This window comes from Pseudomonas sp. SbOxS1, from assembly GCF_013416725.1.
In the GTDB taxonomy this organism is placed as follows: domain Bacteria; phylum Pseudomonadota; class Gammaproteobacteria; order Pseudomonadales; family Pseudomonadaceae; genus Aquipseudomonas.
On the sequence record NZ_JAAVXC010000015.1, the window covers coordinates 1 to 56031 of the forward strand.

Annotated in this window: 59 protein-coding genes, 4 tRNA genes and 1 rRNA gene (1 of these 64 only partly in view); 56 read left to right on the plus strand and 8 right to left on the minus strand. The window is 57.7% G+C overall.

Annotated elements, in window-relative coordinates; genetic code table 11:
* The first annotated feature begins 189 nt into the window (after positions 1–189).
* The 50 genes from rrf to bfr all read left to right on the plus strand — a co-directional run bounded on the left by rrf (position 190) and on the right by bfr (position 35870).
* Positions 190–305: ribosomal RNA gene (gene rrf / locus HFK74_RS16415) — 5S ribosomal RNA — on the plus strand.
* Positions 306–442: 137 nt separating this feature from the next.
* Entirely contained in the window at positions 443–1402 is a 960-nt protein-coding gene (gene birA / locus HFK74_RS16420; protein ID WP_180204410.1) for a bifunctional biotin--[acetyl-CoA-carboxylase] ligase/biotin operon repressor BirA, read from the plus strand.
* A complete protein-coding gene (locus HFK74_RS16425) occupies positions 1392–2141 on the plus strand; it encodes a pantothenate kinase (RefSeq protein ID WP_180204411.1) in 750 nt (249 codons plus the stop codon). Before birA ends, HFK74_RS16425 begins: the two co-directional genes overlap by 11 nt.
* Positions 2142–2148: 7 nt before the next feature.
* Positions 2149–2589, plus strand: coding sequence for a hypothetical protein (locus tag HFK74_RS16430; RefSeq protein WP_180204412.1), 441 nt, complete (start codon positions 2149–2151; stop codon positions 2587–2589).
* A 143-nt stretch (positions 2590–2732) separates the two neighbouring features.
* Positions 2733–2817 (plus strand) — tRNA-Tyr (locus tag HFK74_RS16435).
* A gap of 24 nt (positions 2818–2841) precedes the next feature.
* Positions 2842–2915: transfer RNA gene (locus HFK74_RS16440), tRNA-Gly, on the plus strand.
* Positions 2916–2941: 26 nt separating this feature from the next.
* A tRNA-Thr gene (locus HFK74_RS16445) sits at positions 2942–3017 on the plus strand.
* Between the two features lie 174 nt (positions 3018–3191).
* A tRNA-Trp gene (locus HFK74_RS16450) sits at positions 3192–3267 on the plus strand.
* A 45-nt stretch (positions 3268–3312) separates the two neighbouring features.
* Entirely contained in the window at positions 3313–3681 is a 369-nt protein-coding gene (secE, locus tag HFK74_RS16455) for a preprotein translocase subunit SecE (RefSeq protein WP_007984402.1), read from the plus strand.
* 9 nt (positions 3682–3690) lie between these two features.
* Positions 3691–4224, plus strand: coding sequence for a transcription termination/antitermination protein NusG (gene nusG, locus HFK74_RS16460; RefSeq protein WP_007933727.1), 534 nt, complete (start codon positions 3691–3693; stop codon positions 4222–4224).
* Between the two features lie 117 nt (positions 4225–4341).
* The gene (gene rplK / locus HFK74_RS16465) at positions 4342–4773 is read left to right on the plus strand and encodes a 50S ribosomal protein L11 (protein WP_007933726.1); all 432 of its coding nucleotides are present in this window, start codon (positions 4342–4344) and stop codon (positions 4771–4773) included.
* Positions 4773–5468: a 50S ribosomal protein L1 gene (rplA, locus tag HFK74_RS16470; RefSeq protein WP_003186095.1), complete on the plus strand. Its 696-nt coding sequence runs from the start codon at positions 4773–4775 to the stop codon at positions 5466–5468. The genes rplK and rplA overlap by 1 nt, the downstream gene beginning before the upstream one ends.
* Before the next feature lie 198 nt (positions 5469–5666).
* Positions 5667–6167: a 50S ribosomal protein L10 gene (gene rplJ, locus HFK74_RS16475; RefSeq protein WP_008065701.1), complete on the plus strand. Its 501-nt coding sequence runs from the start codon at positions 5667–5669 to the stop codon at positions 6165–6167.
* 75 nt (positions 6168–6242) lie between these two features.
* Positions 6243–6608 carry a 50S ribosomal protein L7/L12 gene (gene rplL / locus HFK74_RS16480; protein ID WP_003206098.1) on the plus strand — a complete coding sequence of 122 codons (366 nt, stop codon included), beginning with the start codon at positions 6243–6245 and terminating at the stop codon, positions 6606–6608.
* A gap of 220 nt (positions 6609–6828) precedes the next feature.
* Entirely contained in the window at positions 6829–10902 is a 4074-nt protein-coding gene (gene rpoB / locus HFK74_RS16485) for a DNA-directed RNA polymerase subunit beta (protein ID WP_008018199.1), read from the plus strand.
* A 64-nt stretch (positions 10903–10966) separates the two neighbouring features.
* Positions 10967–15166: a DNA-directed RNA polymerase subunit beta' gene (gene rpoC, locus HFK74_RS16490; protein ID WP_008065703.1), complete on the plus strand. Its 4200-nt coding sequence runs from the start codon at positions 10967–10969 to the stop codon at positions 15164–15166.
* A 215-nt stretch (positions 15167–15381) separates the two neighbouring features.
* Entirely contained in the window at positions 15382–15753 is a 372-nt protein-coding gene (gene rpsL / locus HFK74_RS16495) for a 30S ribosomal protein S12 (RefSeq protein ID WP_003186084.1), read from the plus strand.
* A gap of 122 nt (positions 15754–15875) precedes the next feature.
* Positions 15876–16346 carry a 30S ribosomal protein S7 gene (gene rpsG / locus HFK74_RS16500; protein WP_002555493.1) on the plus strand — a complete coding sequence of 157 codons (471 nt, stop codon included), beginning with the start codon at positions 15876–15878 and terminating at the stop codon, positions 16344–16346.
* A gap of 30 nt (positions 16347–16376) precedes the next feature.
* Positions 16377–18482 carry an elongation factor G gene (gene fusA / locus HFK74_RS16505; protein ID WP_008065706.1) on the plus strand — a complete coding sequence of 702 codons (2106 nt, stop codon included), beginning with the start codon at positions 16377–16379 and terminating at the stop codon, positions 18480–18482.
* Positions 18483–18512: 30 nt separating this feature from the next.
* The gene (tuf, locus tag HFK74_RS16510) at positions 18513–19706 is read left to right on the plus strand and encodes an elongation factor Tu (protein ID WP_008065716.1); all 1194 of its coding nucleotides are present in this window, start codon (positions 18513–18515) and stop codon (positions 19704–19706) included.
* A gap of 159 nt (positions 19707–19865) precedes the next feature.
* Complete coding sequence (rpsJ, locus tag HFK74_RS16515) at positions 19866–20177, plus strand: 30S ribosomal protein S10 (protein ID WP_003186070.1); 312 nt, start codon at positions 19866–19868, stop codon at positions 20175–20177.
* 80 nt (positions 20178–20257) lie between these two features.
* A complete protein-coding gene (rplC, locus tag HFK74_RS16520) occupies positions 20258–20893 on the plus strand; it encodes a 50S ribosomal protein L3 (protein ID WP_003186059.1) in 636 nt (211 codons plus the stop codon).
* Between the two features lie 12 nt (positions 20894–20905).
* Positions 20906–21508 (plus strand): 50S ribosomal protein L4, encoded by a 603-nt coding sequence (gene rplD / locus HFK74_RS16525; RefSeq protein WP_003228735.1) that lies wholly within the window; start codon positions 20906–20908, stop codon positions 21506–21508.
* Entirely contained in the window at positions 21505–21804 is a 300-nt protein-coding gene (gene rplW, locus HFK74_RS16530; RefSeq protein WP_002555488.1) for a 50S ribosomal protein L23, read from the plus strand. The genes rplD and rplW overlap by 4 nt, the downstream gene beginning before the upstream one ends.
* A 14-nt stretch (positions 21805–21818) precedes the next feature.
* Complete coding sequence (gene rplB / locus HFK74_RS16535) at positions 21819–22643, plus strand: 50S ribosomal protein L2 (RefSeq protein WP_003186055.1); 825 nt, start codon at positions 21819–21821, stop codon at positions 22641–22643.
* Positions 22644–22659: 16 nt separating this feature from the next.
* The gene (rpsS, locus tag HFK74_RS16540; RefSeq protein WP_002555486.1) at positions 22660–22935 is read left to right on the plus strand and encodes a 30S ribosomal protein S19; all 276 of its coding nucleotides are present in this window, start codon (positions 22660–22662) and stop codon (positions 22933–22935) included.
* Between the two features lie 11 nt (positions 22936–22946).
* Entirely contained in the window at positions 22947–23279 is a 333-nt protein-coding gene (gene rplV, locus HFK74_RS16545) for a 50S ribosomal protein L22 (RefSeq protein WP_003103908.1), read from the plus strand.
* A gap of 13 nt (positions 23280–23292) precedes the next feature.
* Positions 23293–23979, plus strand: coding sequence for a 30S ribosomal protein S3 (gene rpsC, locus HFK74_RS16550; protein ID WP_008065719.1), 687 nt, complete (start codon positions 23293–23295; stop codon positions 23977–23979).
* Between the two features lie 12 nt (positions 23980–23991).
* Positions 23992–24405, plus strand: coding sequence for a 50S ribosomal protein L16 (gene rplP / locus HFK74_RS16555; RefSeq protein ID WP_003228729.1), 414 nt, complete (start codon positions 23992–23994; stop codon positions 24403–24405).
* Positions 24405–24596, plus strand: a complete 192-nt coding sequence (gene rpmC, locus HFK74_RS16560) for a 50S ribosomal protein L29 (protein WP_002555481.1) — start codon at positions 24405–24407, stop codon at positions 24594–24596. The genes rplP and rpmC overlap by 1 nt, the downstream gene beginning before the upstream one ends.
* A 2-nt stretch (positions 24597–24598) precedes the next feature.
* Positions 24599–24865, plus strand: coding sequence for a 30S ribosomal protein S17 (gene rpsQ / locus HFK74_RS16565; protein WP_003176419.1), 267 nt, complete (start codon positions 24599–24601; stop codon positions 24863–24865).
* Positions 24866–24888: 23 nt separating this feature from the next.
* On the plus strand, positions 24889–25257 hold the full coding sequence (gene rplN, locus HFK74_RS16570; RefSeq protein ID WP_002555479.1) for a 50S ribosomal protein L14: 369 nt from the start codon (positions 24889–24891) through the stop codon (positions 25255–25257).
* Positions 25258–25268: 11 nt separating this feature from the next.
* On the plus strand, positions 25269–25583 hold the full coding sequence (gene rplX, locus HFK74_RS16575) for a 50S ribosomal protein L24 (protein WP_003186046.1): 315 nt from the start codon (positions 25269–25271) through the stop codon (positions 25581–25583).
* 20 nt (positions 25584–25603) lie between these two features.
* Entirely contained in the window at positions 25604–26143 is a 540-nt protein-coding gene (gene rplE / locus HFK74_RS16580; protein ID WP_003210069.1) for a 50S ribosomal protein L5, read from the plus strand.
* 13 nt (positions 26144–26156) lie between these two features.
* A complete protein-coding gene (gene rpsN, locus HFK74_RS16585) occupies positions 26157–26462 on the plus strand; it encodes a 30S ribosomal protein S14 (protein ID WP_003176414.1) in 306 nt (101 codons plus the stop codon).
* Between the two features lie 209 nt (positions 26463–26671).
* Positions 26672–27064: a 30S ribosomal protein S8 gene (gene rpsH / locus HFK74_RS16590; protein ID WP_008065722.1), complete on the plus strand. Its 393-nt coding sequence runs from the start codon at positions 26672–26674 to the stop codon at positions 27062–27064.
* Positions 27065–27076: 12 nt separating this feature from the next.
* The gene (rplF, locus tag HFK74_RS16595; protein ID WP_003176412.1) at positions 27077–27610 is read left to right on the plus strand and encodes a 50S ribosomal protein L6; all 534 of its coding nucleotides are present in this window, start codon (positions 27077–27079) and stop codon (positions 27608–27610) included.
* 10 nt (positions 27611–27620) lie between these two features.
* Positions 27621–27971, plus strand: a complete 351-nt coding sequence (rplR, locus tag HFK74_RS16600; protein ID WP_003186037.1) for a 50S ribosomal protein L18 — start codon at positions 27621–27623, stop codon at positions 27969–27971.
* A gap of 3 nt (positions 27972–27974) precedes the next feature.
* Complete coding sequence (gene rpsE, locus HFK74_RS16605) at positions 27975–28475, plus strand: 30S ribosomal protein S5 (RefSeq protein ID WP_003186035.1); 501 nt, start codon at positions 27975–27977, stop codon at positions 28473–28475.
* A 2-nt stretch (positions 28476–28477) separates the two neighbouring features.
* Entirely contained in the window at positions 28478–28654 is a 177-nt protein-coding gene (gene rpmD / locus HFK74_RS16610; protein ID WP_003176408.1) for a 50S ribosomal protein L30, read from the plus strand.
* Between the two features lie 3 nt (positions 28655–28657).
* The gene (gene rplO, locus HFK74_RS16615) at positions 28658–29095 is read left to right on the plus strand and encodes a 50S ribosomal protein L15 (protein ID WP_003228720.1); all 438 of its coding nucleotides are present in this window, start codon (positions 28658–28660) and stop codon (positions 29093–29095) included.
* Complete coding sequence (secY, locus tag HFK74_RS16620; RefSeq protein ID WP_003228718.1) at positions 29096–30424, plus strand: preprotein translocase subunit SecY; 1329 nt, start codon at positions 29096–29098, stop codon at positions 30422–30424.
* 24 nt (positions 30425–30448) lie between these two features.
* Positions 30449–30565, plus strand: coding sequence for a 50S ribosomal protein L36 (rpmJ, locus tag HFK74_RS16625; protein WP_002555468.1), 117 nt, complete (start codon positions 30449–30451; stop codon positions 30563–30565).
* A gap of 129 nt (positions 30566–30694) precedes the next feature.
* A complete protein-coding gene (gene rpsM, locus HFK74_RS16630) occupies positions 30695–31051 on the plus strand; it encodes a 30S ribosomal protein S13 (protein ID WP_009045849.1) in 357 nt (118 codons plus the stop codon).
* 30 nt (positions 31052–31081) lie between these two features.
* A complete protein-coding gene (gene rpsK / locus HFK74_RS16635; protein WP_002555466.1) occupies positions 31082–31471 on the plus strand; it encodes a 30S ribosomal protein S11 in 390 nt (129 codons plus the stop codon).
* An 18-nt stretch (positions 31472–31489) separates the two neighbouring features.
* Entirely contained in the window at positions 31490–32110 is a 621-nt protein-coding gene (gene rpsD / locus HFK74_RS16640; protein ID WP_003176404.1) for a 30S ribosomal protein S4, read from the plus strand.
* A 22-nt stretch (positions 32111–32132) separates the two neighbouring features.
* Entirely contained in the window at positions 32133–33134 is a 1002-nt protein-coding gene (gene rpoA, locus HFK74_RS16645; RefSeq protein WP_007970428.1) for a DNA-directed RNA polymerase subunit alpha, read from the plus strand.
* Between the two features lie 42 nt (positions 33135–33176).
* Positions 33177–33563: a 50S ribosomal protein L17 gene (gene rplQ, locus HFK74_RS16650; RefSeq protein WP_007970429.1), complete on the plus strand. Its 387-nt coding sequence runs from the start codon at positions 33177–33179 to the stop codon at positions 33561–33563.
* Positions 33564–33801: 238 nt separating this feature from the next.
* Positions 33802–35256 (plus strand): catalase, encoded by a 1455-nt coding sequence (locus tag HFK74_RS16655; protein ID WP_180204413.1) that lies wholly within the window; start codon positions 33802–33804, stop codon positions 35254–35256.
* 149 nt (positions 35257–35405) lie between these two features.
* Entirely contained in the window at positions 35406–35870 is a 465-nt protein-coding gene (bfr, locus tag HFK74_RS16660) for a bacterioferritin (RefSeq protein WP_007970123.1), read from the plus strand.
* Between the two features lie 66 nt (positions 35871–35936).
* On the opposite strand, the gene uvrA is transcribed toward bfr, so the two are convergent.
* Positions 35937–38771 carry an excinuclease ABC subunit UvrA gene (gene uvrA / locus HFK74_RS16665; protein ID WP_180204414.1) on the minus strand — a complete coding sequence of 945 codons (2835 nt, stop codon included), beginning with the start codon at positions 38769–38771 and terminating at the stop codon, positions 35937–35939.
* A gap of 191 nt (positions 38772–38962) precedes the next feature.
* On the opposite strand from uvrA, the gene HFK74_RS16670 reads away from it, so the two are divergent.
* Positions 38963–40360: an MFS transporter gene (locus HFK74_RS16670; RefSeq protein ID WP_180204415.1), complete on the plus strand. Its 1398-nt coding sequence runs from the start codon at positions 38963–38965 to the stop codon at positions 40358–40360.
* A gap of 9 nt (positions 40361–40369) precedes the next feature.
* Positions 40370–40888: a single-stranded DNA-binding protein gene (locus tag HFK74_RS16675; RefSeq protein WP_008065729.1), complete on the plus strand. Its 519-nt coding sequence runs from the start codon at positions 40370–40372 to the stop codon at positions 40886–40888.
* An 81-nt stretch (positions 40889–40969) separates the two neighbouring features.
* Here the strand turns inward: HFK74_RS16675 and HFK74_RS16680 are convergent, their stop codons facing one another.
* On the minus strand, positions 40970–41521 hold the full coding sequence (locus HFK74_RS16680; protein WP_180204416.1) for a cysteine hydrolase family protein: 552 nt from the start codon (positions 41519–41521) through the stop codon (positions 40970–40972).
* Between the two features lie 102 nt (positions 41522–41623).
* On the opposite strand from HFK74_RS16680, the gene HFK74_RS16685 reads away from it, so the two are divergent.
* From HFK74_RS16685 to HFK74_RS16695, 3 genes are all read left to right on the plus strand, one after another.
* A complete protein-coding gene (locus HFK74_RS16685; RefSeq protein WP_180204417.1) occupies positions 41624–42616 on the plus strand; it encodes a GlxA family transcriptional regulator in 993 nt (330 codons plus the stop codon).
* A gap of 300 nt (positions 42617–42916) precedes the next feature.
* Positions 42917–44026 (plus strand): DUF3182 family protein, encoded by a 1110-nt coding sequence (locus tag HFK74_RS16690; protein ID WP_180204418.1) that lies wholly within the window; start codon positions 42917–42919, stop codon positions 44024–44026.
* Positions 44016–44774, plus strand: a complete 759-nt coding sequence (locus tag HFK74_RS16695) for a S9 family peptidase (RefSeq protein WP_180204419.1) — start codon at positions 44016–44018, stop codon at positions 44772–44774. Before HFK74_RS16690 ends, HFK74_RS16695 begins: the two co-directional genes overlap by 11 nt.
* A gap of 111 nt (positions 44775–44885) precedes the next feature.
* Here the strand turns inward: HFK74_RS16695 and HFK74_RS16700 are convergent, their stop codons facing one another.
* The 5 genes from HFK74_RS16700 to HFK74_RS16720 all read right to left on the minus strand — a co-directional run bounded on the left by HFK74_RS16700 (position 44886) and on the right by HFK74_RS16720 (position 50291).
* A complete protein-coding gene (locus HFK74_RS16700; protein WP_180204420.1) occupies positions 44886–45872 on the minus strand; it encodes a lysylphosphatidylglycerol synthase domain-containing protein in 987 nt (328 codons plus the stop codon).
* Positions 45859–47154: a cardiolipin synthase ClsB gene (clsB, locus tag HFK74_RS16705; RefSeq protein WP_180204421.1), complete on the minus strand. Its 1296-nt coding sequence runs from the start codon at positions 47152–47154 to the stop codon at positions 45859–45861. Before clsB ends, HFK74_RS16700 begins: the two co-directional genes overlap by 14 nt.
* Positions 47151–47948 carry an endonuclease/exonuclease/phosphatase family protein gene (locus HFK74_RS16710; protein ID WP_180204422.1) on the minus strand — a complete coding sequence of 266 codons (798 nt, stop codon included), beginning with the start codon at positions 47946–47948 and terminating at the stop codon, positions 47151–47153. Before HFK74_RS16710 ends, clsB begins: the two co-directional genes overlap by 4 nt.
* Entirely contained in the window at positions 47945–48871 is a 927-nt protein-coding gene (locus tag HFK74_RS16715) for a DUF72 domain-containing protein (protein WP_180204423.1), read from the minus strand. The genes HFK74_RS16710 and HFK74_RS16715 overlap by 4 nt, the downstream gene beginning before the upstream one ends.
* 208 nt (positions 48872–49079) lie before the next feature.
* Positions 49080–50291 carry an MFS transporter gene (locus HFK74_RS16720; protein ID WP_180204424.1) on the minus strand — a complete coding sequence of 404 codons (1212 nt, stop codon included), beginning with the start codon at positions 50289–50291 and terminating at the stop codon, positions 49080–49082.
* 189 nt (positions 50292–50480) lie between these two features.
* Here HFK74_RS16720 and HFK74_RS16725 point away from each other — a divergent pair, with 189 nt between their 5' ends.
* Positions 50481–52607 (plus strand): mechanosensitive ion channel family protein, encoded by a 2127-nt coding sequence (locus HFK74_RS16725; RefSeq protein ID WP_180204425.1) that lies wholly within the window; start codon positions 50481–50483, stop codon positions 52605–52607.
* Positions 52608–52723: 116 nt separating this feature from the next.
* On the opposite strand, the gene HFK74_RS16730 is transcribed toward HFK74_RS16725, so the two are convergent.
* Positions 52724–56031 carry the 3' portion of a DEAD/DEAH box helicase gene (locus HFK74_RS16730; protein ID WP_180204426.1) on the minus strand. The gene runs 997 nt beyond the window's last position, so 3308 of the gene's 4305 nt are visible here — the last part of the coding sequence; its start codon lies off the right edge, out of view; its stop codon occupies positions 52724–52726.

Below are 56031 nucleotides of genomic sequence, written 5' to 3' on the forward strand. Positions count from 1 at the left end.
TAACCAATACTAATTGCCCGTGAGGCTTGACCATATAACACCCAAGCAATTTGACTACTCGAAAGAGCATCAGATTGCGGTGTGTGAAGACGAAACGAACCGAAAGTTCGAATCTCACAAAACACCGAGCTATCACATACCCAATTTGCTGAAGCGAGGCCAACAGGCCACGACTCAGTACCCGAATTTCTTGACGACCATAGAGCGTTGGAACCACCTGATCCCATCCCGAACTCAGAAGTGAAACGATGCATCGCCGATGGTAGTGTGGGGTTTCCCCATGTGAGAGTAGGTCATCGTCAAGATTAAATTCCAAAACCCCTATCTGCGCATGCAGGTAGGGGTTTTGTTTTTGTCCGCAGGAAAATCTGTCCGTTCGGCTTTCTATGCAACGGCTCGGGGCGTGGCTATCATGCGGGCCTCATTGTGAGGCGAGACTTGCATGCTGACGTTGTTAAAGCTACTTAAGGATGGCCGATTCCATTCGGGTCAGGCGCTGGGCGCTGCCCTGGGTATCAGTCGCAGTGCTGTGTGGAAGCAGCTTCAGCATCTTGAGGCTGAGTTGGGGTTATCCATTCACAAGGTTCGCGGGCGCGGCTATCAATTGGCGGCACCGTTGACCCTGCTTGATCCTGTGGAGATAGGGCGACTGTCTCCCTCTTGCAATTGGCCGGTCCTGGTCTTCGACTCTATTGATTCCACCAATGCCGAAGCCCTGCGCGCCATCGAGCGGCACCAGGCTGCGCCTTTTCTGGTGCTTGCCGAGCGGCAAACTGCCGGACGCGGGCGGCGAGGGCGCAAGTGGGTCAGTCCATTCGCGGAGAATATCTATTACAGCCTGGTTTTGCGTGTAGAAGGCGGTATGCGTCAGCTGGAGGGCTTGAGCCTTGTTGTGGGGCTCGCCGTCATGCAGGCCTTGCGCGAGCTTGGAGTTCCCGGGGTGGGCTTGAAATGGCCCAATGATGTCCTGGTAGGGCAGAAGAAGATTGCCGGAATTCTGCTTGAGCTGGTGGGGGATCCTGCAGACGTCTGTCACGTGGTGCTGGGTGTCGGAATTAATGTAAATATGCAGATGACCGATGAGGTCGACCAGCAATGGACGTCCATGCGCCTGGAGTCTGGCAAGGCGTTTGATCGCAACCGCCTGGTCGCGGAGCTGGGGGAGATGCTGCAGAAGTATCTGGCTCGCCATCAGGCCGAAGGATTCTCGGCGATCCAGGCTGAGTGGGAGCAGCACCACCTGTGGCAGGGGCGTGCGGTGTCGTTGATTGCGGGTGCAAACCAAATAGATGGCGAAGTGCTGGGCATCGATGGTCAGGGTGCACTGCGCTTGAAGGTGGATGGTGTGGAGAAAGTCTTCAGTGGCGGTGAGCTGAGTCTGAGGTTGCGTCATGATTCTTGAGCTCGACTGCGGAAATAGTTTCATCAAGTGGCGTGTGCTCAAGGCGGACGCCCGTCAGGTGGTGGGGGAGGGGGTTGTCGATTCCGACCTGGCGTTACTTGAGGGTGTGAAAGGGATTGAAGGCCTTGCGCTGCGGTTCTGCCGGTTGGTGAGTGTCAGGACTGCCGAAGAAACCGACGAATTGATTGCACGGCTGAAGGCGACCTTCGATATTTCGGTGGTCTGCGCGGCTCCTGCCAAGGAAATGGCCGGTGTTCGTAATGGCTATGAAGAATTCGAGCGGCTCGGCCTCGACCGCTGGCTGGCGCTGCTCGGAGGCTTTCACCTGGCTTCTGGTGCGTGCCTGGTGCTCGATTTCGGTACTGCGGTGACCGCGGACTTCGTTTCCGGGGATGGTGGGCATCTCGGTGGATTCATATGCCCTGGGATGCCGTTGATGCGAAATCAGCTACGCACCCATACCCGCAAGATTCGTTATGGCGATCTTGCGGCTGAGCGCGCTTTGGAGCGTCTTGTTCCGGGGCGCACAACGGTCGAGGCGGTTGAGCGCGGGTGCCTGTTGATGCTTCGGGGGTTTGTGCTAGCGCAGCTGGAGATGGCGCGGGGTTATTGGGGGGAGAGCTTTACGGTGTTCCTCACCGGTGGCGATGCGGCGTTGGTTTCCGAGATGGTGCCTGAGGCTCGGGTGGTTCCCGATCTGGTGTTTGTCGGCTTGGCGATGGCATGCCCTTTGTCCTGAGGTCTTTATGCGTTGGTTGTTTCTGCTGCTGCTCGTTCTCAATGTGTTTTATTACATCTGGCATCAACAGGAGGCGCCCCTGCGTGCCAAGGACGTAACGCCCTTGAGCCTGTATCGCGGCTCCCAGCAGGACATACGTCTCTTGAGCGAGGCGACGGATGCGGCCAAGGACAAAGGAAAGGTGGCGCAGGCAGAGGCTGAATGCCTTTATCTGGGTGGATTTGTTCGTCAGGAGGTCGAGCAGGCGCTTGAGCGCAGGTTGACGGGCATGGGCGTGAAGTATCAATCGCTGCCTGCAAGCCCGGCCGAACCCCCGGCGTACTGGGTTCGCGTGGCCCCTGAAAGCAAGCGTTGGCTGGATGACTTGCAGCTGATAAACCTTTCTAGAGAATTCAATGAGTTAAAACATAAAATAATGCTGTGTGGGGGGGTTGCACCCACCGAATAGTTTGCATAGAATGGCGCCCGCTCCACAGCGAAGACCTAAAGCGGTCAACGAGGTGAAGCGAGGTCAACGCAGATAAGCTCAGGATTTTAATGAGAAAAATGCTTGACAGAAGGCTGGCATGATGTAGAATGCCGGCTCGCTTAGGAGGGGTTCCCGAGCGGCCAAAGGGATCAGACTGTAAATCTGACGTCTACGACTTCGAAGGTTCGAATCCTTCCCCCTCCACCATTTTTAGCGAGAGCTGTAAGCCTCGCGGGTATAGTTTAGTGGTAGAACCTCAGCCTTCCAAGCTGATGATGCGGGTTCGATTCCCGCTACCCGCTCCAAGTTTACAGGTTTTGCACAGTGTTACGCTCTTGTAGCTCAGTTGGTAGAGCACACCCTTGGTAAGGGTGAGGTCAGCGGTTCAAATCCGCTCAAGAGCTCCATATAACAAGGCAGATATGAAAATATCTGCCTTTGTTTTAGGTGTCAGTGGTTGCGCCTGATTGTGCTTTTGAAGGTTGCCGATGTCGTGGATGTCGGTGTTGCAGCCAGGGTTGCCTAGTAGGTGTTGTAAAGTCTTTTTCGGGTCGGCATAATGGTCGGCCTGATTTTGTTTTAGGTCAGTAGCTCAATTGGCAGAGCGACGGTCTCCAAAACCGTAGGTTGGGGGTTCGATTCCCTCCTGACCTGCCAGATTCACTCGGTGTGTCTGGCTTTCTTTTCACAGGATCTTCATAGATGACTCCTAAAGCTGAAGCTCAAGGCTCTCGTTTCGATCTCCTCAAGTGGCTTGTAGTAGTCGCTCTGGTGGTTGTTGGCGTTGTTGGCAATCAGTACTTTTCTGCTTCGCCGATCCTGTACCGCGTACTCGCATTGCTTGCTATTGCTGCCGTAGCTGCCTTTGTAGGCCTGCAGACGGTCAAGGGCAAGTCTTTCTTTGTACTGGTTAAGGAAGCACGCACCGAAATTCGTAAAGTCGTTTGGCCAACTCGCCAAGAAACCACGCAGACCACGTTGATCGTTGTGGCTGTTGTCCTGGTTATGGCGTTGCTGTTGTGGGGTCTTGATTCCCTGCTCGGCTGGCTTGTTTCCTTGATTGTCGGCTAAGGGTGTCCCGTGGCTAAGCGTTGGTACGTTGTGCATGCTTACTCCGGTTACGAGAAGCATGTCATGCGCTCGCTGATCGAGCGCGTAAAGCTGGCTGGCATGGAAGATGGCTTCGGCGAGATTCTGGTTCCCACTGAAGAAGTGGTTGAAATGCGTAATGGCCAGAAGCGCAAGAGCGAGCGTAAGTTCTTCCCTGGTTATGTGCTGGTCCAGATGGATATGAACGAGGGTACTTGGCACTTGGTCAAGGACACTCCTCGCGTGATGGGTTTCATCGGCGGTACTGCTGATAAGCCTGCACCGATTACTGATAAAGAAGCAGAAGCGATTCTGCGTCGCGTTGCCGATGGTAGCGACAAGCCCAAGCCGAAGACGTTGTTCGAGCCAGGCGAGTCGGTGCGCGTCAACGACGGTCCGTTTGCCGATTTCACCGGCACGGTCGAAGAGGTTAACTACGAAAAGAGCCGGATCCAGGTCGCGGTGCTCATTTTCGGACGCTCTACCCCGGTAGAGTTGGAGTTCAGTCAGGTCGAAAAGGTCTAACTGAGCAAGCATCCCAACCCCGCAGCCTTAGGCTGTGGGGTTTTGTCGTCACTGGGATAAACGCGCAAGTAACCGGGGAGCCTTTCGAGGCGTTTGAACCCGTAATTGGAGTGCCTCATGGCCAAGAAGATTACCGCTTACATCAAGCTGCAAGTGAAGGCCGCTCAGGCTAACCCAAGCCCACCTGTTGGTCCTGCTCTGGGTCAGCACGGCGTGAACATCATGGAATTCTGCAAGGCTTTCAACGCCCGTACTCAGGGTCTTGAGCCAGGTCTGCCGACTCCAGTGATCATCACTGTCTACAGCGACCGTAGCTTCACGTTCGAAACCAAATCCACCCCTGCTTCGGTTCTGCTGAAGAAGGCGGCCGGTCTGACCAGCGGTTCCGCTCGTCCGAACACCGTTAAGGTTGGCACTGTAACCCGTGCTCAGCTGGAAGAAATCGCGAAAACCAAAAACGCGGATCTGACTGCAGCTGATATGGAAGCAGCCGTGCGTACTATCGCCGGTTCTGCTCGTAGCATGGGCCTTAACGTGGAGGGTGTGTAATGGCTAAGCTGACCAAGCGTCAAAAGGCTATCGCCGGCAAAATCGAAGCAGGCAAGGCCTACAACTTTGTAGACGCTGCTGCTCTGCTGGCTGAGCTGTCGACTGTCAAGTTCAGCGAGTCGTTCGACGTTGCTGTAAACCTGGGTGTTGACCCGCGTAAATCCGACCAGGTCGTTCGTAGCGCTACTGTGCTGCCACACGGCACTGGCAAGACCGTTCGCGTTGCTGTGTTCACCCAAGGTCCAGCTGCTGAAGCCGCTCTGGCTGCCGGCGCTGACCGTGTAGGCATGGACGACCTGGCTGCCGAAATGAAAGGCGGCGACCTGAACTACGACGTAGTGATTGCATCCCCGGATGCCATGCGCGTTGTAGGTCAACTGGGTCAGATCCTCGGTCCACGTGGCCTGATGCCTAACCCTAAAGTCGGCACCGTAACGCCAGACGTAGCTACCGCGGTTAAAAACGCCAAGGCTGGTCAGGTTCGTTATCGCACCGACAAAAACGGCATCATCCACACTTCCGTTGGCAAGATCGGCTTCGACGCCGTCAAGCTGAAGGAAAACGTTGAAGCCCTGATCGCTGACCTGAAGCGTATCAAGCCAGCGTCCTCGAAAGGCATCTACGTCAAGCGCGTTACCCTGAGCACCACTATGGGCCCAGGTCTGGTCATCGACCAAAGCTCGCTCGACGCGTAAGACACAGATTGGCGCAAGCGATTGCGCCAATTGAAAAATTGGGGTCCCTGCCTGGCGGGGGCTATCCAAGACCGTAGGCGGCGCAAGTCTTAAACCACAAGCCTACGCAGATGGTGCTCCCGGTTCCTTACCGAATCAGACACCAAAACGACATTCGGTTTCGATCGAATGAAACGGTAACAAGCAGGAGTTAAACCCGTGGCAATTAAACTCGAAGACAAGAAGGCCATCGTCGCTGAAGTCAACGAGGCTGCCAAAGTCGCTCTGTCCGCTGTCGTGGCTGATGCCCGTGGCGTAACAGTAGGCGCAATGACCGGACTCCGTAAAGAGGCTCGTGAAGCTGGCGTTTACGTACGTGTTGTACGTAACACCCTGCTCAAGCGCGCCGTTGCTGACACTGAATTCAGTGTTCTCAACGACGTGTTCAGCGGCCCTACCCTGATTGCGTTCTCCAAAGAACATCCTGGCGCTGCTGCCCGGATTTTCAAAGAGTTCGCCAAGGGTCAGAACAAGTTCGAGATCAAGGCAGCTGCGTTCGAGGGCAAGTTCCTCGCAGCTAACCAAATCGACGTACTGGCAACTCTGCCGACCCGTGACGAAGCAATTTCTCAGCTGATGAGCGTGATTCAAGGCGCTACCAGCAAATTGGCTCGTACTCTGGCGGCAATTCGCGACCAGAAAGAAGCTGCTGCAGCCTAAGGCTCGTCAACTTCTCGCGTTTTTTGTTTTTTTCGATGGTCGCGTAGGCCGTCCCCAATATCAGGAATTAGATTCATGTCTATCTCTCAGAACGATATCCTTGAAGCAGTTGGCAACATGTCCGTAATGGAAGTTGTTGAGCTGATCAAAGCTTTCGAAGAAAAATTCGGCGTTACCGCTGCTGCTGCATCGGCTGGTCCAGCTGTTGCTGCTGCCGTTGCTGAAGAGCAAACCGAATTCAACGTCATGCTGACCGAAGCTGGCGAGAAGAAAGTTAACGTGATCAAGGCTGTACGTGAACTGACCGGTCTGGGCTTGAAAGAAGCCAAGGCTGTAGTTGACGGCGCTCCTGCCATGGTTCTGGAAGCTGTTGCCAAAGACGCAGCTGACAAAGCCAAAGCAGTACTGGAAGAAGCAGGCGCTAAAGTCGAGCTGAAGTAAGCTTCGACTTTGCGTCTCCAGCCCGAGCGTTAAGCGACAGGCTGATGGCTGGTGGCTCTTGCCACCGGCCTTTTTCCGTTATTGGCAGCCGACTGGGTCGGTGCCGGTAACGAGCTGTAACCACCCGATGCGGTGGCGCAAACCATGGGGTTTGCACGATTTTCTGGCTGCTCCCGTCGGGAGGGGCCAAACAAGCAGGTGACCAAGCTGGGGAACGCTGATGGCTTACTCATATACTGAGAAAAAACGTATCCGCAAGGACTTTAGCAAGTTGCCGGACGTCATGGATGTGCCTTACCTCCTGGCCATCCAGCTGGATTCGTATCGTGAATTCTTGCAAGCGGGAGCGACTAAAGATCAGTTCCGCGACGTGGGCCTGCATGCGGCCTTCAAATCCGTTTTCCCGATCATCAGCTACTCCGGCAATGCTGCGCTGGAGTACGTCGGTTATCGCCTGGGCGAACCGGCATTTGATGTCAAAGAATGCGTATTGCGCGGTGTAACTTACGCCGTACCTTTGCGGGTAAAAGTGCGCCTGATCATTTTCGACAAAGAATCGTCGAACAAAGCGATCAAGGACATCAAAGAGCAAGAAGTCTACATGGGTGAAATCCCCCTGATGACTGAGAACGGTACCTTCGTAATCAACGGTACCGAGCGTGTAATCGTTTCCCAGCTGCACCGTTCCCCTGGCGTGTTCTTCGACCACGACCGTGGCAAGACGCACAGCTCCGGTAAACTGCTGTACTCCGCGCGCATCATTCCTTACCGCGGTTCGTGGCTGGACTTCGAGTTCGACCCGAAAGACTGCGTATTCGTGCGTATCGACCGTCGTCGCAAGCTGCCTGCATCGGTACTGCTGCGCGCGCTCGGTTATACCACTGAAGAAGTGCTGGACGCGTTCTACACCACCAACGTATTCCACGTTAAGGGCGAGACCCTGAGCCTGGAGCTGGTGCCTCAGCGCCTGCGCGGTGAAATCGCTGTCCTCGATATCCAGGACGACAAAGGCAAGGTTATTGTCGAGCAGGGTCGTCGTATCACCGCTCGCCACATCAACCAGCTGGAAAAAGCCGGGATCAAAGAGCTGGATGTGCCTCTGGACTACGTCCTGGGTCGCACAACCGCCAAGGTCATCGTGCACCCGGCAACCGGCGAAATCCTGGCAGAGTGCAACACCGAGCTGAACACCGAGATCCTGGCGAAAATCGCCAAGGCCGGCGTTGTTCGCATCGAAACTCTGTACACCAACGATATCGACTGCGGTCCGTTCGTCTCCGACACACTGAAGATCGACTCCACCAGCAACCAACTGGAAGCGCTGGTCGAGATCTATCGCATGATGCGTCCTGGCGAGCCGCCAACCAAAGACGCTGCCGAGACCCTGTTCAACAACCTGTTCTTCAGCCCTGAGCGCTACGACCTGTCTGCGGTCGGCCGGATGAAGTTCAACCGTCGTATCGGTCGTACCGAGATCGAAGGTTCGGGCGTGCTGTGCAAGGAAGACATCGTCGCGGTACTGAAGACCCTGGTCGACATCCGTAACGGTAAAGGCATCGTCGATGACATCGACCACCTGGGTAACCGTCGTGTTCGCTGCGTAGGCGAAATGGCCGAGAACCAGTTCCGCGTTGGCCTGGTACGTGTTGAGCGTGCGGTCAAAGAGCGTCTGTCGATGGCGGAAAGCGAAGGCCTGATGCCGCAAGACCTGATCAACGCCAAGCCAGTGGCTGCAGCGGTGAAAGAGTTCTTCGGTTCCAGCCAGCTGTCCCAGTTCATGGACCAGAACAACCCGCTGTCCGAGATCACCCACAAGCGTCGTGTTTCTGCACTCGGCCCTGGCGGTTTGACTCGTGAGCGCGCCGGCTTTGAAGTTCGTGACGTACACCCGACGCACTACGGTCGTGTTTGCCCGATCGAAACGCCGGAAGGTCCGAACATCGGTCTGATCAACTCCCTGGCCGCCTATGCGCGCACCAACCAGTACGGCTTCCTCGAGAGCCCGTACCGCGTGGTGAAAGACGCTCTGGTCACCGACGAGATCGTGTTCCTGTCCGCCATCGAAGAAGCTGATCACGTGATCGCCCAGGCTTCGGCCACGATGAACGACAAGAAAGTCCTGATCGACGAGCTGGTAGCTGTTCGTCACTTGAACGAGTTCACCGTCAAGGCGCCGGAAGACGTCACCTTGATGGACGTATCGCCGAAGCAGGTAGTTTCGGTTGCAGCGTCGCTGATCCCGTTCCTCGAGCACGACGACGCCAACCGTGCGTTGATGGGTTCGAACATGCAGCGTCAAGCTGTACCAACCCTGCGTGCTGACAAGCCGCTGGTAGGTACTGGCATGGAGCGTAACGTAGCCCGTGACTCCGGCGTTTGCGTCGTGGCTCGTCGTGGCGGCGTGATCGACTCCGTCGACGCCAGCCGTATCGTGGTTCGTGTTGCCGATGACGAAGTTGAAACCGGCGAAGCTGGTGTCGACATCTACAACCTGACCAAATACACCCGCTCCAACCAGAACACCTGCATCAACCAGCGTCCGCTGGTGCGTAAAGGTGATCGGGTTCAGCGTAGCGACATCATGGCCGACGGTCCGTCCACCGACATGGGTGAATTGGCGCTGGGTCAGAACATGCGCATCGCCTTCATGGCATGGAACGGCTTCAACTTCGAAGACTCCATCTGCCTGTCGGAACGCGTTGTTCAAGAAGACCGTTTCACCACGATCCACATCCAGGAACTGACCTGTGTGGCCCGTGACACCAAGCTTGGCCCAGAGGAAATCACTGCGGACATCCCGAACGTGGGTGAAGCTGCACTGAACAAGCTGGACGAGGCCGGTATCGTTTACGTAGGTGCTGAAGTTGGCGCAGGCGACATCCTGGTCGGTAAGGTCACTCCGAAAGGCGAGACCCAGCTGACTCCGGAAGAAAAACTGCTGCGTGCGATCTTCGGTGAAAAAGCCAGCGACGTTAAAGACACCTCCCTGCGTGTACCTACCGGTACCAAAGGTACTGTCATCGACGTACAGGTCTTCACCCGCGACGGCGTTGAGCGTGATGCTCGTGCACTGTCGATCGAGAAGTCCCAGCTGGACGAGATCCGCAAGGACCTGAACGAAGAGTTCCGCATCGTCGAAGGCGCTACTTTCGAACGTCTGCGTTCCGCTCTGGTCGGCCACAAAGCCGAAGGCGGCGCCGGTCTGAAGAAAGGCCAGGACATCACCGACGAAGTGCTGGACGGTCTTGAGCATGGCCAGTGGTTCAAACTGCGCATGGCTGAAGATGCTCTGAACGAGCAGCTCGAGAAGGCCCAGGCCTACATCGTTGATCGTCGCCGTCTGCTGGACGACAAGTTCGAAGACAAGAAGCGCAAACTGCAGCAGGGCGATGACCTGGCTCCAGGCGTGCTGAAAATCGTCAAGGTTTACCTGGCAATCCGTCGTCGCATCCAGCCGGGCGACAAGATGGCCGGTCGTCACGGTAACAAAGGTGTGGTCTCCGTGATCATGCCGGTTGAAGACATGCCGCACGATGCCAATGGCACCCCGGTCGACGTTGTCCTCAACCCGTTGGGCGTACCTTCGCGTATGAACGTCGGTCAGATCCTTGAAACCCACTTGGGCCTCGCGGCCAAAGGTCTGGGCGAGAAGATCAACCGCATGGTTGAAGAGCAGCGCAAGGTTGCCGAGCTGCGTAAGTTCCTGCACGAGATCTACAACGAGATCGGCGGTCGTCAGGAAAGCCTCGATGACTTCTCGGACCAGGAAATCCTGGACCTGGCTCAAAACCTGCGTGGCGGCGTTCCAATGGCCACTCCAGTGTTCGACGGCGCCAAGGAAAGCGAAATCAAGGCCATGCTGAAACTGGCAGACCTGCCAGAAAGCGGCCAGATGCAGCTGACCGACGGCCGTACCGGCAACAAGTTCGAGCGCCCGGTTACCGTTGGCTACATGTACATGCTGAAGCTGAACCACTTGGTAGACGACAAGATGCACGCGCGTTCTACCGGTTCGTACAGCCTGGTTACCCAGCAGCCGCTGGGTGGTAAGGCGCAGTTCGGTGGTCAGCGTTTCGGGGAGATGGAGGTCTGGGCACTGGAAGCATACGGTGCCGCTTACACTCTGCAAGAAATGCTCACAGTGAAGTCGGACGATGTGAACGGCCGTACCAAGATGTACAAAAACATCGTGGATGGCGATCACCGTATGGAGCCGGGCATGCCCGAGTCCTTCAACGTGTTGATCAAGGAAATTCGTTCCCTCGGCATCGATATCGATCTGGAAACCGAATAACACGTGACGCGAATCGAGAGCGGGGCAGCACTGCCCGCTCTCTGCTCCGCCAGGAGGAAAGGCCTTGAAAGACCTACTGAATTTGCTGAAAAACCAGGGTCAAGTCGAAGAGTTCGACGCCATCCGTATCGGATTGGCATCGCCTGAGATGATCCGTTCGTGGTCGTTCGGTGAAGTTAAAAAACCGGAAACCATCAATTACCGTACGTTCAAACCTGAGCGTGACGGCCTGTTCTGCGCCAAGATCTTTGGCCCGGTAAAGGATTACGAGTGCCTGTGCGGTAAGTACAAGCGCTTGAAGCACCGTGGCGTAATCTGCGAGAAGTGCGGCGTTGAAGTCGCGCTGGCAAAAGTTCGTCGTGAGCGCATGGCGCACATCGAACTGGCCTCGCCAGTTGCCCACATCTGGTTCCTGAAATCGCTGCCGTCCCGTATCGGCTTGCTGATGGACATGACCCTGCGTGATATCGAACGCGTTCTCTACTTCGAGAGCTATGTCGTTATCGATCCAGGCATGACCACCCTTGAAAAAGGTCAGCTGCTCAACGACGAGCAGTACTTCGAAGCGCTGGAAGAGTTCGGCGACGATTTCGATGCCCGCATGGGTGCCGAAGCTGTCCGCGAACTGCTGCACGCTATCGACCTGGAGCACGAGATTGGCCGTCTGCGTGAAGAGATTCCGCAAACCAACTCCGAAACCAAGATCAAGAAGCTGTCCAAGCGTCTGAAGTTGATGGAAGCCTTCCAGGGTTCCGGCAACCTGCCAGAGTGGATGGTGCTGACCGTTCTGCCGGTTCTGCCGCCAGATCTGCGTCCACTGGTCCCGCTGGATGGCGGTCGCTTCGCGACTTCCGACCTCAACGATCTGTATCGTCGAGTGATCAACCGTAACAACCGCTTGAAGCGCCTGCTGGATCTGTCCGCTCCGGACATCATCGTGCGCAACGAAAAGCGTATGTTGCAGGAAGCTGTCGACGCACTGCTCGACAACGGTCGTCGTGGCCGCGCTATCACCGGTTCCAACAAGCGTCCTCTGAAATCCCTGGCTGACATGATCAAGGGTAAGCAGGGTCGTTTCCGTCAGAACTTGCTCGGTAAGCGTGTTGACTACTCCGGTCGTTCGGTAATTACCGTAGGTCCGACCCTGCGTCTGCACCAGTGCGGTCTGCCGAAGAAGATGGCTCTGGAACTGTTCAAGCCGTTCATTTTCGGCAAGCTGGAAATGCGTGGTCTCGCTACCACCATCAAAGCGGCCAAGAAAATGGTCGAGCGCGAACTGCCAGAGGTTTGGGACGTTCTCGCTGAAGTGATTCGCGAACACCCGGTTCTCCTCAACCGTGCACCGACCCTTCACCGTCTGGGTATCCAGGCGTTTGAACCGGTACTGATCGAAGGTAAGGCTATCCAGCTGCACCCTCTGGTCTGCGCCGCGTACAACGCCGACTTCGACGGCGACCAAATGGCCGTGCACGTACCGCTGACGCTGGAAGCCCAGCTCGAAGCGCGTGCGTTGATGATGTCGACCAACAACATTCTGTCGCCAGCCAACGGTGAGCCAATCATCGTTCCGTCGCAGGACGTTGTATTGGGTCTGTACTACATGACGCGTGAAGCGATCAACGCCAAGGGCGAAGGTCGTGTGTTCGCGGATCTGCAAGAAGTTGACCGTGTGTTCCGTGCCGGCGAAGCCGCACTGCACGCCAAGGTTAAAGTGCGGATCAACGAAACCGTCAACGACCGTGATGGCGGCAGCGTGACCAACACCCGTATCGTCGACACCACTGTCGGCCGTGCGCTGTTGTTCCAGGTTGTGCCAAAAGGTCTGTCGTACGACGTCGTCAACCTGCCGATGAAGAAAAAGGCGATCTCCAAGCTGATCAACCAGTGCTACCGCGTGGTTGGTCTGAAAGAGACCGTGATCTTCGCTGACCAGTTGATGTACACCGGTTTTGCCTATTCGACCATTTCCGGCGTTTCCATCGGTGTTAACGACTTCGTTATCCCGGATGAAAAAGCCCGCATCATCGGTGCTGCCACCGACGAAGTGAAAGAGATCGAAAGTCAGTACGCCTCCGGCCTGGTAACCCAGGGCGAGAAGTACAACAAAGTGATCGACCTTTGGTCCAAGGCGAACGACGAAGTTTCCAAGGCGATGATGGCCAACCTCTCGAAAGAGAAAGTCATCGACCGTCATGGCGTCGAAGTCGACCAAGAGTCCTTCAACTCGATGTACATGATGGCTGACTCGGGTGCGCGGGGTTCCGCAGCACAGATTCGTCAGCTGGCCGGTATGCGTGGCCTGATGGCCAAGCCGGACGGCTCCATCATCGAAACGCCGATTACTGCGAACTTCCGTGAAGGTTTGAGCGTACTCCAGTACTTCATCTCCACTCACGGTGCTCGTAAAGGTCTGGCGGATACCGCGTTGAAAACGGCGAACTCGGGTTACCTGACCCGTCGTCTGGTAGACGTGGCGCAAGACCTGGTTGTAACCGAGATCGATTGCGGCACCGAACACGGTCTGCTGATGACTCCGCACATTGAAGGCGGTGACGTTGTAGAGCCGTTGGGTGAGCGCGTATTGGGTCGTGTTATCGCCCGTGACGTATTCAAGCCAGGTACCGAGGACGTCATCGTTCCTGCCGGCACCCTGGTCGACGAGAAGTGGGTCGAGTTCATCGAACTCAACAGCATCGACGAAGTGATCGTACGTTCGCCGATCAGCTGCGAAACCCGTTTCGGTATCTGCGCCAAGTGCTACGGTCGCGACCTGGCTCGTGGTCACCAGGTAAACATCGGTGAAGCGGTCGGCGTTATCGCTGCCCAGTCCATCGGTGAGCCGGGTACCCAGCTGACGATGCGTACGTTCCACATCGGTGGTGCGGCAAGTCGGACCTCCGCAGCCGACAGCGTTCAGGTGAAGAATGGCGGTACCGTCCGTCTGCACAACCTGAAACACGTTGAGCGAGTGGATGGTCACCTGGTTGCTGTGTCCCGTTCCGGTGAGCTGGCTATCGCTGATGACTTCGGTCGTGAGCGTGAGCGTTACAAGCTGCCGTACGGTGCCGTGATTTCGGTTAAAGAAGGTGACAAGGTCGACGCTGGCGCCATCGTGGCCAAGTGGGATCCGCACACTCACCCGATCGTTACCGAAATGAAAGGTACCGTGACCTACGTGGGCATGGAAGAAGGCATCACGATCAAGCGTCAGACTGACGAATTGACCGGTATGACCAACATTGAAGTACTCGACGCCAAAGACCGTCCAGCTGCCGGTAAAGATATCCGTCCTGCTGTGAAGATGGTTGATGACAACGGCAAGGATCTGTTGCTGCCAGGCACTGACGTTATCGCTCAGTACTTCCTGCCAGCCAACGCCCTGGTCGGTGTGGCGGACGGCGCGAAGATCGCGATCGGTGATGTTATCGCTCGTATCCCGCAAGAAACTTCGAAGACCCGTGACATCACCGGTGGTCTGCCGCGTGTTGCCGACTTGTTCGAAGCCCGTCGTCCGAAAGAAGCCTCGATTCTGGCTGAAGTCAGCGGCACCATCGCGTTCGGTAAAGAGACCAAGGGCAAGCGCCGTCTGGTTATCACCCCGAACGACGGTAGCGATCCGTACGAAGAGCTGATTCCGAAGTGGCGTCACCTGAACGTGTTCGAAGGCGAACAGGTAAACCGCGGCGAAGTTATCTCCGACGGTCCAAGCGATCCACACGACATCCTGCGTCTGCTGGGTGTGAGTGCGCTGGCCAAGTACATCGTCAACGAGATCCAGGACGTTTACCGTCTGCAAGGCGTGAAGATCAACGACAAGCACATCGAGACCATCCTGCGTCAGATGCTGCGTAAAGTTGAGATCGCTGAATCCGGCGATTCCAGTTTCATCAAGGGCGACCAGATGGAATTGACTCACGTTCTGGTAGAGAACGAGCGTTTGAGCGGCGAAGACAAATTTGTCTCCAAGTTCACTCGCGTTCTGCTGGGTATCACCAAGGCGTCGTTGTCCACCGAATCGTTCATCTCGGCGGCTTCCTTCCAGGAAACCACCCGTGTACTGACCGAGGCGGCGGTAACCGGCAAGCGCGACTACCTGCGCGGCCTGAAAGAAAACGTGGTCGTGGGTCGTCTGATCCCGGCTGGTACCGGTCTGGCTTATCACAGCGAGCGTAAGCGCCGCCGTGATGCAGACAAACCGTTGCGCGTGAGCGCCAGTGAAGTGGAAGCTGCACTGACCGAAGCGCTGAACTCGAGCGGTAACTGAGTTCTGCGGTAAATGAGCAGGGGCCCTGGTCACTCCGTTCATCGAATCGAGACAATTTGTCGAGGTTTGACGGGCGGGGAGGTCGGGGCCTTGCCTTGACTGGGGACAAGATCCTCTTTAGACTCTTGTACCCCTAAATTTGGCGGGAATTCGTTCCTGCCATTTTGCTTTTCTTGCAAGACAATAGCGTCGCAAGACAACAGTGGAGCTAGTAGATGGCAACTATCAACCAGCTGGTACGTCAGCCGCGTAAGCGTATCGTCGAGAAATCCGACGTGCCTGCGCTGCAGAACTGCCCGCAACGCCGTGGCGTGTGCACCCGTGTGTACACCACCACGCCGAAAAAACCTAACTCGGCACTGCGTAAAGTATGCCGTGTGCGCCTGACCAACGGTTTCGAGGTTTCCTCGTACATCGGCGGTGAAGGCCACAACCTGCAAGAGCACAGCGTGGTACTGATCCGCGGCGGTCGTGTAAAAGACTTGCCAGGTGTTCGTTACCACACCGTTCGCGGTTCGTTGGATACTTCCGGCGTTAAAGGTCGTAACCAGGGTCGTTCGAAGTACGGTACCAAGCGTCCGAAGTAATGGTCGCTTGCTGCAAAAAACTGATTTCTATTTTTCTGAGTCGATAAGAGTAAGGTCGGAGGCGTCCCGTAGTAATGGGCACCGATTCCGAGCGAACCTGAAGACCGTTTGAGGGCTTATCCATGCCAAGAAGACGCGTAGCAGCCAAGCGCGAAGTGCTTGACGATCCAAAATACGGAAGCCAAATCCTGGCCAAGTTCATGAACCACGTGATGGAAAGCGGCAAGAAAGCCGTTGCCGAGCGTATCGTTTATGGCGCGCTGGAAAAGGTTAAAGAACGCAAGAACAGCGACCCCCTGGAAATCTTCGAGAAAGCTCTCGACGCCATCGCTCCGCTGGTCGAAGTAAAGTCGCGCCGTGTAGGCGGTGCTACTTACCAGGTTCCGGTTGAAGTTCGTCCGTCCCGTCGTAACGCTCTGGCAATGCGCTGGTTGGTAGACTTCGCCCGTAAGCGCGGCGAGAAGTCTATGGCTCTGCGTTTGGCTGGCGAACTGTTGGACGCTGCCGAAGGTAAAGGTGCTGCAGTTAAGAAGCGTGAAGACGTGCACCGTATGGCTGAAGCTAACAAAGCTTTCTCGCACTACCGCTTCTAATTTTAGCGTCACTAATTTTGCGAGGGCTTTATGGCTCGTACAACACCGATTAATCGCTACCGTAACATTGGTATCGTTGCTCACGTGGATGCTGGTAAAACCACCACCACCGAGCGCGTCCTTTTTTACACTGGCAAAAGTCACAAAATGGGCGAGGTGCATGACGGCGCCGCGACCACAGACTGGATGGTTCAGGAGCAGGAGCGTGGTATTACCATTACTTCTGCTGCTATTACCGCCTTCTGGCAGGGTTCTGCGAAGCAGCACAAAGACCAATACCGCTTCAACGTCATTGACACCCCGGGCCACGTAGACTTCACCATTGAAGTTGAACGTTCCCTGCGTGTACTCGACGGCGCGGTCGTTGTGTTCTGCGGCACTTCCGGCGTTGAGCCTCAGTCCGAAACCGTATGGCGTCAAGCCAACAAATACGGTGTTCCACGTATCGTTTACGTGAACAAGATGGACCGTGCTGGCGCGAACTTCCTGCGCGTGATCGCTCAGATCAAGCAGCGTCTGGGTCACACCCCGGTGCCAATCCAGTTGGCTATCGGTTCCGAAGACAACTTCCAGGGTCAGATCGATCTGATGACCATGGAAGCGGTTTACTGGAACGATGCTGACAAGGGCATGACTCCACGTCGCGAAGCTATCCCTGCTGAACTGCAGGAACTGGCTGAAGAGTGGCGCAGCAACATGGTTGAGGCTGCGGCCGAAGCCAGCGAAGAGCTGATGAACAAGTACCTCGAAGGTGAAGAACTCACCATCGAAGAAATCAAGGCCGCTCTGCGTCAGCGTACTATCGCTGGTGAAATCGTCCTGGCTGTTTGCGGTTCTTCCTTCAAGAACAAGGGTGTTCCCCTGGTTCTCGACGCCGTTATCGACTACCTGCCGGCTCCAACCGACATTCCTGCCATCAAGGGTACTGACCCGGATGACGAGGAAAAGCAAATGGAGCGTCATGCGGACGACAACGAGCCGTTCTCGGCTCTGGCGTTCAAGATCGCTACCGACCCATTCGTGGGTACCTTGACCTTCGTCCGCGTTTACTCGGGCGTGTTGGCCTCCGGCGACGGCGTGATCAACTCGGTTAAAGGCAAAAAAGAGCGCGTGGGTCGTATGGTGCAAATGCACGCAAACGCCCGTGAAGAGATCAAGGAAGTACGCGCTGGCGACATCGCGGCCCTGATCGGCATGAAGGACGTCACCACTGGTGAAACCTTGTGCAACGCTGACAAGCCAATCATCCTGGTTCGCATGGACTTCCCGGAGCCGGTTATTTCGGTTGCCGTAGAGCCTAAGACCAAGGATGACCAGGAAAAAATGGGTATCGCTCTGGGCAAACTTGCTCAGGAAGACCCGTCTTTCCGCGTCAAAACTGATGAAGAGACTGGTCAAACGATCATCTCCGGCATGGGCGAGCTGCACCTGGACATCCTGGTTGACCGGATGCGCCGTGAGTTCAACGTCGAAGCCAACATCGGTAAGCCTCAAGTTTCGTACCGTGAGCGCATCACGAAGAGCTGCGAAATCGAAGGCAAGTTCGTTCGTCAGTCCGGCGGTCGTGGCCAGTTCGGTCATTGCTGGATCCGTTTTGCACCTGCTGACGAAGGTCAGGAAGGTCTGCAATTCCTGAACGAAGTAGTGGGTGGTGTGGTTCCTAAGGAATACATCCCGGCTATCCAGAAGGGTATCGAAGAGCAGATGAAGAACGGTGTTGTTGCCGGCTATCCGCTGATCGGCCTGAAGGCTACCGTGTTTGATGGTTCTTACCACGACGTCGACTCGAACGAGATGGCGTTTAAGGTGGCTGCTTCCATGGCGACCAAGCAACTGGCCCAGAAGGGCGGTGGTGAGTTGCTCGAGCCGATCATGGCGGTAGAGGTTGTTACGCCTGAAGACTATATGGGTGACGTGATGGGCGACCTGAACCGTCGTCGCGGCATGATTCTGGGTATGGAAGACACGGTTTCCGGTAAGGTTATCCGTGCTGAAGTTCCGTTGGGCGAGATGTTCGGTTATGCGACCGACGTTCGTTCGATGTCCCAGGGTCGCGCAAGCTACTCTATGGAATTCAAAAAATACAATACGGCTCCGTCGCACATCGTCGAAACCGTTACCAAAAAACAAGGCTGATTCAGTCCTTTAGGCAAGGAGTTAATTGTCGTGGCTAAAGAAAAATTTGATCGTTCCCTACCGCACGTCAACGTTGGCACCATCGGTCACGTTGACCACGGTAAAACCACTCTGACCGCAGCTCTGACTCGCGTCTGCTCCGAAGTTTTCGGTTCGGCCGTAGTTGAATTCGATAAAATCGACAGCGCGCCAGAAGAAAAAGCTCGCGGTATCACCATCAACACCGCGCACGTCGAGTACAACTCGAACATTCGTCACTACGCTCACGTTGACTGCCCAGGTCACGCTGACTACGTGAAGAACATGATCACCGGTGCTGCCCAGATGGACGGCGCGATCCTGGTTTGCTCGGCCGCTGATGGTCCGATGCCACAAACCCGTGAGCACATCCTGCTGTCCCGTCAGGTAGGCGTTCCGTACATCGTGGTTTTCCTGAACAAGGCTGACCTGGTAGACGACGCTGAGCTGCTGGAACTGGTTGAGATGGAAGTTCGCGACCTGCTGTCCACCTATGACTTCCCAGGCGACGACACTCCGATCATCATCGGTTCGGCTCGTATGGCGCTGGAAGGCAAAGACGACAACGAAATGGGCACCACTGCCGTTCGTAAGCTGGTTGAGACTCTGGACACCTACATCCCAGAGCCAGAGCGTGCTATCGACAAGCCATTCCTGATGCCAATCGAAGACGTATTCTCGATCTCGGGTCGTGGTACTGTTGTGACTGGTCGTATCGAGCGCGGTATCGTTCGCGTTCAAGATGCACTGGAAATCGTTGGTCTGCGTGACACCACCACCACCACCTGCACCGGTGTTGAGATGTTCCGTAAGCTGCTCGACGAAGGTCGTGCTGGCGAGAACTGCGGCGTTCTGCTGCGTGGTACCAAGCGTGACGACGTTGAGCGTGGCCAGGTTCTGGTTAAGCCAGGTTCGGTTAAGCCGCACACCAAGTTCACCGCAGAAGTTTACGTTCTGAGCAAGGAAGAAGGCGGTCGTCACACTCCGTTCTTCAAAGGCTACCGTCCACAGTTCTACTTCCGTACTACTGACGTGACCGGTAACTGCGAGCTGCCAGAAGGCGTTGAAATGGTAATGCCAGGTGACAACATTCAGATGACTGTTACCCTGATCAAAACCATCGCAATGGAAGACGGTCTGCGCTTCGCTATCCGTGAAGGCGGCCGTACCGTTGGTGCTGGCGTTGTAGCTAAAATCATCGAGTAAGCTTCTCTTTTGAGATAGCTTCGATGCTTTGAAAAGGCCCCCGCTCAGCGGGGGCCTTTTTTATTGGGTTGACACCTATCTGGGGCGTCTATAGAATTGCGCCTCCTTTTAACGGGCGTATTGCGCCCGGTGGGAATAGCAGCCGGAGTCTGAAATCCAATGCAAAATCAGCAAATCCGTATCAGGTTGAAGGCTTTTGACCATCGCCTGATCGACCAATCCACCCAGGAAATCGTGGAAACCGCGAAACGTACTGGTGCTCAAGTGCGTGGTCCAATTCCACTGCCTACCCGTAAAGAGCGGTTCACCGTTCTGGTCTCCCCGCACGTCAACAAAGACGCGCGTGACCAGTACGAGATCCGTACTCATAAGCGCGTTCTGGACATCGTCCAGCCAACGGATAAAACCGTTGATGCACTTATGAAGCTTGATCTTGCGGCCGGTGTGGAAGTGCAGATCAGCCTCGGCTAAGACTCGGTCTTAGTCGTGTAACGCTCTGAAATGGGCGGCCATAGCGGGTGAAAGCCCCGTACACTCATGAGGTTTACAACATGACTATTGGTGTAGTCGGTCGTAAATGCGGTATGACCCGTATTTTCACCGAAGAAGGTGTCTCCATTCCGGTCACGGTCATTGAGATCGAACCGAATCGCGTCACCCAGTTCAAAACTGAAGAGACCGATGGCTATCGTGCAGTGCAAGTCACTGTCGGCGAGCGTCGTGCTTCGCGTGTAACAGCAGCTCAGGCTGGCCACTTCGCTAAAGCGAACGTTGCCGCTGGTCGTACCGTAATGGAATTCCGCCTTGAAGAAGGCGAGTACCAGGCCGGCGATCTGATCAACGCTGAAATCTTCGCCGCTGGTCAACTGGTTGATGTAACCGGTCAGTCCAAAGGTAAAGGCTTCCAGGGTACGATCAAGCGTTGGAATTTCCGCGGGCAAGATAACACCCACGGTAACTCCGTATCCCACCGCGTTCCAGGCTCTATCGGCCAGTGCCAGACTCCTGGTCGTGTATTCAAGGGCAAAAAAATGTCCGGTCATATGGGCGCTGAGCGCGTGACCGTGCAGTCCCTCGAAGTAGTGCGCGTGGACGCTGAACGCAATCTGTTGTTGGTCAAGGGCGCTGTTCCTGGCGCTACTGGCGGCAACTTGGTTGTACGTCCAGCAGCCAAGGCTCGCGGTTAAGGGGAAGCTGACATGCAATTAAATGTAAATGACGCTCAAGCGATCGAAGTTTCCGAACTGACATTTGGCGGCGAATTCAACGAGACGCTGGTTCACCAAGCAGTCGTAGCCTACATGGCTGGCGGTCGTCAGGGTTCCAAGCAGCAAAAGACCCGTTCCGACGTTCGTGGTGGCGGTAAGCGCCCATGGCGTCAGAAAGGTACTGGCCGTGCTCGTGCCGGTACTATCCGTAGCCCAATCTGGCGTGGCGGCGGTACCACTTTCGCAGCTCGTCCTCAGGATCACTCCCAGAAGCTGAACAAGAAGATGTATCGCGCAGCAATGCGTTCCATCCTTGCTGAGCTGGTGCGTACTGATCGTCTGGTCGTGGTTCAGGATTTCGCCGTTGAAACGCCGAAAACCAAAGACCTGCTGGGCAAACTGAACAACATGAGCCTGACCGACGTTCTGATCGTGTCGGACGCTGTTGATCAGAACCTGTACCTGGCTGCTCGCAACCTGCCACACGTAGATGTACGTGACGTGCAAGGTTCCGATCCAGTTAGTCTGATCGCATACGACAAGGTGTTGATCACCGTGTCGGCCGTGAAGAAATTCGAGGAGCTGCTGGGATGAACCAGGAACGCGTATTTAAAGTTCTGCTTGGCCCGCACGTTTCCGAGAAGGCTACGGTTCTGGCAGACAAGAAAGGCCAGTTCGTTTTCAAGGTTGCTACTGATGCAACCAAGCTGGAAATCAAGAAGGCCGTCGAAAGCCTGTTCAGCGTGAAAGTAGAGCGTGTTACTACCCTGAACGTTCTGGGTAAGAGCAAGCGCACTGCTCGCGGTCTGGGCAAGCGTAATGACTGGAAGAAGGCAGTTATCTCCCTTCAGCCAGGCCAAGATCTCGATTTCAGCAGCAGTGCTGAGTAAGGAAGGGGTGCATCATGGCAATCGTTAAATGCAAACCGACTTCCCCTGGCCGCCGTTTTGTGGTCAAGGTGGTCAACCAGGAGCTGCATAAAGGCGCTCCTCACGCACCGCTGCTCGAGAAGAAGTCGAAGTCTGGTGGTCGTAACAACAATGGCCGTATTACCACTCGTCACATCGGTGGTGGTCATAAGCAGCATTATCGTCTGGTCGACTTCCGTCGCAACGACAAAGATGGCATCGCTGCCACTGTCGAGCGTATCGAATACGATCCAAACCGTACTGCTCACATCGCTCTGCTGCTGTACGCAGATGGCGAGCGTCGCTACATCATCGCCCCTAAAGGCGTGAGCGCTGGCGACCAGCTGATCGCAGGTGCTCTGGCACCGATCAAGCCGGGCAACGCTCTGCAACTGCGTAACATTCCAGTTGGTAGCACCGTACACGGCATCGAATTGAAGCCAGGTAAAGGCGCACAGATCGCTCGTTCCGCTGGTGCTTCGGCTCAGCTGATCGCTCGTGAAGGCGTGTACGTTACCCTGCGTCTGCGTTCCGGTGAGATGCGTAAAGTCCTGGCTGAATGCCGTGCGACCCTGGGCGAAGTCTCGAACTCCGAGCACAGCCTGCGTTCGCTGGGTAAAGCTGGTGCCAAACGCTGGCGTGGCGTTCGCCCAACCGTTCGTGGTGTTGCCATGAACCCGGTTGACCACCCACATGGTGGTGGTGAAGGTCGTACCTCTGGTGGTCGTCATCCGGTATCGCCATGGGGCTTCCCGACTAAGGGCGCGAAGACTCGTGGTAATAAGCGTACCGACAAAATGATCGTCCGTCGTCGCAAGTAAATAGAGGGATACGACAGTGCCACGTTCTCTGAAAAAAGGTCCTTTTATCGATCTTCACCTACTGAAGAAGATCGAAGTGGCGGCGGAAAAGAACGATCGCAAACCGGTGAAAACCTGGTCGCGTCGTTCGATGATCCTGCCACAAATGGTCGGTTTGACCATCGCAGTACACAACGGTCGTCAGCACGTCCCAGTTCTCGTGAACGAAGACATGGTCGGCCACAAACTGGGCGAGTTCGCCGGTACCCGCACTTATCGCGGGCACGTGGCAGACAAGAAAGCCAAGCGTTAAGGGGTTAGGAAATGGAAGTAGCCGCTAAGTTGTCGGGCGCTCGAATCTCCGCCCAGAAAGCCCGCTTGGTCGCCGACCAGATCCGCGGGAAGAAGGTGGGCGAAGCGCTCAACCTGTTGGCTTTCAGCAGTAAGAAAGCCGCCGAGATCATGAAGAAAGTGCTGGAGTCGGCCGTAGCCAACGCCGAGCATAACGAAGGCGCAGACGTTGATGACCTGAAGGTCAGCACCGTTTTCGTCAACGAAGGGCGTTCGCTGAAGCGCATCATGCCACGTGCCAAAGGCCGTGCTGATCGCATCGTCAAGCGGTCTTGCCATATCACTGTCAAGGTTGCTGACAAGTAACGGAGTCGAAGAGATGGGTCAGAAAGTACATCCCATTGGCATTCGCCTGGGAATCGTCAAGGAGCACACCTCCGTCTGGTACGCAGACGGTCGGACTTATGCGGACTATTTGCTCGCAGATCTGAAGGTGCGTGAGTATCTCCAAGACAAACTAAAAAGCGCGTCCGTAAGCCGTATCGATATCCATCGTCCGGCTCAAACTGCACGCATCACCATCCACACCGCTCGTCCAGGTATCGTTATCGGGAAGAAAGGTGAAGATGTTGAGAAACTGCGTCAGGACCTGACCAAGCAAATGGGTGTGCCTGTGCACATCAATATCGAAGAGATCCGCAAGCCGGAGCTCGACGGTATGCTGGTTGCGCAGAGCGTAGCTCAGCAGCTGGAGCGTCGCGTAATGTTCCGTCGCGCTATGAAGCGCGCTGTACAGAACGCCATGCGCATTGGTGCCAAAGGCATCAAAATCCAAGTGAGCGGTCGTCTCGGCGGTGCTGAAATCGCACGTACTGAATGGTATCGCGAAGGTCGTGTGCCATTGCACACCCTGCGTGCCGACATCGACTATGCCAACTACGAAGCTCACACCACCTACGGTGTGATCGGTGTAAAGGTTTGGATCTTCAAAGGCGAAGTAATTGGTGGTCGCCAAGAAGAACTGAAACCACAAGCACCAGCGCCTCGTAAAAAAGCTGCTAAGTAAGGGGTACGCCAAATGTTGCAACCAAAGCGTACGAAGTTCCGCAAGCAGATGACCGGCCACAACCGTGGTCTGGCACTGCGCGGTAGCAAAGTCAGCTTCGGCGAGTTCGCGCTGAAGTCTGTAGCTCGTGGTCGTCTCACCGCTCGTCAGATCGAGTCAGCGCGTCGTGCTCTGACCCGTCACGTAAAACGTGGTGGCAAGATCTGGATCCGTGTATTCCCGGACAAGCCGATCTCCAAAAAACCTCTCGAGGTTCGGATGGGTAAAGGTAAGGGTAACGTGGAATACTGGGTTGCCCAGATTCAGCCAGGCAAAGTCCTGTATGAAATCGAGGGTGTTTCTGAAGAGCTGGCGCGTGAGGCTTTCGCCCTGGCTGCTGCAAAGCTGCCGCTCGCCACCTCCTTTGTTAAACGGACGGTGATGTGATGAAAGCGAATGAACTTCGTGAAAAATCCGCACAGCAGCTGAACGAGCAACTGCTCGGCTTGCTGCGCGACCAGTTCAATCTGCGTATGCAGAAAGCAACTGGCCAGTTGGGGCAGTCTCATCTGCTCTCGCAAGTTAAGCGTGACATCGCTCGCGTGAAGACTGTGCTCAACCAGCAGGCAGGTAAGTAATCATGGCTGAAGCCGAAAAAACTGTCCGTACGCTGACTGGCCGTGTTGTCAGCGACAAGATGGACAAAACCATCACCGTTCTGATCGAGCGTCGCGTTAAGCACCCGATCTACGGTAAATACGTTAAGCGTTCGACTAAGCTGCACGCGCACGACGAAACCAATCAGTGCCACATCGGCGACAAAGTCACTATTCGTGAAACTCGTCCTTTGGCCAAGACCAAGTCTTGGGCGCTGGTTGATGTTCTCGAACGCGCTGTGGAAGTCTAAGGACTAGGGGTCGGAGAAATTATATGATTCAGACTCAATCCATGCTCGATGTGGCCGATAACAGCGGCGCACGCCGCGTTATGTGCATCAAGGTGCTGGGTGGCTCCCATCGTCGTTACGCTGGTATCGGTGACATCATCAAAGTTACCGTCAAGGAAGCAATTCCTCGCGGTAAAGTGAAAAAAGGCCAAGTGATGACTGCTGTTGTAGTCCGCACTCGTCACGGCGTACGTCGTGCTGATGGCTCCATTATCCGCTTTGATGGCAACGCTGCTGTTCTTCTGAACAACAAGCAAGAGCCGATCGGCACCCGTATCTTTGGGCCAGTGACCCGTGAACTTCGTACTGAGAAGTTCATGAAGATCGTCTCGCTCGCCCCAGAAGTGCTGTAAGGAGATCCGACATGCAAAAGATTCGTCGTGACGACGAGATCATCGTGATCGCCGGCAAAGACAAAGGTAAGCGCGGTAAGGTGCTGAAGGTTCTTGCTGACAACCGTCTGGTTGTTGGTGGTCTGAACCTGGTCAAGCGTCATACCAAGCCTAACCCGATGTCGGGCGTACAAGGCGGTATCGTCGAGAAAGAAGCGCCACTGCACGCTTCTAACGTAGCCATCTTCAACGGCGAAACCAACAAGGCTGACCGCGTTGGTTTCAAAGTAGAAGACGGTAAGAAAATTCGTGTCTTCAAGTCGACCCAAAAAGCGGTTGATGCTTGAACACTGCTAGGTAGAAGACCATGGCACGACTAAAAGAGATTTACCGGAAGGAAATCGCTCCGAAACTTAAGGAAGAACTTAAGCTTTCGAACGTGATGGAAGTTCCGCGCGTTACCAAAATCACCCTGAACATGGGTCTGGGCGAAGCGATCGGCGACAAAAAAGTCATCGAGCACGCTGTTGCTGACCTGGAAAAGATCACCGGCCAGAAAGTCGTTGTGACCTACGCTCGCAAATCCATCGCTGGCTTTAAAGTCCGTGAAGGTTGGCCGATCGGCGTCAAAGTGACCCTGCGCCGTGAGCGTATGTACGAGTTCCTGGATCGTCTGCTGTCGATCTCCCTGCCTCGGGTTCGCGACTTCCGCGGCCTGAATGCCAAGTCCTTCGATGGTCGTGGCAACTACAGCATGGGCGTGAAAGAGCAGATCATCTTCCCGGAAATCGACTACGACAAGATCGATGCTCTCCGCGGTCTGGACATCACCCTGACCACCACTGCCAAGAACGATGATGAAGGCCGCGCTCTGCTGCGTGCGTTCAAATTCCCGTTCCGCAACTGATTGGAGTAGGACCATGGCCAAGATGAGCATGAAAAACCGCGAGCTGAAGCGTCAGCTCACGGTTGCCAAGTACGCCAAGAAGCGTGCAGCACTGAAAGCTATCATCGTTGATCTGAACGCAAGTCCAGAAGCGCGTTGGGAAGCTACAGTTGCCCTGCAGAAGCAGCCACGTGACGCAAGCGCTTCGCGCATGCGTAACCGCTGCCGCCTGACCGGTCGTCCACACGGCGTTTACCGCAAGTTCGGCCTTGGCCGTAACAAACTGCGTGAAGCGGCAATGCGTGGTGACGTACCAGGTCTGGTTAAAGCCAGCTGGTAAGTACTGTCAAAGTCTCGGTGCGAGGGTTCGCAAGAACCTGACCACCGGTGGCCTTGAATCTGGATCAAGCCCCTTTTGGGGCTTGATTCATTTCTGGGGTGTGTCTAGAATACCCGGCTCGCCTGAGCCCGTGTTTTTTATGCCCGGAGATTCTCGGCGACACGTAGTAGCCGCAAGGCTAATTTTTCTGTATTAGGAGCGTCTAGCCCATGAGTATGCAGGACCCGTTAGCGGACATGCTAACTCGAATCCGTAATGCCCAGATGGCTGAAAAGTCCGTCGTAAGCATGCCATCTTCCACGTTGAAGGTAGCTGTTGCCAAAGTCCTGAAGGACGAAGGTTACATCGCGGGTTATCAGATCAGCAGCGAAACAAAACCACTGCTGTCTATCGAGCTGAAATACTTCGAAGGCCGTCCGGTTATCGAAGAAGTGAAGCGCGTTAGCCGTCCAGGCCTGCGTCAGTACAAGTCCGTCGATGATCTGCCAAAAGTACGTGGCGGTCTCGGTGTGTCTATCGTCTCCACCAACAAGGGTGTGATGACTGATCGTGCTGCGCGCGCTGCCGGTGTCGGCGGCGAAGTTCTTTGCACTGTGTTCTAAGGGGGGATAAGCATGTCTCGCGTCGCTAAGAACCCCGTTAAGCTGCCAGCCGGCGTCGAAGTAAAATTCGCAGGCCAACAGCTTTCGGTGAAGGGTGCCAAGGGCACTCTCGAACTGAACATCCATTCGTCCGTTGAGATCGTTGAAGAAGCTGGTGAGCTGCGTTTCGCTGCTCGCAATGGCGATCAACAAACTCGCGCAATGGCTGGTACCACTCGTGCGTTGGTAAACAACATGGTCCAAGGCGTAAGCCAAGGCTTCGAGCGCAAGCTCCAGCTGGTCGGTGTTGGTTACAAAGCGCAAGCAAAAGGCACAGTGCTGAACCTGGCTCTTGGCTTCTCGCATCCAGTGGATTACGAACTGCCGGAAGGCATCACCGCTGAGACTCCTAGCCAGACCGATATCCTGATCAAGGGCATCGACAAGCAGCTGGTAGGTCAAGTGGCCGCCGAGATCCGCGACTTCCGTCCACCAGAGCCGTACAAAGGCAAAGGTGTGCGCTACGCGGACGAAGTCGTCCGTCGTAAAGAAGCCAAGAAGAAGTAGGGCATAGCAAATGACCGACAAAAAAGTTACTCGACTGCGTCGCGCTCGCAAAGCACGCCTGAAAATGCACGAACTCGAAGTCGTGCGTCTCTGCGTGTTCCGCTCTTCGCAGCACATCTACGCCCAGGTCATTTCGGCCGACGGCAACAAAGTCCTGGCAAGCGCCTCGACTTTGGATAAAGAACTGCGTGATGGCGCCACTGGCAACATCGACGCGGCCACTAAGGTTGGCCAGCTGGTCGCTACGCGTGCTAAGGCCGCTGGCGTCTCGCAGGTGGCTTTCGACCGCTCTGGCTTCAAGTACCACGGCCGCGTTAAAGCGCTGGCTGATGCTGCTCGTGAAGCTGGGCTGGAGTTCTAAGTTATGTCAAATAACGACCAAAAGCGCGACGAAGGCTACATCGAGAAGCTGGTTCAAGTTAACCGCGTAGCCAAAACCGTTAAAGGCGGCCGTATCTTCACTTTCACCGCGTTGACCGTGGTTGGTGATGGTAAAGGGCGTGTTGGCTTCGGCCGTGGCAAGTCGCGTGAAGTGCCTGCTGCGATCCAGAAGGCAATGGAAGCTGCTCGCCGCAACATGATCCAGGTTGATCTGAACGGCACCACCCTGCAGTACGCAATGAAGTCCGCCCATGGCGCTTCGAAGGTGTACATGCAGCCTGCTTCTGAAGGTACCGGTATCATCGCTGGCGGCGCAATGCGTGCCGTTCTCGAAGTTGCTGGCGTTCAGAACGTTCTGGCCAAGTGCTACGGCTCGACTAACCCGGTAAACGTGGTTCACGCCACTTTCAAGGGTTTGAAAGCAATGCAGTCTCCTGAGTCCATCGCTGCCAAGCGTGGCAAAAGCGTCAAGGAGATCTTCTGATCATGGCTACCGTTAAAGTTACGCTGATCAAAAGCATGACCGGCCGCATCCCTAACCACAAACTGTGCGTTAAGGGTCTGGGTCTGCGTCGCATCGGTCACACTGTAGAAGTCCAGGATACTCCCGAGAATCGCGGGATGATCAACAAGGCTTACTACATGCTGCGTGTCGAGGGTTAATCGATGAAACTCAATGATCTGAGTCCAGCGCCGGGTTCCCGTCGCGAAAAGCATCGTCCGGGCCGTGGTATCGGTAGTGGTTTGGGTAAGACTGGTGGCCGTGGTCACAAAGGTCAGACCTCCCGCTCCGGTGGCACCATTGCTCCAGGCTTTGAAGGCGGTCAACAGCCGCTGCATCGTCGCCTGCCGAAGTTCGGTTTCGTTTCCCTGAAGGCCATGGACCGCGCAGAAGTGCGTCTGTCCGAGCTGGCTAAAGTGGAAGGCGACATCGTCACCGTGCAGTCCCTGAAAGATGCCAACGTGATCAACGTCAACGTACAGCGTGTGAAAATCATGCTGTCCGGTGAAGTGACTCGCGCTGTCACTATCGGCAAGGGAATCGGCGCCACCAAAGGTGCGCGTGCGGCTATCGAAGCAGCTGGCGGCAAGTTCGAGGAATAAATGGCTAAGCAAGGTGCTCTCTCTGCGCTCGGCAAAGGCGGTATGTCTGAACTCTGGGCTCGTCTGCGTTTTCTGTTCCTGGCGATTATCGTCTACCGAATAGGCGCACACATCCCGGTTCCAGGTATCAACCCGGACCGACTCGCGGACCTGTTTCGACAGAATGAGGGGACCATTCTTAGCTTGTTCAACATGTTTTCCGGCGGCGCGCTGGAGCGGATGAGCATCTTTGCACTGGGGATCATGCCGTACATTTCGGCATCGATCATCATGCAACTGATGACCGCCGTCAGCCCGCAGCTGGAGCAGTTGAAGAAGGAAGGTGAAGCTGGCCGTCGCAAGATCAGCCAGTACACCCGCTACGGCACTGTCGTCCTAGCTCTCGTCCAGGCCATTGGCATGTCCATTGGTCTGGCGGGGCAGGGCGTTGCGTTCACTGGTGACTTTGGCTTCCATTTCGTCGCGGTATCCACATTTGTGGCTGGTGCGATGTTCATGATGTGGCTGGGTGAGCAGATTACTGAGCGTGGTGTTGGCAACGGTATCTCGATGTTGATTTTTTCGGGTATCGTCGCCGGTCTTCCGAGAGCGATCGGGCAGTCTTTCGAGTCTGCGCGTCAGGGTGATATCAACATCTTCGCCCTGGTTGCCATCGGTTTGCTGGCAGTAGCGATTATCGGTTTCGTGGTGTTCATTGAGCGTGGTCAGCGTCGTATTGCTGTTCACTACGCCAAGCGTCAGCAGGGCCGCAAGGTCTTCGCTGCACAGACAAGCCACTTGCCGCTGAAGGTGAACATGGCCGGTGTTATTCCGGCTATTTTCGCGAGCAGCATTTTGCTGTTTCCGGCTTCGTTGGGTGCCTGGTTCGGTCAGTCTGAAGGTATGGGCTGGTTGCAGGACATCTCGCAGTCGATCGCTCCTGGTCAGCCGTTGAATATTCTGCTGTTTAGTGCAGGGATTATTTTCTTCTGCTTCTTCTATACGGCGTTGATGTTCAATCCGAAAGACGTAGCGGAAAACCTGAAGAAGTCCGGTGCCTTTATTCCGGGCATCCGTCCAGGTGAGCAGTCTGCGCGCTACATTGATGGCGTTCTGACTCGCTTGACCATGTTCGGTGCTCTTTACATGACGGCCGTGTGCCTGTTGCCCCAGTTCCTGGTGGTTGCAGCCAACGTTCCGTTCTACCTTGGCGGGACCTCGTTGCTGATCGTCGTCGTGGTTGTGATGGACTTCATGTCCCAAGTACAATCGCACCTCGTTTCGCACCAGTACGAATCCCTGATGAAGAAAGCCAACCTGAAGGGTTACGGCAGCGGCATGCTGCGCTGACCCATAAGGTTCGAGGAGTTGGTGATGAAAGTTCGTGCATCGGTGAAAAAGCTGTGCCGTAACTGCAAGATTATTCGCCGCGAAGGTGTTGTTCGAGTAATTTGCAGCGCGGAACCGCGTCACAAACAGCGCCAAGGCTGAGTGTGATCTGCTTGAAGCCCGGCAGCTAGTGCGCTGCCGGGTTGATTATTTGTTATTACAGCGATATTATCTCGCGCCCTATTTCTTGGCTTCCGGGGCGTAGGTAGCTGTCAATTGGAGTCCCACTGAATGGCCCGTATTGCAGGCGTTAACATTCCAGATAACAAGCACACTGTTATCTCGCTGACCTACATCTATGGTGTTGGTCGCACTACTGCGCAGAAAATTTGCGCAGAGACTGGGGTAAACCCAGCCGCAAAGATCAAAGATCTGAGCGACGAGCAGATTGAGCAGTTGCGTGGCGAAGTGGCGAAGTTCACCACTGAAGGTGACCTGCGTCGCGAAATCAACATGAAAATCAAGCGTTTGATGGACCTCGGTTGCTACCGTGGTCTGCGTCATCGTCGTGGTCTTCCAGTACGCGGTCAGCGTACCAAGACTAACGCGCGTACCCGTAAAGGTCCGCGTAAGCCGATCCGCAAGTAATCGCCCACGCGAATCGACAGGAAATTAATCATGGCAAAACCTGCTGCTCGTCCTCGTAAAAAAGTTAAAAAGACAGTGGTTGATGGCATCGCCCACATCCATGCTTCTTTTAACAACACCATCGTGACCATCACCGACCGTCAAGGTAACGCGCTTTCTTGGGCTACCTCCGGTGGTTCGGGTTTCCGCGGTTCCCGCAAGTCCACCCCGTTTGCTGCTCAAGTAGCTGCTGAACGTGCTGGTCAAGCTGCGCTGGAATATGGCCTGAAAAACCTCGACGTAAACGTCAAAGGTCCAGGTCCAGGTCGTGAGTCTGCTGTCCGTGCATTGAACGGCTGTGGCTATAAGATCGCCAGCATCACCGACGTGACGCCAATCCCGCACAACGGGTGCCGTCCGCCGAAGAAGCGCCGCGTGTAATCCAGGAGATTGTAAAGAATGGCTCGTTACATTGGTCCAAAATGCAAACTCGCTCGTCGCGAAGGCACCGATCTCTTCCTGAAGAGCGGCGTGCGCGCGATCGAATCGAAGTGCAACATTGAAGCAGCACCTGGTATCCACGGCCAACGCCGCGGTCGCCAGTCCGACTACGGCACCCAACTGCGTGAAAAGCAGAAGGTCCGTCGTATCTACGGCGTTCTCGAGCGTCAGTTCAGCGGCTACTACAAAGAAGCTGCTGGCAAGAAAGGTGCAACCGGTGAAAACCTGCTGCAACTGCTCGAATGCCGTCTGGACAACGTTGTATACCGTATGGGCTTTGGTTCGACTCGTGCCGAATCCCGTCAGCTGGTATCGCACAAGTCGATCAGCGTAAACGGTCAGACCGTTAACGTTCCGTCCTACCAGGTTCGTGCTGGTGACGTGGTTGCTGTTCGCGAGAAAGCAAAAAACCAACTTCGCATTGTCCAAGCTCTCGATCTGTGTGCCCAACGTGGCCGCGTAGAATGGGTAGAAGTAGACACTGAGAAGAAGTCGGGCGTTTTCAAGAACGTTCCAGCTCGCAGTGATCTGTCCGCCGACATCAACGAAAGCCTGATTGTCGAGCTCTACTCCAAGTAAGGGCTAGAAAATAGGTGCATCCATGCAGATTTCGGTAAATGAGTTCCTGACACCTCGCCATATTGATGTGCAAGTTGTCAGTCCAACCCGCGCCAAGATCACGCTCGAGCCTCTCGAGCGTGGCTTTGGCCACACCCTGGGCAACGCGCTGCGCCGCATCCTGTTGTCCTCAATGCCCGGCTGTGCAGTAGTCGAGGCCGAGATTGACGGTGTGCTCCACGAGTACAGCGCCATCGAAGGTGTACAGGAAGACGTAATTGAAATCCTGTTGAACCTTAAAGGTCTGGCTATCAAGCTGCACGGCCGTGACGAAGTTACGCTGACCTTGTCGAAGAAGGGTTCGGGGGTGGTTACCGCTGCCGATATTCAGCTGGATCATGATGTCGAGATCGTTAATCCCGATCACGTAATCGCTAACCTGGCGTCTAACGGCGCCCTGAACATGAAGCTCGTAGTAGCTCGTGGTCGTGGTTATGAACCGGCAGACTCGCGTCAGAGCGATGAAGACGAAAGCCGCAGCATCGGTCGCTTGCAGCTTGACTCTTCGTTCAGCCCGGTTCGCCGTATCGCATACGTGGTGGAAAACGCCCGTGTCGAACAGCGTACTAACCTGGACAAGCTGGTTATTGATCTGGAAACCAACGGTACCCTGGATCCTGAAGAGGCTATCCGTCGTGCTGCAACCATCCTGCAACAGCAGTTGGCTGCGTTCGTCGACCTCAAAGGTGACAGTGAGCCAGTGGTTGTCGAGCAGGAAGACGAGATCGATCCGATCCTGCTTCGCCCGGTTGACGATCTGGAACTGACTGTACGTTCGGCTAACTGCCTTAAGGCGGAAAACATCTACTACATCGGCGACCTGATTCAGCGTACCGAAGTAGAGCTGTTGAAGACTCCGAACCTGGGCAAGAAATCCTTGACTGAAATCAAGGACGTTCTGGCCTCCCGCGGTCTGTCCCTCGGCATGCGCCTCGACAACTGGCCGCCTGCAAGTCTTAAGAAGGACGACAAGGCGACTGCCTGATCGTCGTAATCACCGAACGTAGTGTTTGGTAAGGAATGAACCATGCGTCATCGTAAAAGTGGTCGTCACCTGAGCCGCACCAGCTCGCACCGCAAGGCCATGTTCCAAAACATGGCGGTGTCGCTGTTCGAGCACGAGCTGATCAAAACTACTCTGCCAAAAGCTAAAGAACTGCGCCGCGTTGCCGAGCCGCTGATCACTTTGGCCAAGACAGACAGCGTTGCTAACCGTCGTCTGGCTTTCGACCGTACTCGTTCGAAAGCTATCGTTGGTAAGCTCTTCAACGACCTGGGCAAGCGTTACGCTACCCGTGAGGGTGGCTACCTGCGCATCCTCAAGTGCGGTTTCCGCGCTGGCGACAACGCGCCTATGGCGTACGTCGAGTTGGTTGATCGTGCTACTGCTGGCGAAGCTGTATCCGCCGAGTAAGACGTCAGTCTGAAACAAAAAACCGGGCCTAGTGCCCGGTTTTTTGTGCCTGTAAGTAAAGCGCGCTGCGTACAAGCTTTTAACCGCTTCAAGTGGTCATCATGGGGCGGAGATGATAATTAGTAATTTTCTATCGATGCTTGCAGGTTAATGAATTTGTAGGTGTCACATCGATGATCAATACTCCTTCTCAGCCGATTAGCCGGCAGTTCAAGACCGACAGAGGAAGGAAGATCACATGAGCCAAAACAACACGCTTACAACCGCCAGTGGCGCTCCTGTCGCCGACAACCAGAATTCTCGCTCCGCCGGTCCTCGCGGCCCATTGCTGCTCGACGATTTTCACCTGATCGAGAAGCTGGCCCACTTCAACCGTGAAAACATCCCGGAGCGTCGTGTGCACGCCAAGGGCTCGGGTGCTTACGGTACGTTTACCGTTACTCGAGATATCACCCAATACACCAGCGCCAAGCTGTTTGAGGCGGTCGGCAAGCAAACGCCAACCTTCCTGCGATTCTCTACTGTCGGTGGCGAGCGCGGTTCGGCGGATACCGAGCGTGATCCTCGTGGCTTCGCGCTGAAGTTCTACACCGAAGAAGGCAACTGGGACATTGTCGGCAACAACACGCCGGTATTCTTCATCCGCGATCCACTCAAATTCCCGGACTTTATCCACACCCAAAAACGTCTGCCGCAAAGCAACCTCAAAAGCGCCCAGGCAATGTGGGACTTCTGGTCGCACTCTCCGGAAGCGTTGCACCAGGTCACCATTCTGTTCTCCGACCGGGGCATTCCTGACGGCTACCGTCACATGCACGGCTTCGGCAGCCACACCTACAGCCTGATCAGCGCCACAGGCGAGCGTCATTGGGTGAAATGGCACTACAAGACCCAGCAAGGGATCAAGAATCTCGCACCTGCAGAGGCGGCGCGCCTGGCAGGTACCGATCCGGATTACGCCCAGCGCGACTTGTTCGAAGCCATCGAGCGCGGTGACTTCCCGAAATGGCGTGTGTGCATCCAGATCATGACCGAGGCTCAGGCTGCAGCGCACTACGAGAACCCGTTCGACGTGACCAAGACCTGGTCACAGAAGGAGTTTCCGTTGATCGAAGTCGGTGAGTTGGAACTCAATCGAAATCCACTGAACTACTTCGCCGAGGTCGAACAAGCCGCATTCGGCCCAAGCAACATGGTGCCCGGTGTAGGTCTGTCGCCCGATCGCATGCTGCAAGGTCGCGTGTTCGCTTACGCTGATGCGCACCGCTACCGTGTCGGCACCAATCACCAGCAGTTGCCGGTGAATGCGCCGCGCAGCCCGGTTAGCACCTATCAGCGCGATGGCTCGATGGCTTTTGGCAGCAATGGTGGTGCGGCCCCAAACTACGAGCCCAACAGCTATATCGAGTCGCCAAAGCAGGCGCCCCGTTATGCTGATCCCGCGCTGGCATTAAGTGGTGCGGCAGATCGCTACGACCATCGTGAAGACACGGACTACTACAGCCACGCTGGCGCCCTGTTCCGTCTGATGAGTGATGAGCAGAAAGCGCTGCTGGTCAACAACATTGCAGGTGCCATGGCGGGAGTTTCAAGCGACGTCGTCGACCGTCAGTTGCAGCATTTCTTCAAGGCCGATCCGGCGTATGGAGAAGCACTCGCAACGCTGCTCAACGTACAGCTTAACGAAGTCTAAATGAGAAGCAGAACCGCCCTTATTTGGGCGGTTTTTGCGTTATTTAACCTGCTTTTCTCAGAATATCTTGGCTTTTATTGCGTCTTTCGAGTGACGTTATGGCCACGTTGGTTCAAACTACAGACTTTAAAGCAGGGAGATGTAGGGCGATGCAAGGCCACCCAGACGTTATCGATTACCTCAACACGTTGCTGACCGGCGAACTGGCCGCGCGTGATCAATATTTCGTCCACTCGCGGATGTATGAGGACTGGGGTTTCACCAAGCTCTACGAACGAATCAACCACGAGATGGAAGAAGAAGCCGGGCACGCTGATGCATTGATGCGTCGGATCCTGATGCTCGAAGGCACGCCGCGCATGCGTCCGGACGATCTGGATGTCGGCACCACGGTGACAGAAATGCTCGAAGCGGACTTGCGCCTGGAATACAAGGTGCGGGCTGCTCTGTGCAAGGGCATCAAGCTCTGCGAGCAGCACAAGGACTATGTCAGCCGCGAAATGCTGCGGGTCCAGTTACATGACACCGAAGAAGATCACACCTACTGGCTGGAAAAGCAGTTGGGCCTGATCAAGTTGATCGGTCTCGAGAATTACCTGCAATCCCACGCCTGATTGCTGCGAATACAAAAAAGCCCCTGTCACCGATGAAGTGACAGGGGCTTTTTCGTGGAGCCCCGGTCAAGCCCGGTCACGCTCCAGCAGGGGCTTGAGGTAGTAACCGGTATGGGATTGCTTCATCTCCGAGACTTCTTCCGGTGTGCCGACGGCAATGATCTGCCCGCCCTTGGAACCACCCTCCGGGCCCAGGTCCACCAGCCAGTCAGCGGTCTTGATGACATCGAGGTTGTGCTCGATCACCACCACCGTATTGCCGTGGTCGCGCAGTCGGTGCAACACGTCCAGTAGTTGCTGGATGTCCGCAAAGTGCAGGCCGGTGGTCGGCTCATCAAGGATGTACAGGGTCTTGCCAGTGTCGCGCTTGGACAGCTCACGAGACAGCTTGACCCGCTGGGCCTCGCCACCGGACAGCGTGGTCGCCGACTGTCCCAGCTTGATGTACGACAGGCCTACGTCCATGAGTGTCTGCAGCTTGCGCGCCAGGGCCGGTACCGCATCGAAGAACTCCCGGGCTTCCTCGATGGTCATCTCGAGGGTTTCATGGATGCTCTTGCCCTTGTATTTGATCTCGAGGGTTTCGCGGTTGTAGCGCTTGCTCTTGCACACATCGCACGGCACATAGATATCCGGCAGGAAGTGCATTTCCACCTTGATAAGGCCATCACCCTGGCAGGCTTCGCAGCGCCCGCCCTTCACGTTGAAGGAGAAGCGCCCCGGGCCATAACCGCGCGAGCGGGACTCCGGCACACCGGCAAACAGCTCGCGAATCGGGGTGAACAGGCCGGTGTAGGTGGCCGGGTTGGAGCGTGGCGTACGGCCGATGGGGCTCTGGTCGATGTCGACGACCTTATCCAGGTGCTCCAGGCCCTTGATGCTGTCATGAGCAGCCGCTTCCAGGGTGGTTGCACCGTTGAGCGCCGTAGCGCTCAACGGAAAGAGCGTGTTGTTGATCAGCGTCGACTTGCCTGAGCCGGACACACCGGTCACGCAGGTCAGCAGGCCGATAGGGATATCCAGATCGACGTTGCGCAGGTTGTTGCCACGGGCGCCCTTTAGCGTCAGCGACAGCTTCTTGTTGCGCGGCGTACGCTTGGCCGGCACCGCGATCTTCACTCGGCCCGACAGGTACTTGCCAGTCAGGGAGTCGGGATGCGCCATCACCTCGGCGGGCGTACCTTCGGCGACGATGTGCCCGCCGTGAACCCCTGCGCCCGGGCCGATATCCACTACATAGTCGGCCAGGCGAATCGCGTCTTCATCGTGCTCTACCACGATCACCGTGTTGCCGATGTCCCGCAGGTGTTTCAGGGTGCCAAGCAACCGGTCGTTATCACGCTGGTGCAGGCCGATCGAGGGTTCGTCGAGAATGTACAGGACGCCGACCAGCCCGGCGCCGATCTGGCTGGCCAGGCGGATGCGCTGGGCCTCACCACCGGACAGGGTGTCTGCGCTGCGATCCAGCGACAGATAATCGAGACCGACGTTGACCAGGAACTGCAGGCGTTCGCGAATTTCCTTGAGGATCTTGTCGGCAATCTCGCCGCGGCGGCCAGTCAGCTTCATGCCTTCGAAATAATCGCAGGCATCGCCGATCGGCAGGTTGGTCACCGCCGGCAGGGTCTTCTCGCCGACCCACACATGCCGCGCCTCGCGACGCAGGCGGGTACCGCGGCAATCGGGGCAGGACTGGGTACTGAGGAACTTGGCCAGCTCTTCGCGCACCGAGGCCGACTCGGTTTCACGATAGCGACGTTCCAGGTTCGGCACGATGCCTTCGAACGGGTGCGAGCGCTTGACGATATCGCCCCGGTCATTCAGGTATTTGAAATCGACGTTCTGCGAACCGCTGCCGTGCAGGATGCTCTTCTGCTGATCGGCCGGCAGTTCGTTGAACGGCACTTCCAGGCTGAATTTGTAGTGGGAGGCCAGCGAGCCGAGCATCTGGAAGTAATAGACGTTGCGCCGGTCCCAGCCGCGTATCGCGCCTTCGGCCAGGGTCAGCTCACCATTGACCAGGCGCTTAATGTCGAAGAATTGCTTCACCCCCAGGCCATCGCAGGTCGGGCAGGCGCCGGCCGGGTTGTTGAAGGAAAACAGCTTGGGTTCGAGTTCGCTGATGGCATGCCCGCAAATTGGGCAGGCGAAGCGCGCGGAGAAGATCATCTCTTCGCCGGGCTCGTCGTCCATCGGCGCCACCAGGGCGATGCCGTCTGCCAGTTTCAGCGCGGTCTCGAAGGATTCGGCCAGGCGCTGTTGCAGATCGGCGCGGACCTTGAAGCGGTCGACCACCACATCGATGGTGTGTTTTTTCTGCTTATCTAGCTTCGGCGCTTCGTCCAGTTCATACAGCTTGCCGTTGATCCGGGCACGGACGAACCCTTGAGCGCGCAGTTCTTCAAAGACTGAAAGGTGCTCACCTTTGCGCTCGCGAATGACCGGGGCCAGCAGCATGAGCTTGCTGCCCTCCGGTTGGGCAAGGACCAGGTCGACCATCTGGCTGACGGTCTGCGCCTCCAGGGGAATGTCGTGATCCGGGCAGCGCGGAATGCCCACGCGTGCATAAAGCAGGCGCAGGTAGTCGTAGATTTCGGTGATGGTGCCGACGGTAGAACGCGGGTTGTGCGAGGTCGACTTCTGTTCGATGGAAATCGCCGGCGACAGGCCCTCAATGGTGTCGACGTCAGGTTTTTCCATCATCGACAGGAATTGCCGGGCGTAGGCCGACAGCGACTCGACATAACGGCGCTGGCCTTCGGCGTACAACGTGTCGAAAGCCAGGGACGACTTGCCCGAGCCGGACAGGCCGGTGATGACGATCAGCTTGTCCCGTGGCAGGGTCAGGTCGATGTTCTTCAGGTTGTGGGTTCGAGCCCCACGAATCAGGATCTTGTCCAAGGTGGCCTCGCTCGGCGGGCGTCGAAAACGTAGGAGTATACGGCCAAATACTGGATGGATGCACACTATCGAATGTTGCAATTGCTGCCTTACATGAAAGCTCTGTCATCTACACGCGGCAAAGCGTCGCGATATACCCTGCCAATCGATGGGACTGGTAGAATCGCCGCCGGTTCACATGAGGTTTTTCCATGCACGATCCCCACAGCGAACGCATGAGTGGCAGCGAGACCCGCGCGGCAAGCGGTCTGGCCCTGGTGTTCGCCTTCCGTATGCTTGGCATGTTCATGGTGTTGCCGGTCCTGGCGACCTATGGCATGGACCTGGCAGGAGCGACCCCGGCCCTGATCGGGCTGGCGATTGGCGCTTACGGCCTGACCCAGGCGATTTTCCAGATTCCCTTCGGTTTCATTTCCGACCGCATCGGCCGTCGTCCGGTGATTTACCTCGGGCTGATCGTCTTCGCCCTCGGCAGCGTCCTGGCGGCTAACGCCGACTCGATCTGGGGCGTGATCGCCGGGCGCATCCTGCAAGGTGCCGGGGCGATTTCCGCGGCGGTCATGGCACTGCTTTCAGACCTGACCCGCGAACAGCACCGGACCAAGGCCATGGCCATGATCGGCATGACGATCGGCCTGTCGTTTGCTATCGCCATGGTAGTAGGGCCGTTGCTGACCCGTGCTTTCGGGCTGTCCGGATTGTTCCTCGCCACCGGTGGCATGGCGCTGATTGGCATCGTCATTGTGATGTTCATGGTGCCGCGCTCCACGGGGCCGTTGCAGCACCGTGAATCCGGCGTTGCGCGCCAGGCGCTGATCCCGACGCTCAAGCACCCGGACCTGCTGCGCCTGGATCTTGGTATCTTCGTGTTGCACGCGATGCTGATGTCGAGTTTCGTTGCCTTGCCGCTGGCGCTGGTCGAAAAAGCCGGGCTGCCGAAGGAGCAGCATTGGTGGGTGTACCTGACCGCGCTGCTGATTTCCTTCTTCGCCATGATCCCGTTCATCATCTACGGCGAGAAGCGACGCAAAATGAAACGAGTTTTGCTCGGCGCCGTCGTGACGCTGATGCTCACTGAGCTATTCTTCTGGCAGTTCGGCGACAGCTTGCGGGCTCTGGTGATTGGTACCGTGGTGTTTTTCACCGCCTTCAATCTGCTGGAAGCTTCGTTGCCGTCGCTGATCAGCAAGGTTTCACCGGCGGGCGGCAAGGGCACGGCGATGGGGGTCTACTCCACCAGTCAGTTCCTCGGCTCGGCACTGGGCGGCATACTCGGTGGCTGGCTGTTCCAGCATGGCGGTCTGTCGGTTGTGTTCCTTGGATGCGCCGGTCTGGCTGCCCTCTGGCTGGCCTTTGCTGTTACCATGCGTGAACCTCCCTACGTGACAAGCCTGCGCTTGCCATTGTCGCCCGAAGCGATCCGCGAAGCGGGCCTGGTCGAGCGCCTGAAGGCCGTCGTAGGGGTAACAGATGCAGTGATAGTCGCAGACGAAGCGGCGATTTACATCAAATTGGACACCGAACTATTGGATCGCACCACCCTTGAAAGCCTGGTGAACAACCCGGCCGGGGCAGCGTGCGTAGCCTAGGAGAACGTAATGGCCCGTGGGGTTAACAAAGTCATATTGGTCGGCACTTGCGGCCAGGATCCTGAAGTTCGTTACCTGCCGAATGGCAACGCCGTGACCAACCTGAGTCTGGCAACCAGCGAACAGTGGACCGACAAGCAAACCGGTCAGAAAGTCGAAAAAACCGAATGGCACCGTGTGTCGATGTTCGGCAAAGTTGCAGAGATCGCCGGCGAGTACCTGCGCAAAGGTTCGCAGGTCTACATCGAAGGCAAGCTGCAGACCCGCGAGTGGGAAAAAGACGGTATCAAGCGTTACACCACTGAAATCGTGGTCGACATGCAAGGCACCATGCAACTGCTGGGCGGTCGTCCACAACAGGGTGACCAGCAAGGCCAGGGCGGCGGTAACTACCAGCAATCCGCTCCGCGCCAACAGGCTCCGCGTCCACAGCAGTCGGCACCGCAACAGTCGCGCCCGGCTCCTCAGCAGGCCGCTCCGCAGCCAGCTCCGGACTTCGACAGCTTCGATGACGATATTCCGTTCTAAGCATTTGCTTTCCCGAACGGCATAAATGAAAAGGCCCGTAACGATCAGTCGCTACGGGCCTTTTGCGTTTCCGGGGTTTAATCAGTTGGCCCCGAGAAACTCGTCAGTGGACACCACCTTGGCATAGGCAAAACCCAAAGCCGACATGAACGCGGCGTGCACATGGGCCGCCGGAACGGTGAGGCCGTTGAACTCCAGGTCACGGGAGGCACAGGCATCGTGGATCACCGTGACGCTGTAGCCGAGGTCGTTGGCGGCGCGGGTGATGCCGTCGACACACATGTGGCTCATGCTGCCGACCACCACCAGCTCCTTGATGCCCTGCTCGTCGAGAATGGACTGCAGTTCGGTTTCGCGGAACGAGTTGACGAAGTGCTTGAGCACCACCGGTTCATTGCCCTGGTTGAGGACTTTCGGGTGCAGCTTCGCGCCGTCGGAGCCCGGGGTGAAAAATGGTGCTTCTGCGGAGGTGAATTCGTGGCGGATGTGTACCACCGAATCACCGGCGTCACGAAAGGCCTTGAGCAGACGAACGGCGTTGTCCGCGGCAGCATCGGCGCCGGCCAATGGCCACTTGCCTTGGGGGAAGTAGTCTTTTTGGATATCGACTACGATGAGTGCTTGCTTGGCCATGACTGTTTCCTCGAAGTGCGGTTTGAATGTGGGATGAAGTATTGACCCTGGCAGACCGTCCGGGGATTGGCCGCACCGACAATAGAGGGGGGAAAACTGACAATGGATGCACAAAGGGCAATCGTCGAGTTGGGCGTGTTGATCTACCCCGGCGCGCAGATGGCGGCGGTGCATGGGTTGACGGACCTGTTTGGGGTGGCCAACCGCATCGCCGCGGAGCATCAGGCCGCGCGCTTGCCTTTGTTGCGGATCAGCCATTGGCAGGTCGATGGCGAACAGGCGCCGTTTCGGGTCTATGACAGCCATCCCGCTGCGGACGGCGCATTGGTGGCGGTGTTGATTCCACCGTCGATTGCCGGCTTCAGCGAAGCCCAGGCGCCGCAGGCGCTGCTGCGCTGGCTTTGCCAGCAACACGCCAATGGCGCGACCCTGGGCGGTGTCTGCGTGGGTTCGCTGCTATTGGCTGAAAGTGGACTGCTCGACGGTCGTAGCGCCACCACTCACTGGACTTCCGCCAAAACCTTCGCCGAGCGCTACCCGGCGATCAAGCTCAAAGCCGATACGCCCATCGTCGATGACGGTGACCTGATTACCACTGCCGGGCTGATGGCGTGGTCTGAATTGGGTCTGCGCATGGTGGATCGTCTGTTGGGCCCGAGCATTGCCACCGGCACTGCGCGTTTCCTGGTGGTGGAACACAGTGACAGCGCCAGTGAATGCGGCAGCAATTTCGCGCCGATTCTCAACCATGGCGATGCCGCGATTCTCAAGGTTCAACACTGGTTGCAAAGCACTGGGGCCACCGATGTCTCGCTGGCGGCGATGGCTGAGCGGGCAGGGCTGGAGGAGCGGACGTTCCTGCGTCGATTCCGCGCGGCAACCGGGCTCAAGCCCACTGAGTATTGCCAGCACCTGCGAGTCGGCAAGGCCCGGGAAATGCTCGAATTCACCAACGGCACCATCGATCACATCGCTTGGTCCGTGGGCTATCAGGATCCCGGCGCATTTCGTTCGACATTCAAGAAGATTACCGGGCTGGCGCCGAGTGATTATCGGGCGCGGTTTGGGGTGATGCCGAGCGCGGCACCCCGATAGACGCTTCACCACAAATCCCCTGTGGGAGCGAGCCTGCTCGTGATGGCGGCGTGTCAGGCAACTTAAATGGCGAATGTAATGGCCTCATCGCGAGCAGGCTCGCTCCCACAGGGGGAATAGCTAGCTTGGGTCGTGCAAAATGCCAGAGTCTTGCAGCGAGTCGTGCAGAATAAAATAGGCTCGGCGCTATACCTTTCCCGCAACGGACTGACTTTAAGAGATTTTTTCTCGAGAGGACGCTTGGCCTGAACCCTGCACCCCATCAGCTACATTCATTTAGCGATATCTGAAGGGGGACGCATGACCCCAACAAGCCGCAAGAAACTGGTAGTCGCCCATTCGGTGCGCCCCGATGCGCCGCAGCACGAAGTCGAAACCAATCGCGCCCTGGCCCGTTGGCTGGCGCAAATACTCGGGCTCAAATTCGCTGGCAGCTACGACCCGCAGGTGCATGGCGGGCGGGACATCTATCTGTTGCCGACCCAGACACTGGTGGGCGCCGCTGCCGCGAGGCAGTTGGGCGTCAAGGGCCCAGAGGACTTGTGGGGCGGTTACGTCGAGCACGATTTCATCTGCACCAAAGCCATCAGCCATGGTTTGTTGAACCAGCATGCCCATGCACCCAAAGGCTGGGCGCCGATGTTTTCCGAGCGGGTGCGCACGGTGGTGCTCGACGGTCTCAGTGTTTTCTCCTTCGACGATGCGCGGCCGGCGGCGGAGTATCTTCTCTACAGTGGTCCGATCCGTATGAAGCCGATTCATGCCTGCGCGGGGCGCGGTCAGGAAGTCATCAACAGCCTCGACCAGTTCGATGAGATCCTCGCCCGCCCTGAAGCCAAGGCGATGTTCAATGAGGGTGTAGTGCTGGAGCAGGATCTGGAGCAGGTGATCACCCACAGCGTCGGGCAGAGTTTCATCGGCGCAAAGGTGCTGAGTTATTGCGGTGATCAATACTTGACCAAGGACGCTCGCGGCGAAGAGGTCTATGGTGGTTCCAACTTGCTGGTGGTGCAGGGCGGCTACGACGATCTGCTGAAGCTGGACTTGCCGGACGAGGTGCGACTGGCGATCAGGCAGGCCAAGGTGTTCGACGCTGCCGCCGATGAAGCCTATCCCGGTTTCTACGCCTCGCGGCGCAATTACGACATCGCCCAGGGTATCGCCAGTGACGGCCAGCGACGCAGCGGCGTGCTCGAGCAATCCTGGCGCATGGGCGGGGCCAGCAGTGCTGAAGTGGCAGCCTTGCAGAGCTTCGTCAACGATCCTGGGATGCGCGCGATTCGCGTGTCGTCGGTGGAAACTTACATCGATCAGCCGCTGCCGGCGGACGCCATCGAGGTTTACCGCGGGCCGGCGGAAAGCAGTGATTTCCTCCTCAAGTACGTAACGGTCAAATCCTATGACGGCTAGAAGCGAAAGCATTCAAATCGACATTGACGACGAACAGATGAGCGGGACTTTTCTCAGCCCCAAATCGAAAGTTCCCGGCGTATTGTTCGTGCACGGTTGGGGCGGGAGCCAGGAGCGCGATCTGGAACGGGCAAAAGGCATCGCCGGGCTGGGTTGCGTGTGTTTGACCTTCGACCTGCGCGGGCATACCGGCGGCACGGGTATCCCGTTGACCCGCGTCACCCGTGAAGACAATCTCCGTGACCTGCTGGCGGCCTACGATCGCCTGCTTGCGCACCCAGCGCTGGATACCTCGGCGATTGCCGTGGTCGGCACCAGTTACGGCGGGTACCTGGCCTCGATCCTGACCTCGCTACGGCCGGTGCGCTGGCTGGCGTTGCGGGTACCGGCGCTGTACCGCGACGATCAATGGCATACACCCAAGCGCGATCTGGACAAGCTCGATCTGCGCGATTACCGCAGTACGCTGGTGCGCGCCGATGGCAATCGGGCGCTGCATGCCTGCTCTGAATTTACCGGCGATGTGCTGTTGGTGGAGTCGGAAACCGATGACTACGTGCCCCACGCGACGATCATGAGTTATCGCGCGGCGTGTCAGCGGACGCACTCGCTGACCCACCGGATTATCGATGGTGCGGACCATGCCCTCAGCGATCCTGTTTCGCAGCAGGCCTACACTTCGATCCTGGTGGGCTGGGTTACGGAGATGGTGGTGGGTGAGCGTTTGAGCATTATTCAATCCAAATGAATTGTGGTGTCGCTCATGGCGCCTTCGCGAGCAGGCTCGCTCCCACAGTGGAATGCATTTCAAATGTGGGAGCGAGCCTGCTCGCGAAAGCGCCCGCAAGAACAGCAAAAATCATTTGGGTTTTTTCGAGATCCGCAGCGACTTGGCCTTGGCCTCCACCAGCAGATACATCACCAGCGTGATCAACAACGGCAACAGGAAATAAATCGCCCGATACGCCAGCAACCCCGCCACCAGGCTGCCTCGCGATACCTCGTGTTGCAGCAGTGCCACGAACACCGCTTCCAGCACGCCGAGCCCGGCCGGGATGTGGGTGATGACCCCGGCGATGGCGCTGATCAGCAACACGCCAAGCACCAGCGGATAGTCCAGCTTGCTCGGTAGCAGCGTGAAAATGACCGCGGCCATCAACGACCAGTTCAGCGCCCCGAGTGCCAGTTGCAGGACCGCCATGCGCAGTGATGGCAGGTTGATTTCGACCCCGCGAATCGCCCACTCGCGGCGTTTGGAAAACTGGCAGGCGGCGAGGTATCCCGCGCTCACCAGCAACAACAAAACGCCCACGGCTTGCAGCGCGCCGCTACTGAGTTTCCAGCCTGGCGGCATGCGCACTAGTCCGCTGCTGAACACCGCGCCGGCAATCACCATGTAGCCGAACCAATTGGTCGCCAGGCTCAGGCCGAGGATTTTCGCAATGTTGGCCTTGCTCACCCCGAGCCGCGAATACAGCCGGTAACGCATGGCAATCCCGCCGACCCAGGCACTCAGGTTGAGGTTGAAGGCGTAGCTGATGATGCCCACCGGCAGGATCTGCTTCCAGGTCAGGTCCTGGCGGATGTAGGTGCGGCCGATCAGGTCGAAGCAGGCGTAGACCAGGAAACTCACCAGGGTCAGCCCCGACGCGATGATCAAGGTGCGTACCTTGAAATCGGCCAGGGTGTCGAGTACTTCGTTCCATTCGATGCGCTGGGCAAACATCGTCAAGAGGACGATTAGCGCCAGGAAAAACAGCATCGTCAGCGGTCTTTTCCAACGGCTCCAGCGCGACTTCGCCGGGTGCTCGGCGTGAGGCGCCGCGTGTGCTTCAGTGCGGCTCATGTTGATCGCTCCCGGTCGGTGGGGTGAACGCTTTCAGGCGTGGTTTATGCGCGGGCAACCAACCGGCCCATGCCGGGAAATGCCGCAGGAAGTGGAACACTAGAAAGCCCACGGTCATGTGCCAGATGCGTCCGCGTGGGGCCTTGTCCACCGACATGGCCTTGCAATGGTGATCGCTGAGTTCTTCAAGCCGATCGAACAGGTCACGGTTGAATGCGCGGTCCCGGATCAACACGTTGGCCTCCAGGTTCATCGACAGGCTCAACGGATCAAGGTTGCTGGAGCCGACGGTGCTCCAGTCTTCGTCCACCAGTGCGACTTTGCCGTGCAGTGGCCGGTCGCAGTATTCGAAGATTTTCACCCCGGACTTGAGCAGGTAGTCGTACGTCATGCGCGCCGCCAGTTTGGCCACCAGCATGTCCGGCTGGCCCTGCAGGATCAGGCGCACTTCAACGCCGCGGCGCGCCGCGTTGCGGATCTCGCGCAGCAACCTGTAGCCCGGGAAAAAGTAGGCGTTGGCGATGACCACGCGCCGCTGTGCTGTGCGCAACGCCAGGCGGTAAACCTGTTCGATGTCGGTCGCGTGCTCGGCGTTATCTCGGTACACCAGCCGCACCTGGCCATCGTGATCGGTGACGGTCAGTTCCGAACGCCGTTGCCGACGCCGTTGCCACCAATATTTGGCGCGGGCCGGGCGACCGCATTGCAGCAGGGCAAAGTGATGGATGTCGGCCACCGCCGGGCCTTGCACTTCAACCGAATAGTCCTGCTTGGCCTCGGGGCCGAAGTCGGCCAAATGATCGGCGGAGAAGTTGATCCCGCCAATGAAGGCAATCGTCCCGTCCACCACCACGATCTTGCGGTGCAGGCGTCGGAACCAGTTGGTGCGAATACCCAGGCGCTTGGGCGCCGGGTCGAACATTTGCAGATGCACGCCGGCACCGCTCAGGGCGGTGAGATACCCGGCCGTCAGCTCTCCGCAGCCAAACCCGTCGAAACTGGCCGTCACTCGAACGCCCCTTTGTGCCGCCTCGATGAGCACGGTCTTCAGTTCTTCGCCGACCTTGTCCTCGAACACAATGAAGGTTTCCAGGAGGATTTCGGTCTTGGCCTGGCGCATGGCCTCGAACACCCTGGGGAAATAGGCTTCGCCGTTTTCCAGCAGTTCGACCCGATTGTTTCCTTGCCAACCGTACTCGACGTCGACGGCTGTCGGCTTGCTGATGGGCGGCGCAGCAATGGTGCTTTCCAGCGTGTTTTTTTCCATCGACGGGATGCTCATAGCTCGATCTCCACCGACAACGGTGCGTGATCCGAGAGGTGCGACCAGGGGCGGGTCGTCAGTACCTGCGGACGGCTGGCCTTGAGGTTGCGTACGTAGATGCGGTCCAGGCGCAGTGTCGGCAATCGTGCGGGGAAACTGCGCGCCGGCTTGCCGTGGTGCTCGACGAATACCTCACGCAAGCCGCAGGGCTTGAGCAGGGCATCGGCGCGTTGGCGCCAGTCGTTGAAATCGCCGGCGACGATCACCGGCGCGTCGCCTGGCAACGACTCAAGACGGCGCAGCAGCAATTGGAGCTGTGCATTGCGATGGGTTTCGCGCAAGCCGAGGTGGACGCAAATGGCATGCACCTCCGGGCCTTCACCCGGCAGGCGCAGCACGCAATGCAAAATGCCGCGGTTCTCGTGGCCGCTGATGGAGACGTCGAGGTTGTCGTGCCGGACGATCTGGAATTTCGACAGCAAGGCGTTGCCGTGATCGCCTGCCGGATAGACTGCGTTGCGGCCGTAGGCAAACTGCGGCCAGAGGGTGTCCGCGAGGAATTCATACTGGGGCATCGCCGGCCAATTGTCGTAGCGCTTGTGGTGATGTTCGTGGGTGCCGTGCACCTCCTGCAGAAACACCACGTCGGCGGATACGCTGCGCACCGCTTCGCGCAATTCAGGCAGGATAAAACGCCGGTTCAGCGCAGTGAAACCCTTGTGGGTGTTGACCGTCAGTACGGTGAAACGGTGCACCGTGGGATCGATGCTCGCCTGCTCATCGGTGGCGCCAACCGGTTCGGAAATGCTCATGGCAGCACGCCTTCGGCGACCGGTTCGCCGGGGGTGGTGAGCAGGTCTTTGTCGAGATCGAAGCGTTCGAGCAAGCGGCGCGCATCGAAGGGCGCGCGGACCTTGATGTCGTTATCGAAGTAGCAGAACACTTCTCGCGACTTGCGCACCCTGGGTTTCAGGCGCGGCGCGATCAGCTGCGCATCAGTCGGTTGTCGCCCGTGATGCCAGGTATCGATCCGCTCAGCCCAACGCTTGAGGGCCTGAGGGGTGTAGCCGCTGGCGTAGAGCTCTTCGGCACCGTGCAGGCGCACGTACACGAAGTCGCTGGTGAGGTCTTCGCGATACGGCCATTTACCGGCGGTGTCGGCGATCACCAGGGCGGTGTTGTAGCGTTTGAGCAGGCGGACAAATGCAGGGTCGATGAAGCTCTCGTTGCGGATTTCCACGGCATGGCGCAAGGGCTTTTTCCTGCTCGCCTTGAGGCTGGCGTGGCCGTTCACGTGGGCATCGTGCTGGCGGGCGAGGGCGGCGGCCTGTTGGGTGTCGTGGGGCAATTGCTCGAGGAAGGTCTCGAACAATTCGGCGTCGAATTTGAAGTTGGGTGGAAACTGCCAGAGTATCGGGCCGAGCTTTTCCTTGAGTTCCAGGACCCCTGAGGCAAAGAAATTCGCCAGGGGTTTGTGGATGTCACGCAGGCGCTTGATATGGGTGATGAAGCGTGGCGCCTTGACGCTGAACACAAAGTGCGCGGGCGTTTCGGCATACCACTGGGCGTAGCGTTCGGGCCGTTGCAGGGCGTAGAACGATCCATTGATTTCGATGCTGTTGACCGCCCGCGAGGCGAATTGCAATTCGCGCTTGTGGGCCAGCCCCTTCGGGTAGAAATCCCCCCGCCAGGGCGTGTAGCGCCAACCTGAAATGCCGATGTGAATCGCCGCCATGTCGCCTCCGTCTGACTGCCCCCTGATCTTTTGATGACTGCCAGACGGTGACGAAAGTTTCGGTGGGGCTACGGACGGTACACACTCGATAGACCACTGCAGATCAACTCTGTAGGAGCTGGCTTGCCAGCGAATGCGGTGGGTCAGGCAACGAAAATGTTGAATGACACATCGCTTTCGCTGGCAAGCCAGCTCCTACAGGGGTTGATCAGTGGCCCGTGATAACGCGGGCAGACCCTTCGGCCGGCTCGGCATACACCGGCCCACGGCGGTCCAGGCGACCGCTCCACGCAGTCAACGCCAACGCCACCAACACCACCAACCCACCGATCCACGCGGTATGGATCAGCCCCATGTGCGCAACGATCAAGCCACCCCCCCAGGCGCCACCGGCGATGCCGAGGTTGAACGCGGCGATGTTCAGGCCGGAAGCCACGTCCACCGCATTGGGCGTGTGGTGTTCAGCCTGGCGCACCACATACACCTGCAACCCTGGCACATTGCCGAACGCCACGGCGCCCCAGACGAGTACGGTGGCCAGTGCCAGCCACGGATTTCCGGCGGTGAAGGTCAGCACGAACAGCACCGCGGCGAGCAGGGCGAAAATGAGTTTCAGGGCGCTGATCGGGCCACGCTTGTCCGCCAGTTTGCCGCCCCAGATGTTGCCGACGGCCACCGAGATGCCGTAGACCAGCAGTACCAGGCTGACGGTGCTGGCGCTGAAACCGGCGATGTCCTGGAGGATCGGTGCCAGGAACGTGAACGCGATGAACGAACCGCCATAACCGACCGCCGTCATGGCGTACACCAGCAGCAGGCGTGGCTGTTTGAGGACCTGCAACTGCTGCAGCAGCGAAGCGGGTTTGCTGTGGGCGATGTTTTTCGGCACATAGAGCAGGCTGCCGATAAAGGCGATCACACCCAGGGCCGATACGGCGAGGAAGGTCTCCCGCCAGCCGAAATGCTGACCGATGAAAGTCCCCAGCGGTACGCCCGTCACCAGGGCCACGGTCAGGCCGGTGAACATGATCGCGATCGCGCTGGCGGCTTTTTCCTTGGGCACTAGACTGGTGGCGATGGTTGAGCCAATCGAGAAAAACACCCCGTGGGCCAGGCCGGTGACGATTCGCGCCAGGATCAGCGACTCGTAGCTCGGCGCTTGCCAGGCCAGAAGGTTGCCCAGGGTGAACAGCACCATCAAGGACAACAGCAGCAATTTACGCGGGACTTTGCCGGTCAGGGCGGTCAGTACCGGGGCGCCGACGGCGACGCCCAGCGCATACAGGCTGACCAGCAGGCCCGCCGACGGCAGGCTGACGCCGAGGTCGGCGCCAATGGTGGGTAACAGGCCAACGATGACGAACTCGGTCGTCCCGATGGCAAAGGCGCTGAGGGTCAGCGCGAGCAAGGCAATGGGCATGGCTGCAACTCCAGTGGGTTGATTTGATGGAGCGCAGTGTCGGGGTTTGGGTTGTGCGGAAAAATACAGGGATGAGCATTTGATATTTGTCTTGAGCGCAAAGATTGCCGGGCATTTGCCGGCCAGCACCGAACTAGTCCGGCATTTCTCGATCAGTTCCTTACAGTCCTATCCAAAGGAGCGGGTGCCTTGATCAGGCTCAAGACGGCGATATTGCTGGGGGCGCTATTGTTCCTCGGCAGCGAGGAACTGGAGGCCGCGGCGATACCAGGTGTGCCGGCAGCTGCCACCGCCGCCACACCGCCGGCACACCCTGAACCCCTGGTACAGGGCGGGTTGCTGGGCGCCATCAGTTCGAGCATCGATGGCATCCAGGACAAGCTCGATTTCAACAAGGATCTGCTCGCCGCCTGGCGCCTGCGCGCGGACCGTGCGGCCGACGAGGTGGATCAACTGGTCAATCGTCCATCGGCCCGTTCGAGCTGGAGCGTGGCGGGGGATTTCCTGCTGCTGACGGCGGTGTGGGCGGGTGTCTTCGGCTTGCTCTGGATGTTCGGCAAGTTCTTGACCGAACGTCTGTGCCGCCATCGCTTGCTGCTCAGTCGAGAGCGCGGGCAGGCACTGCTTGGTTATGTATTGCCCTACAGCCTCCCGGCGGTGATCAGCCTGCCGCTGACGATTTATGCCAGCCAGTTCATGCCTGTATCGGCGGGGCGGGCGCTGGGGTTGTGTCTTGCCTATGCCACCAGCAGTGGCGCGTTCGCAGCAGCGTTGGTGATGTCCCTGGTGGTGCTGTTCAATGTCGGGCACAAACGCCGGGCGGTGCAGATCATTCGTCATGACAGCCCACGGCCGCTGTTCGCCATCGGCTTCCTCGTAGCCCTTAGCGACGCCTTGACCAGCCCGCAGATCGCGCACCAACTGGGGAACAATCTCACCAGCAGCATCGCCGTGTTTACCGGGCTGGCGGCCTCGATTTCCTTTGGATTGCTGGTGTTCCGCATGCGTCGCCCGGTTGCCCATGTGATCCGCATCCTGCCACTGGCCCAGCGACGCAAGCAGCCGGCCTTGCGCGAAACCCTGCGGATTTTTTCCGGGCTCTGGTACTGGCCGATCCTGTTGATGGTGCTGGTCTCTATCATCAACCTGATCGGCATTGGCGATGACAACCAGCAAGTGCTGCGCAGCGCGCTGTTTACCACGGTATTGCTGATTGCGACGGTGTTTCTCAGCACCACGCTGCACCACTTGTTCAAGACCCGTAGCGAGTCCGACGTGCGCCGCAGTGGCGCCTACAAAGAACGCTTCCTGAGCCTTTCTCACGCGTTGTTGCGTATCGCCATGGCCATCGTGTTCATCGATATCCTCGGACGAATCTGGGGCGTGTCGCTGTTCGATTTTGCGGTCAGCAATGCCGTGGGGCGGGCGATCAGTGACTCGCTGAGCCATATCGGCTTGATCTTCCTGGTGACGTGGATGGTCTGGGTCGTGCTCGACACGGCGATCCAGGAAGCCCTGAAACCACCGGCCAACAAACGCGGGGCACGCCAGCCGAGTACGCGGGTCAAGACCATCCTGCCGTTGCTGCGCAATGCGATCAAAATCATCCTGGTGGTGATCTGCGCCATCACCACCATGGCCAATCTTGGAATCAATGTCGCGCCGTTCCTGGCCGGTGCCGGGGTCATTGGCTTGGCCATCGGTTTCGGCTCCCAGCAACTGGTGCAGGACGTGATCACCGGGTTGTTCATCATCATCGAAGACACCCTGTCCATCGGCGACTGGGTGGTGCTCGATTCCGGGCATGCCGGCACGGTCGAAGGCCTGACCATCCGCACCTTGCGCCTGCGCGACGGCAAAGGGTTCGTGCACTCGGTACCCTTTGGCCAGATCAAGGCCGTGACCAACCAATCGCGGCAATTTGCCTATGCCTTCTTCTCTGTACAGTTCACCTATGACACCGATGTCGACAAGGCCATCGAACTGATTCGCGAGGCCGGGCATTCGATCAGCGAAGACCCGTTCCTCAGGTACAACCTGCAAGGGCCGCTGGATGTATTCGGCGTCGACAGGATGGACCTCAATGGCGTGGTGTTGACGGCACAATTTCGCACCGTGTCGGGGGGGCAGTATGCGGTGAGCCGGGCCTTCAACCAGCGATTGAAAAAGCTTGTGGATAACAGTCCGTGGGTGCATTTCGCGCAGACTTATCCACAGCAGGTCTTGATGCCGAGGCAACATGAGCCGCTGCAGGATGGGGCGGCGGAGCCGCAGCATGTGGCGGTGATGATGCCGGATCGGCCTCGTCCCCAATAAATTTGTCGGTTTTGAGGGCCCCATCGCCAGCAGGCTGGCTCCCACAATGGATCTGTGTACACCACAAATCCCCTGTAGGAGTGAGCCTGCTCGCGATGAGGCCAGACCAGGCAACATCAATGCCGGATCAGCTTGCTCTGCACTTCAGCCATCACCTGCTGATCCAGCTCCAGCCAAAAACACGGCTTGCCAGCTATCTGCGTGGCAGCCGGCAAACCATCGCGATACACCAGTCGATTACTCGCCAGTGCCGGCACTTTCGCACCGGGCAGCAGGGTGCCGGCGAGGTTCAGCGGATCGACCCCGCAGACCGCGATCAAGCTGCCGTCATAAGGCCGGCGCCGTACTTCGCGCAGCAATGGAATCGCCTCCGGCAGCGCGAACTGTTCGCCCGCCAAGCCACTGACAAATCGCCCGCCACGAATCTCGCCGCGCGCTTCCAAGCGATGGAAGGTGCGCAGCAATTCCCGCCAGCTCGGCAACCAATCGGCCTCACGCTCCAGCAATCGCCAGAACACCACGCCGTAGCGGCGCAACAAGGTCATGGCGATGTGTTCCAGGGTATCTGCCGGTGTGGGCGCCGGCCGCGAGTTATCCACAACCGGCGCGGCCACCCCGCGGCGCAACAGTGCCCAGCGTCCGGCATCGTCCATGCCGCCGACAAAGGCCCCGCGTCCGCGTCGGCTGCTACGCTGCTGGCGCTTGCTGGCCGGCGTGATCAGCGCCCGCAGGCCGGCAAAGCTGTCGGCGTTCAACAGCCCGGCACCGACCAGTTCCTGCAAAGCGATTTCCAGTTCCGTACGCAACAGATGGGCTTCGTGAATCAGCTCATCGAAAAACAGCGCGCCGTGCTGGCTGAGGGCGGCGTGAACCTTCTGAGTTTTGGGCGACAGTTCGCTGACGGGCGTTTGTTCGGTCAAGTCGCTCCAGAGACCGACCCGTTGGCGCGGCAACAGCAGGATCGGCGTGCTGCGCAGCGCGGTACCGGTGCTGCGGTTGCGCGCGGTCAGCCGGGTCCAGACCAGCTTGCCGCTACGGCAAGCCTCATCGAGCCAGGTGGGCGAATAGTCCTTGAGCCTCGCGGGCAAAAGGTCGCTGTCCCAGGCCGAGGCGGCGGCGGGATAGCCTTCGAACTGAGCGACGATCGCCGGTAACATCGCGCTGCCCTGGCCACGGGTGGCATTGGACAGGTGCTGCCAGTCGAACAGAAATCGCATGAAATCCTGCAAGGCCACGGGCTCGATTTCCCGGCGCAGGCGCTTGACGGTGTAGCGATGTATCCGCGCCAGCAAATGTCGCTCGCACCACTCATCTTCAGTGCTGCCCGGAGTGAAACGACCGCGCAGCACGTAGCCTTCGCCTTCGAGTTGCGCCAGTGCCTGGGTGATTTGTGTATCCGGCAATTGCAGCGGTGCGGCAATCGACTTCAGCGGCAATGGACCAAAAGCGCTGAGCCGTGCGCGGATCACTTCAAGCACGGCGTCGTCCGCTTCCCAGTGTTCATCGAACCCCGGCAACGCCTCCAGCGCCGGCAACAAAACAGCCTGTGGATAAATGGCCCGCAGGCAGGTCAGTCGTTCCCGCGCCAGCCAGAGTGAAGGGTTGATGCGACAGGCACGGCCGCTGTCGGCCAGGGTATTCAACCAATCGTGCCAAGGGGCGTTGGCGCGGGCCTCGGCTTCGGTGATACACGCCAGGCTCATCAACGCTTCGTGCATTTCATCGACACCGCCGGGTGTCGGCCAGGCTTCTTCGCGCACCGCGGCAATCGCCTCGGCGTCCAGCGCGCCGAGGTCATCGGTGGATTGCGGCTCGCTCCAGCGCCGATTGATGACGGCTTGCGTGCGGCGCTCTTCCAGCGGCGCATCGTCAAGAAAGGTGTAAGGCCGGGCGCTGAGTATTTCCGCCGCCAGCGGCGAGGGCGCCGGCAGGTCGCGGCTGATCAGGCGGATCTCCCCGCGCTCCATGCGCCGCAACAACGCCAGCCAGCCTTCGCTGTCCATGGCTTCGTGCAGGCAATCGTCGAGGGTTTGCTCCACCAGCGGATGCTCGGGAACTTCCCGTTCGCCGACCAGGTTTTCCACGCAGGCAATCTGATCGGGAAACACGCTGGCGATCAGGTCCTCACTTTTCATGCGCTGGATCTGCGGCGCGACCTTCCGTCCGCCGGTGTAGCGCGGCAGCGCCAGCGCCACGCCGGCATTCCAGCGCCAGCGCACGCCGAACAGCGGTGCGTCGAGCACCGCCTGGGTCAGTATGTGTTCCGCGCTGTTGCTGTGCAGATAGCGCCAGACCTCGTCCAGCTCGAAACTGTGGCTGGTGGACAGCGACAAGACGATGGCGTCCTCGCTGGCGGCGGCCTGCAATTCGAAATTGAAGGTGCGGCAAAAGCGCTTGCGCAGGGCCAGGCCCCAGGCGCGGTTGATGCGGCTGCCGAACGGGCTGTGGATGATCAGTTGCGTACCGCCCGACTCATCGAAAAACCGCTCCATCAGTAGCGTGTCTTGCGAGGGCAGGGCGCCGAGGGACTGGCGCGCACGGGCGAGGTATTCGACCAACTGTTCGGCGCTGGCCAGGTTCAGGCCGAGGTTATCGGTCAGCCAATCGAGGCTGGGTTGCAAGTTGCCAGGCGTGGCGCCCAGCAGCGCATCGAGACGCGCTTGCAGGCGCGCGACGGCGAACGACAGTTCCGCACTGCGCCCCGGCGCTTCGCCAAGCCAGAAGGGAATGGTCGGGGGCTGGCCCTGAGCGTCTTCAACCCGGACCTTGCCGGTTTCGACCCGCAGGATCCGGTACGAGGTATTGCCCAGCTGGAACACATCGCCAGCGATGCTTTCCACGGCGAAATCTTCGTTGACGCTGCCGATGTTCAGCGCTTGCGGCTCCAGCAACACGCTGTAGTCGGCGTTGTCCGGAATCGTCCCGCCGCTGGTCACGGCTGTCAGCTTGGCGCCGCGACGACCGCGCAGGGTACGGTTCACGGCGTCGCGATGCAGGTAGGCGCTGCGGATGCCCTGGCGCCCGTTGTAGCCCTCGGCAAGCATCCGCAGCAACGCCTGATAATGTTTTTCGTCGAGGGCGGCGTAGGGCGAGGCGCGTCGGAATAGCGCGAGCAATGCGTCCTCTGACCATTCCTGGCAACTGACTTCGGCGATGATCTGTTGCGCCAGGACGTCCAGCGGCGCCTCGGGGATCAGCAGGGTGTCGAGCTCGCCCCGGCGCACGCAATCGAGCAGCGCGACGCATTCAATCAGGTCGTCGCGGGTGGTGGCGAACAAGCGGCCCTTGGGGGTGCCGCCAACCTGGTGCCCGGAGCGACCGACCCGTTGCAAAAAGCCGGCAATCGAGCGCGGCGAAGCGATCTGGCACACCAGGTCGACGTCACCAATGTCGATGCCCAGTTCCAGCGACGCGGTGGCGATCA

Coding starts and splice junctions, on each gene's coding strand:
- birA (WP_180204410.1), top strand. CDS start 443: ATGCTGACGTTGTTAAAGCTACTTAAGGATGGCCGATTCCATTCGGGT.
- HFK74_RS16425 (WP_180204411.1), top strand. CDS start 1,392: ATGATTCTTGAGCTCGACTGCGGAAATAGTTTCATCAAGTGGCGTGTG.
- HFK74_RS16430 (WP_180204412.1), top strand. CDS start 2,149: ATGCGTTGGTTGTTTCTGCTGCTGCTCGTTCTCAATGTGTTTTATTAC.
- secE (WP_007984402.1), top strand. CDS start 3,313: ATGACTCCTAAAGCTGAAGCTCAAGGCTCTCGTTTCGATCTCCTCAAG.
- rplK (WP_007933726.1), top strand. CDS start 4,342: ATGGCCAAGAAGATTACCGCTTACATCAAGCTGCAAGTGAAGGCCGCT.
- rplA (WP_003186095.1), top strand. CDS start 4,773: ATGGCTAAGCTGACCAAGCGTCAAAAGGCTATCGCCGGCAAAATCGAA.
- rplL (WP_003206098.1), top strand. CDS start 6,243: ATGTCTATCTCTCAGAACGATATCCTTGAAGCAGTTGGCAACATGTCC.
- rpoB (WP_008018199.1), top strand. CDS start 6,829: ATGGCTTACTCATATACTGAGAAAAAACGTATCCGCAAGGACTTTAGC.
- rpsL (WP_003186084.1), top strand. CDS start 15,382: ATGGCAACTATCAACCAGCTGGTACGTCAGCCGCGTAAGCGTATCGTC.
- rpsG (WP_002555493.1), top strand. CDS start 15,876: ATGCCAAGAAGACGCGTAGCAGCCAAGCGCGAAGTGCTTGACGATCCA.
- fusA (WP_008065706.1), top strand. CDS start 16,377: ATGGCTCGTACAACACCGATTAATCGCTACCGTAACATTGGTATCGTT.
- rpsJ (WP_003186070.1), top strand. CDS start 19,866: ATGCAAAATCAGCAAATCCGTATCAGGTTGAAGGCTTTTGACCATCGC.
- rplC (WP_003186059.1), top strand. CDS start 20,258: ATGACTATTGGTGTAGTCGGTCGTAAATGCGGTATGACCCGTATTTTC.
- rplD (WP_003228735.1), top strand. CDS start 20,906: ATGCAATTAAATGTAAATGACGCTCAAGCGATCGAAGTTTCCGAACTG.
- rplW (WP_002555488.1), top strand. CDS start 21,505: ATGAACCAGGAACGCGTATTTAAAGTTCTGCTTGGCCCGCACGTTTCC.
- rplB (WP_003186055.1), top strand. CDS start 21,819: ATGGCAATCGTTAAATGCAAACCGACTTCCCCTGGCCGCCGTTTTGTG.
- rplV (WP_003103908.1), top strand. CDS start 22,947: ATGGAAGTAGCCGCTAAGTTGTCGGGCGCTCGAATCTCCGCCCAGAAA.
- rpsC (WP_008065719.1), top strand. CDS start 23,293: ATGGGTCAGAAAGTACATCCCATTGGCATTCGCCTGGGAATCGTCAAG.
- rplP (WP_003228729.1), top strand. CDS start 23,992: ATGTTGCAACCAAAGCGTACGAAGTTCCGCAAGCAGATGACCGGCCAC.
- rpmC (WP_002555481.1), top strand. CDS start 24,405: ATGAAAGCGAATGAACTTCGTGAAAAATCCGCACAGCAGCTGAACGAG.
- rpsQ (WP_003176419.1), top strand. CDS start 24,599: ATGGCTGAAGCCGAAAAAACTGTCCGTACGCTGACTGGCCGTGTTGTC.
- rplN (WP_002555479.1), top strand. CDS start 24,889: ATGATTCAGACTCAATCCATGCTCGATGTGGCCGATAACAGCGGCGCA.
- rplX (WP_003186046.1), top strand. CDS start 25,269: ATGCAAAAGATTCGTCGTGACGACGAGATCATCGTGATCGCCGGCAAA.
- rplE (WP_003210069.1), top strand. CDS start 25,604: ATGGCACGACTAAAAGAGATTTACCGGAAGGAAATCGCTCCGAAACTT.
- rpsN (WP_003176414.1), top strand. CDS start 26,157: ATGGCCAAGATGAGCATGAAAAACCGCGAGCTGAAGCGTCAGCTCACG.
- rpsH (WP_008065722.1), top strand. CDS start 26,672: ATGAGTATGCAGGACCCGTTAGCGGACATGCTAACTCGAATCCGTAAT.
- rplF (WP_003176412.1), top strand. CDS start 27,077: ATGTCTCGCGTCGCTAAGAACCCCGTTAAGCTGCCAGCCGGCGTCGAA.
- rplR (WP_003186037.1), top strand. CDS start 27,621: ATGACCGACAAAAAAGTTACTCGACTGCGTCGCGCTCGCAAAGCACGC.
- rpsE (WP_003186035.1), top strand. CDS start 27,975: ATGTCAAATAACGACCAAAAGCGCGACGAAGGCTACATCGAGAAGCTG.
- rpmD (WP_003176408.1), top strand. CDS start 28,478: ATGGCTACCGTTAAAGTTACGCTGATCAAAAGCATGACCGGCCGCATC.
- rplO (WP_003228720.1), top strand. CDS start 28,658: ATGAAACTCAATGATCTGAGTCCAGCGCCGGGTTCCCGTCGCGAAAAG.
- secY (WP_003228718.1), top strand. CDS start 29,096: ATGGCTAAGCAAGGTGCTCTCTCTGCGCTCGGCAAAGGCGGTATGTCT.
- rpmJ (WP_002555468.1), top strand. CDS start 30,449: ATGAAAGTTCGTGCATCGGTGAAAAAGCTGTGCCGTAACTGCAAGATT.
- rpsM (WP_009045849.1), top strand. CDS start 30,695: ATGGCCCGTATTGCAGGCGTTAACATTCCAGATAACAAGCACACTGTT.
- rpsK (WP_002555466.1), top strand. CDS start 31,082: ATGGCAAAACCTGCTGCTCGTCCTCGTAAAAAAGTTAAAAAGACAGTG.
- rpsD (WP_003176404.1), top strand. CDS start 31,490: ATGGCTCGTTACATTGGTCCAAAATGCAAACTCGCTCGTCGCGAAGGC.
- rpoA (WP_007970428.1), top strand. CDS start 32,133: ATGCAGATTTCGGTAAATGAGTTCCTGACACCTCGCCATATTGATGTG.
- rplQ (WP_007970429.1), top strand. CDS start 33,177: ATGCGTCATCGTAAAAGTGGTCGTCACCTGAGCCGCACCAGCTCGCAC.
- HFK74_RS16655 (WP_180204413.1), top strand. CDS start 33,802: ATGAGCCAAAACAACACGCTTACAACCGCCAGTGGCGCTCCTGTCGCC.
- bfr (WP_007970123.1), top strand. CDS start 35,406: ATGCAAGGCCACCCAGACGTTATCGATTACCTCAACACGTTGCTGACC.
- HFK74_RS16670 (WP_180204415.1), top strand. CDS start 38,963: ATGCACGATCCCCACAGCGAACGCATGAGTGGCAGCGAGACCCGCGCG.
- HFK74_RS16675 (WP_008065729.1), top strand. CDS start 40,370: ATGGCCCGTGGGGTTAACAAAGTCATATTGGTCGGCACTTGCGGCCAG.
- HFK74_RS16680 (WP_180204416.1), bottom strand. CDS start 41,521: ATGGCCAAGCAAGCACTCATCGTAGTCGATATCCAAAAAGACTACTTC.
- HFK74_RS16685 (WP_180204417.1), top strand. CDS start 41,624: ATGGATGCACAAAGGGCAATCGTCGAGTTGGGCGTGTTGATCTACCCC.
- HFK74_RS16690 (WP_180204418.1), top strand. CDS start 42,917: ATGACCCCAACAAGCCGCAAGAAACTGGTAGTCGCCCATTCGGTGCGC.
- HFK74_RS16695 (WP_180204419.1), top strand. CDS start 44,016: ATGACGGCTAGAAGCGAAAGCATTCAAATCGACATTGACGACGAACAG.
- HFK74_RS16700 (WP_180204420.1), bottom strand. CDS start 45,872: ATGAGCCGCACTGAAGCACACGCGGCGCCTCACGCCGAGCACCCGGCG.
- clsB (WP_180204421.1), bottom strand. CDS start 47,154: ATGAGCATCCCGTCGATGGAAAAAAACACGCTGGAAAGCACCATTGCT.
- HFK74_RS16710 (WP_180204422.1), bottom strand. CDS start 47,948: ATGAGCATTTCCGAACCGGTTGGCGCCACCGATGAGCAGGCGAGCATC.
- HFK74_RS16715 (WP_180204423.1), bottom strand. CDS start 48,871: ATGGCGGCGATTCACATCGGCATTTCAGGTTGGCGCTACACGCCCTGG.
- HFK74_RS16720 (WP_180204424.1), bottom strand. CDS start 50,291: ATGCCCATTGCCTTGCTCGCGCTGACCCTCAGCGCCTTTGCCATCGGG.